Here is a 45,699-nt window from a genome sequence, read left to right as displayed (position 1 = left end):
AAAATAATTCTAAGAAAAAATAGAAAATAATATGATTATTATAGCTAATTAAGCTATAACTTTATATACTTTAAACAATAATATTTTAATTAGAAAAAAATTAAGGAGATAGATATTTATGGCAGAATTACCATTAGCACCAATTGGAAGAATAATCAAAGACGCAGGAGCAGCAAGAGTAAGTGAAGATGCTAAAGAAGCACTCGCAAAAATCCTAGAAGACATAGGAACAGACATTGCAGCAGATGCAGTTCAATATGCAAAACATGCTGGTCGTAAAACCGTAAAAGCTGAAGATATTGAATTAGCAGAAGAATAAATCCAGTGTTTTTAAAATTAAAAAACACTTTCTTTTTTTATTTAAACATTTATTAAATTAAACTTTAAAATATTCAAGTAAACTTATACTATTTTTACACAACCTTTAAATACTATGAAGTATAATCTATTATTAGGTGACATGAATATGTGGCTACTAAAAATTAACAATGTTAATTAACAACCCATATATAAAAAAACACCTATAAAAAGCACAAAAAGAAAAGAAACAAAATAAAAGTGCAAAAATCAAACTAACAAAAAAAGTAAAAGAAAATAGACAAAAAAAAGAAGCAATATAAAAAAAACTATTTTCAGCTAACCACCAGAAAACACGAAAAAATCTCATCCTAAAAGCAAAAAACGAGAAAATCACCCAAAAAAAACATTGAAAAATGTTAACTATACAAAAAAATCCTATAAAAAAAAACTAACAAGAACTTAATTTATCACCAAAAAAAATTAAGATCCTATAAAAAAACTGACAAAAAAACTCACCACCAAATCCTATAAAAAAACAAAAAACTCCAAAAAAAACACGATATCATAAAAATAACCACCCACACCTATAAAGGAGAACACAACAATTCTCCAAACAAACCACCTATTTTAATAAAAAAAAATAACATTAATTAAATAATTATCAACACCCTATTAAAACTATATATTTAACGAGTTCGTTAATAAAGAAATGAAAAATATAAAATGTATTGATAAAAAAAATACTATAAAAATAGTTTATTTTAGAAAAAATAAGTTTTTTAGTTTCTTATGAAAGATTACTATCCAATAAGGGTTTTAATAATAGTCATGAATAAATATAAAAAAGAAAGAGAAAAATGAGTATTTCCCCCTATTTTTAAACTATTGTTAGTCTTGTAGTTGTATTTTGTCCAGCTTTGTATGATTTAGTTTCACCAGTAACAATAGTTATATTATTAAATGATTTTATATTTGTATTTATGTTTGTGAGATTGATTATTCCATTTGTTACTGTGAAATATAATGTATTGTTATTGTTATCCTTGAGTGTTTTTCCATTTACTTTTACACAAACTTTGTTGTTTCCTATAAGTAGATTTCCATGGTAGTCTGTGATATTTCCTGTGATTGATGTTATTACTTTTGTAGAGTTATTTATTAGTACATTGTTTATATTTACGGTTATATCTGATTTTTCCACATTGAATATTGTAGTATTTCTGGAGTCCGGATAGAATATATCATTTTGGTAGACTGCCTCTACAATATAATTTCTAAGATTTCCTGAGCTATCAGTACTAGTCATTCCAGCAGGTACGTGGTATGTGTATTGTGCTGTGTTATTTTCTACTTTTACTCTGATTACTTTACCATTATTATCTTTTAGTGAAACACCATTGAGTTTAAATAGGACATATCCATTCTCATTTATAGCTGTAGTATTTTGTTTATTTCTTGTAGTATCTGTTACTACTGCTGTGAATGTTATATTTGTGTCTTGTTTTGTGGTGTTTACTGTTGTTACTGTGATATTTGCATTTCTTTTTGCAATTTGTGCTATTGTTGTATCTGATACATTTTCTGCATACATATTAGTTCCACTGTATGATGCTGATAAGTTTTTAGCATTACGTAGGTATAAATCAGCATTTAGTGTATATGTTACAAGTCCATTTACTACACTGAATTTTAGTGGTGCTTGTGTACTGTTAAATGATCCGTCAATTCTTAGTGTTTTACCATTTAATTTAAATACAAGATTACCACCAGTTAACGGGTTATCATTAATATCTGTTACATGTGCTGTTAATGTGATATTTTCTCCAATAACTCCAAATACTGGGTCTACTAGGACACGAGTATTATTTTTATATACATTTACTAGTATTGTTGTTGTGGTATTTTGGTAGTTTTTGTTTAGTGTTGTGTATACTATAGTTATATTTCGTGTATTTTGTAAATTTAGTGTTATATTTGCTGTTCCATTCACTACATTACCCACACCAATACTTTTTTCATCAGAATATGCTGTTATTGTTCCATTTCGTATTGTATCATTATACACATCTCTTAAAGCGATATTTACAGTTATATTTCTATTATTGCCAGATAATGTGTATGTTTGATTAGTTATCAGGGAATCTTCTAGTAAATTATCGATGTATGTGTTATTATTAATAACTAATGTCTTTGTTTTATTAGTATCTGAATTATTTAATAACATATCTCTTGTGTTATCAGTATTGTTTATAAATAAATTATTAGTAATAGATATGTTACCATTATTATATAGTACGAAACCTGTTTTCACCTGATTGCTATTTAGTGTATTATTATTAACTATAATAGTTCCATTATTATATATTACTCCATTATTACTTGCAGTATTCTTTGTGAAAATGTTATTATCAATTCTATTAGTTCCACCATTATTGTAGATTGCTCCACCATCTTGTGTTGCATAGTTATTCTTAAAAATATTGTCATTAACTATAATTTGTCCATAGTAGTTATATATTACTCCACCATTACTTGCCGTGTTGTTAGTGATTGTATTATTACTTATAGTATTGTTTCTACAACTAGTATATATTACTCCACCATTACCTGCTGTATTATTAGTGATGGTATTGTTACTTATAGTATTACTACCACTACTAGCACATATTACTCCACCATTTGATCCTACAGTGTTATTAGTAATTGTATTGTTACTTATAATATTAGTTCCACCATTAGTATAGATTGCTCCTCCACTTTTACTTGCCGTGTTGTTAATAATTATATTATTACTTATAGTATTAGTTCCACCATTAGTATAGATTGCTCCACCATTAATAGCATTGTTGTTAGTAATTGTATTGTTAATTACATTATTAATCCTACCATCATTGTAGATTACACCACCATATTGTGTTGCATAGTTATCTTTAAAAGTATTATTACTAACCGTAATCCTATTACTATTGTGTATAACACCACCATCACCATTTACATGGTTATCAGTGAAAATATTATTATAAACTGTAATATTCTCATCATTGTAGATTACACCACCATTTCGAGTTGCATTATTACTAATAAAAATATTATCACGGACTGTACTATTTCCACGATTATATATTACACCTGCAAGTTCTGTGGCAGAGTTATCTTTGAAAATATTGTTACATATATCAATAGACCAATAATTGCTAAATATTACACCACCACTCTTTGCAGTATTACCCGTGAACGTATTATTACTAACAATACTTGTTCCATAACCATTGTAGATTACACCACCATATAATGTTGCATAGTTATCTTTGAAACTATTATTACCAACCACCATATTTCCATGATTATAAAGTACACCACCCTCATTATTTGCAATACTATTAATGAAGGTATTGTTATTAATTGTAATATTCTCATTATTATAAATTACTCCACCATTACCTGCAGTACTATCCGTGAACATATTATTACTAACTATGCTTGTTCCATAACCATTGTAGATTACACCACCACTCTTTGCAGTACTACCTGTGAACGTATTATTACCAATTATACTAGTTCCATAATCATTATAAAGTATACCACCCTCATTATTTGCAGCACAATTAGTGAAGGTATTGTTATTAATTATAATATTACCTTTATTGTAGATTACACCACCATTACTTGCAGTACTATTTATAAACGTGTTATTACTAATCATACTAGTTCCATAATCCTTATTGTAGACTACACTACCCCTGTTTGCAGTACTACCCGTGAACATATTATTACTAACTATACTAGTTCCATAACCATTATAAAGTATACCACCCTCATTATTTGCAGTACAATTAGTGAAGGTATTGTTATTAATTGTAATATTTCCTCTATTATATATAACACCATAACTATTTACAGTATTACTAGTGAACGTATTATTACTAATTATACTAGTTCCATTCTCATTATAAATTACACCACCATCAAGTGCTGTATTGTTAGTGAAAGTATTGTTACTCATTATACTAATTCCACCAAAATGATTGTAGATTACACTACCTGTAATTTCTGCAGTATTATTAGTGAAAATATTGTTACTCATAAAAGTAGTACCATGAGCAGTTTCTATTACACCACCATCAAGTGCTGTGTTGCCTGTAAAAGAACAATTAATCACATCAAGACGTCCATCATTACTTATTGCACCACCAACACTGTTGTATATGTTAGATGGTGCATAATTACTTATAAAACTACTGTTACTAAGTATACTGGTTCTACTATTGTATAGTGCACCACCAATTAATGCATGATTCTCTTTGAATATACTATTATCCACTGTAAGATATCCATGGTTATTTATTGCACCACCATATGTTGCATTATTTCTATTAAATACACTATTATTTATAGTAAGATATCCACTGTTGTATATTGCTCCATCAACAAATCCCATATTATTAGTGTGTGTTGTGTTAATTAGTGTAAGATTCCCATCGGATGTTACGGTTATTCTTGTCTGATTTAATGTTAGATTTCCTATTGTAACTGTTGAAGTTATTATTATAGTTCCATTTCCGGTAAGTATTGAATTTTGTCCATTTATTGTTAAATTCCTATTTATAATAATTCTATTGCTTCCATTGTATGTGCCTTGTGCTAATTCTATTGTATCACTTGTTCCATTATTTATCTGAGTTACTAGTTCATCATACGAGTTTACAGTTACTGTATCTGTTTTCAAAGTTTTATTTACCTTTTCTTCTTTAAATGTACTGTTCTGTATTATTTTACCAGCATTATCTGAATTTATGATTTTTTGTGGACTTTCATCTAATGTATCAGTGCTTAAGATACTAGTATTATTTGTATCTTCTGCAGATACACTATTTAATCCATATATCAATACAAGTAAAATAAATAAGAACACAGAATATGTTTTTTTATTCATGAAATTCTCTCATATATTAATTACTTTAAAAATAATACTATCATCAAGAATAAATAGAAAAAAAATAAGCAAAATATTAACATATTCTCTTCAATTTATCTTAATCATTGTATAAGAATTGAAATAGAAATCAATCCTTAAATAATATATAAATTACAGGTACAATAACTAGTTATTTCAAAAATTAATCACATGAAATTTACAAATTATATGCAGATTATATGAAAATTCTATATGCAAAAAAAAATACTTTGTTGAAATACTTATTTTCAAATTAATTATATTAATCCATGATTATTATTAAATCATTTTTCTTTGAATTTCCAAATTTTATTTTGAATGTAAACTTAGATGAAATAACAAAGATATGATTATTTAATTAAGAGTTTATTCTACTCTTTAAATTCAAAAAAAATATAGTTTTAATCAATAGAAAAAAAAATAAGTTTTTTTTAGTTTCTTATGAAAGATTACTATCTAAATAATTGGATTTTGATGATTTTCATAAGTAATATAAAAAAGGAAGAGAAAAATGAGTATTTCCCCCTATTTTTACACTATTGTTATTTTTGTAGTTGTGTTTTGTCCAGCTTTGTATGATTTAGTTTCACCAGTAACAATAGTTATATTATTAAATGATTTAATGTTTGTAGTTATGCCTCTAATGTTTATGATTCCATTTGTTACTGTGAAATATAGTGTATTGTTATTGTTATCCTTGAGTGTTTTTCCATTTACTTTTACACAAATTCTGTTGTTTCCGATAAGTAGATTTCCATGATAGTCTGTGATATTTCCTGTGATTGATGTTATTCTTTTTGTAGAGTTATTTATTAGTACATTGTTTATATTTACTGTTATGTCTGATTTTTCTACATTGAATATTGTGGTATTTCTAGTATCTGGGTAGAATATATCATTTTGGTAGACTGCTTCTACAATATAATCTTTAAGTTTTCCTGATTCATCAGTACTAGTCATTCCAGCAGGTACGTGGTATGTGTATTGTGCTGTGTTATTTTCTACTTTTACTCTGATTATTTTACCCTTATTATCTTTTAGTGAAACACCATTGAGTTTAAATAGAACATATCCATTCTCATTTATAGCTGTAGTATTTTGTCTATTTCTTGTAGTATCCGTTAGTATTGCTGTGAATGTTATGTTTGTGTCTTGTTTTGTGGTGTTTACTGTTGTTACTGTGATATTTGCATTTCTTTTTGCAATTTGTGCTATTGTTATATCTGATACGTTTTCTGAATACTTGCTAGTTCCACTGTATGATGCTGATAAGTTTTTAGCATTACGTAGGTATAAATCAGCATTTAGTGTATATGTTACAGATCCATTTACTACACTGAATTTTAGTGGTGCTTGTGTACTGTTAAATGATCCATCAATTCTTAGTGTTTTACCATTTAATTTAAATACAAGATTACCACCAGTTAACGGATTACCTTTAATATCTGTTACATGTGCTGTTAATATGATTTTTTCTCCAATAACTCCAGTTACTGGATTTACTACTATTATTGTACTTACTTTATTTACAAGTATATTTTCTGTTGTTTTTGTTGCATTGTATATATTATTACCATTGTATGTTATGGTTATATTGTTATTTCCAAGTGGAATTGGTAGTCTTGTAATTACTGTACCATTTTCATTTGTTGTTCTATTAATTGATGTTCCATTTGGTAATGTTATTATTATTTGGGCATATGGTATTGTTTGGCCTGTTGTTGTGTCAGTTAATGTTATGTTTACTGTGGTATTTCCTATTATATTATTTTGTATATTGAAGTCTATGGTTACATCTCTTCCTGTTACTGTTATACTTGTATTTGTGTTACTTGAATTATGGTTTGTATTTCCTTCAAATATTACATCTATTGGGTATTCGCCAATTGTTGTTATGTCTTTTAGGTATACATTGCTACTTTCATTTAGATTATTGTTGTATAGGATATTTCCATTTGCATCTCTTATTACTATGTTACCTTCTGTTATGGTGTTTTGTGTTGTTGTATCTACTACATTTATATTTAGGGTGACATTTCCTGCTGTGTTATTGGTTACTGTTGTACTTATTGTGCTTTCACGTCCTGTTACATTTATGTTAATTAGTGTAGTGCTACTATAATAATCTAAATTATCTTCATAGGTTACATTGATGAGGTACTCACCAATTTCAGTAATAGTAGTTATAATTGGAGTATTGTTATCAAATATAGATTCCTTACCAATAGTAGTACCATTTTCATCATATATAATTACAGTTCCTCTGTTAATAGGAGTACCTGTTTCAGTGTCAGTTACTAAGACTGTTACTGTTACATTACCAGCAGTATTGTTAATTACATTGGTTGTAATTGTACTATTTATTTTTATTACAGTTACTGGTATTATTATTGTGGTATTTTGATAGTTTTTGTTTAATGTTGTGTATACTAGAGTTACATTTCCAGTATTTTGTAAGTTTAGTGTTATATTTGCTGTTCCATTCACTACATTACCCATACCTATACGGTTTCCATTAGAATATGCTGTTATTGTTCCATTTCGTATTGTATCATTATACACATCTCTTAAAGCCATATTTACAGTTATATTTCTATTGTTACTGTATATTGTGTATGTTTGATTAGTTATCAATGTAGACTCCAGTAAATTATCAATATAGGTGTTATTATTAATAAATACTGTATTATTAGTAGTTGGATTATTTAATAACATATCCCTCGTATTATCAGTGTTATTTATAAATAAATTATTAGTAATAGATATATTACCATTATTATTTATTACAAAACCATTTGACATATTACTCATATAATTGCTATTTAGTATATTATTATTAACTATAATAGTTCCATCATTCTGTATTACTCCACCATTATTATATGCTGTGTTATTAATGAAAGTATTATTAATTACACTAGTATTATCAGCCCTATAATCATTATTTATTGCACCACCATTAGATCCATTATTATTAATGAAGGTATTATTAATTATACTAGTATCCCTAGCACCATACTCATTATTTATTGCACCACCATAACCTCCATTATTATTAATGAAGGTATTATTAATTATACTAGTATCCCTAGCACCATACTCATTATTTATTGCACCACCATTAGATCCATTATTATTAATGAAGGTATTACCACTTATAATACTAACCAACCCATCATTGTCTATTGCACCACCACGACGAGATACTGTGTTATTAATAAATATATTATTAATTATAAAATTACTAGTCCTACTATAACTGCATATTCCTCCACCACTACTTGCACTATTATTAGCAATAATATTATTAAATACACTAACATTAGCATTTTCATAGTTATAAATTGCACCACCACCAGATATTCCAGTACAATTAGTAATTATATTATTACTTATACTAGCATTTCCCAGATTATATATTGCACCACCATAAGTTGCTACACTATTAGAAATAGTATTATTATTTATACTAATATATCCCAAGTAGTTGTCTATTGCACCACCACCACCATAAACTGCCGTGTTATTAGTAAACATACTATTCTCTATAATAGCCATAGCACCCCTATTATTTATTGCACCACCCCTTGATGCATTATTTTCATTAAATACACTATTATTTACAGCAAGATACCCCAGATTATATACTGCACCAGCATATCCCACATTATTACTGTGTGTCGTGTTAACTAATGTAAGATTCCCAGTAGATTCTACAATTATTCCAGTCTGATTAAATGTTAAATTTCCCATAATAACTGTTGAAGCTATTGTTATAGTCCCATTTCCAGTAAGTACTGCATCCTGCCCATTTATTGTTAAATTCCTATCAATATTAATATTATTACTTCCATTGTATATGCCCTGTACCAATTCTATTGTATCACTTGATCCATTATTTATTTCATTTACTAATTCATCATACGAATTAACAACTACATTATCAGTTTTCAAAGTCCTATTTACCTGTTTTTCCTTAAATGAAGTATTCTGCATTATTTTACCCATATCCGAATTTACGATTTTATGTGAACCCTCATCTAATGTATCAACACTTATAATACCAGTAGTATTTGCATCTTCTGCAGATACACTATTCAATCCACAAATCAATACAAGTAAAATAAATAAGAACACAGAATATATTTTATTATTCATAAAATTCTCTCATATATTAATTACTTTAACTAAATAATACCATAATTAGAAATAAAAAAATAAGCAATACAGTTACATACCCTTTTCTAATTATCCTAATTATTGTATAAGAATTGAAATAAAAATCAATCCTCAAATAATATATAAAATACAAGTACAATAATTACTTATTTCAAAAATTAATCACAAGAAAATTACAAATTACACACACATCATACAAAAATACCATACAAAAAAAATACATTATTAAAACCACCGAATTCAAAAACAGGAAAATAACTTTGAAATTATATAATTATGTTAACATACATGATAAATAACTATAAATAACATTTTTACTTCATAACCAGAACAAACATGAACCATCAATACGGTTTCCAGAGTTTGAAGGAGAATGGGAAACTATTTTAATTAAAGATAAATTTGATTTCTATTCCACGAACTCTTTTTCAAGATCTAAATTAGACAAAAATAACGGAAAAGTACAAAATATACATTATGGTGATATACATACCAAATTTCCATGTATAGTAAATGTTCAAAAAGAAAAAATACCTTATATCAACAAGAGTGTTCCTGAAAATAAAATAAATAAATTTGAATACTGTAAAGATGGTGATTTAATAATAGCTGATGCATCTGAAGATTATGATGATATAGGCAAAGCCATTGAATTAACTAATATCCAATCTAATAAAATCATAAGTGGATTACATACTTTATTATTAAGAGATAAAACAAACAATGTTTCACCATTCTTTAATGGATATTTATTTCAAAATGAATCCGTAAAAAAAGAAATAAAAATAAAAGCTAATGGAATTTCTGTATTAGGAATCAGCAAAAAACAATTACAACAAATACGTATAACAATTCCTTTAAAAGAAGAACAAGAAAAAATAGCAAAATTCCTATCACAAATAGACAAAAAAATCAGTTTAATGGAAAAGAAAAATGAATGTTTAATTAATTTTAAAAAACATTATATTCAAAATTTAAATATAAGTCCTCGAAATTTTAAAGTTAAATATGGATGGAAATTAATTAAATTGAATAAAGTTTTAAAAGAACATAAATTAAAAAGTACGGGTCAAGAAGAAGTTTATTCAGTTTCTGTTACGGAGGGTTTAATTAATCAGGTGCAACACTTAGGTAGAAGTTTTTCTGCAAATAATACTGATAATTATAATGTAGTTAAAATCGGTGATATTGTTTATACTAAAAGTCCTACAGGGGATTTTCCGTTAGGTATTATTAAACAAAGCCATATTGATAATAATGTTATTGTATCTCCATTATATGGTGTTTTTAAACCTATTACTGTGGAATTAGGTTATATTCTGGAAAATTATTTTGAATCTCCAGTTAATTGTTACAATTATCTTCATCCTATTGTTCAAATTGGTGCAAAACATACCATGAATATAACTAATAGTATATTTTTATCTAAAGAATTATATTTACCAATAGATTATGAAGAACAGAAATCAATTGCAAATGATTTGTATTTAATTAATAAAAAAATAAATCTAATGAAAGAAAAAATTAATTCAATTAGAAGTTTTAAGAAGTATCTTCTTCAAAATATGTTTTGTTAAACTGAGTAGATTGTATTATTTATTATGCATAGTTATTAGTATGTATAATAATAAACTTTTTATTCAATTTTGTAGAGAACGTAATATTAAACAAGGTACTGCTAAGTGTTATTGTTCATCAATAGAAAATTATACTTCTTTTCATGACATGACTATTGATAAATTGGTTGATGAAGCAATCATTGATGAAGAAAATAATATCTTACTAAAGAATAGGCGAATAAAGAAACATTTACTTGATTATCGTAATTATATGTTAGATAGTAGTCTTTCACCAAACACTATTAAAACTTATTTTTCTAAATTAAAAACTTTTTATTTACATTTTGACATAGAACTACCCTCTCTACATGATGTTAAATTTGATAAATATATGAAACAAATTATTTTAGATCTTCCTAATCATGAACATATCTCAAGAGCTCTTGAAATGGTTCCTTTATCATTTAAAGCATTAATTCTTTTTATCTCAAGCAGTGGAACTGCAAAAGCAGAAACATTATCATTAACTGTGGATGATTTTATTAAAGCAAAACAAGAATATCATACAAAAACAACATTAAATGAAACACTTGATGAATTAGAAGAAAGAAATGATATAATACCTACAATATAGTTAAAGAGAATTAAAATTGATAAATACTATTACACATTTTGCTCAAATGAAGCAAGCACATGTATAGTAAAATATCTAAAAACAAGAAAAAATCTAAATAGAAGACAAATTATTTCATTTTAGTAACTCCTTAGTAATAGTAACCTTCCAAAAAATCAATGACAATAAATAACTGGGGATTCAAAGGAAAATACAGGTTTTTCAGATCACATACACTCAGAAAATATCATGTAAGTGCTTTAGGATTAGCAGCAGAATACATAGATACACTACAAGGACTAAGTAAAAACATAGTACATGAAACATACATCAAAACAATAAAATGTGATAATATATCCAAAAAAAGAAGAAAAAGAAATTAAAGAAGATATACCCATCACAATTAACATATTTCTCTCAGATACATTATATAACATATATTAACTACAGTATACTTACCTATAACGAAGTAAAAAAAATTATCTCTCCAAAAAGTACAAAATTCCAGAAAATAGTAAAATTCTTTTTTCCATAAACATCTATATCTATATTATAATTTAAAAATATTATCTCAACAGGGAAACTCTTTTTAATTACTCTAAATTTTTATTATAAAAAAATTGTAGAATATTACATATTACATGTATATGTAATTGTTTATTTTCCAGTAAAAAAAGGAAATATTGGTGGTTAAATATAATCTAAATAAAATAGTTCATTGTTTCAATACATGTACTGCTATTTTTTGACCCATTTCATAGGCAGCTTCTAAATCCTTAGGATATTCTTCAGCATGTTGTTTTGCCTTAGCTTCAGGATCAAATAGATAGTTTTCATACTTAGAATAATCATCAAATTGGTATGTATCATAAACAGTAGTTCTATAAACATCACCAATAATATTTTTTAAATAATTTTCTAATAATTTAAAACTATTTTCATATAGTTCATCAGACATTTCTTTTTGAACATTCATAGTAATAATTAATCCTGTAGGTATATTCTTTTTAAGTAGATTTTCTCCACCATACACCATTTTTGGGAAAAGTAGTCTTTCAATAAAACTTTGCGTTTCACCAGTAATATGTCCAAAATATATAGGACTTCCAATTACTAGACCATCAGCATTCCATATATCTTCAAGTAATTCTTTAAGATCATCATTTATAGGACATGTTCCATAAAATGGTCCATCAATCAATTTACAACTAAAACAAGACATACAACCTTTAAAATTAATCTTATATAAATCTACTTCTTCAATTTCAATAGAACTAGTATCTACACCATTTTTTACGAGTTCATCTTTTAGTCCATCTATTGTTTTACTTATAAGTTCACTAGTATTTTTCCCACGTGGACTTCCATTTACTGCATAAAATTTCATATAATAAAAACTCCTTATTATTTAAGATAATTATATGTAAAACATGATATAATAATATTTCTTTTTCAAAAATAAGTCTATATAATAAAAGGGAGGTGATTTTCATGGTTTTATATGATTTTGATTCATATTAAACCATTTTGGGTAATTTTATTCTTTTGTTACTGTTAATGTTGTAGTAGTATCTACTCTTTCATAACTTTTATCTGCAAATACTGCAGTTAAGGTGTATTCTTTTGCTGAGTAGTTTTCTGGGATAGTGTATTGTGCTGTTGCTATTCCATTTTCTACTGTTGCATAGATTGTTTTTCCTTCTGCATCTTTAAGTGTTTTACCATTGAGTTTAAATACTACTTTTCCTGAGTTTACTGTGTTATTGGTTGTATCATCTGTTATTTTCACTGTTAATGTTGCTGTTTCTCCAGCTTTAACTGTCACTGGTTCTAGTTCTAGTTTTGCTGTACGTTTTGTAACAGTAAGTGTTGTAGTACTTTCTACTTTTTCATATGCACTATCTGCAAATACTGCAGTTAAGGTGTATTCTTTTGCTGAGTAGTTTTCTGGGATAGTGTATTGTACTGTTGCTATTCCATTTTCTACTGTTGCATAGATTGTTTTTCCTTCTGCATCTTTAAGTGTTTTACCATTGAGTTTAAATACTACTTTTCCTGAGTTTACTGTGTTATTAGTTGTATCATCTGTTATTTTCACTGTTAATGTTGCTGTTTCTCCAGCTTTAACTGTCACTGGTTCTAGTTCTAGTTTTGCGGTACGTTTTGTAACAGTTACTGTTACAGGTTCAGCTACACTGCTTTCATAGTTATCATTTCCACCATATGTTGCAGTAAGTGTTGCTCCTTCTTTAGACCATGCACTTGTAAGTGTAATGTTTTCAAGTGTTGCTACACCATTTACTACATTTACATAGATTGGATTATCATTTTCATCACGTAATGTTTTACCATTAAGTTTGAATACAAATTTACCACTATCTACAAGACTATCATCTTGACCTTTAACAGTTGCTTCAAGGTTAACAATATCTCCAATAAGACCAGTTACAGGAGTTATTGTGATTGTAGTGTTAACTTTAGGAAGTCCTGAGTTATTAATTACTACATCATTACTTCCACTGTCGCTTACAGAGTTATCACCAAATAATTCTTTTGCAACTAATGTATTGAATGTAACATTATTTTCAGATCCACCGCGTATTTCTGCTGCATATGTGTTATTTAATGATTTTACTGTGTTATATGATGCAATTGTATTTTTATTTTCTTGAATGATTATTCCTGCATTGTTTTTACTGGTTATTGTGTTTTCTGTTATTGAATTATCATTTCCACGGTATGTGTATATACCTGTGGTTTGTCCTTTAATGTAATCTGCTGTTGAGTAAGTATTATTATCTTTACCATTTACTGTGATTGTGTTTCCAGTAATGTTTGTTTTAACTCCAATAACTCCAATACCTGTTGGTGTGGTTGCATTTAAGAGTATTGTATTGTTTGCAATTGTAGTGTAATCTCCACCAAATTGTTCAATACCATATATACTGTAACCAGTACCATATATTGTATTGTTTATTACTGAGTTGTTTATAACATTTCCTGTACCTTCAGTGTATGTTCCACCCATGTATGCACGATCTGTGAATACTATTCCATATCCAACATTTTCATTAGTGGTACCTTCACCATAACCTGCAGTTCCAACACTTAAATTAAGAACATTGTTACTTATAATGTTATTTGAGTAATCTGTGGAGTCAAAGTAAATAGCATTAGTGTAATTTGTACCTTTAATTGTTAAATTATTGTTACTTACAATATTATTAGATGAATTTAAATACACTCCATATAACCATCCACTACCAGCTACATTGTTAATGATAATATTGTTACCTGTAATTGTGTTATTATCTGATTTAACACTTATACCATAACAGGATGGATATAAATCTCCTTCTTTTGTATCTTCGATAGTTATATTAATAGTTGAATTAATAATACTACTGTTTCTAAAGTTTATGTTTATAGGTACCATATCAGGTGTACTTTTTCCATTACTCCAGTCAATATTACTAGTAGTCATATTAACAATAATTGTAGAGTTAATAATTGTACCTGCAGGATAATTTGAATAAACGTTGTTACCTGTTCTATCAAATAAAATTAATGAAGCTATTGCTCTACCAGCAGTTCCATAATTATTTTCAAATATAATAGTACAATTTTCTATAGTACTGTTTTCTGTTACAAGTAAACATCGAGAGTAAACATGACTATATTCACTATAGTATATTGTTGTATTAACTAAGTGAGATTGTGCTTGTAATTTCATTCCCATATTACTAATAGGATCTTCACTTATTATAGTACAATTACTAAGGTAAGAAGTGAGTGATGCTCCTCTTAAATACTCTCTATACTCCTCAGTTAAATGGCCAATTTTTATAATTTTATTTCTATACATCTGGTTTAGATAATAATATCCCTCATCATCAGAATAGAAAAGGTCCATGAATGTTGAAGTTGAAATAACTATAACTTCCACATCACTTTTCAATGATTTAGAATTATCTGTACTACTACTACTACTCCATGAATTATTAATATCTGTGACTGTAGAAGTTTCAGGGACAAATATACCAGAACCTATATTATTAGTTACAGTTACGTTATTTTTATTATTTGTCACTGTAATTATTCCAGTAATATTGTTTCTATTAATTAATACATTTGATGAACTTACTGTTACTGCACCGTTTACTATGTTTTCTTCGAGAATTGTGTTGTTGTTTAAGGTTACTGATCCTGCTGTGTTGTGGGATGCGGTTGCATTTTTTTGTAATGTTAATTTTCCACTTATGGTGTTGTTTTCTACTGTACTGTTTTGTGATACTGTTACAGATCCACTTGCAATGTTGTTATTGTAGGTGTTTCCATAGTATCTGTCACTGTAATCTCCAACATCAGTATTAGTAGTACTCATCCATTGTGTTGTCATTGATTGACTTGAACCACTTATAGTGTTGTTTTCAATTAAGTTATCATGACCAGTTATGGTTATTCCATTGGATATACTAGATCCTGATGGTCCTGTTATTACATTGTTTGTAATATTGTTGTGTGAGTTTGCATGGATATCATTAGTAGATATGTTGTGTATATTGTATGTTGTTAAATATACTAAATTTCCAACAGTACCTGTTCCAGTTATTGTGTTATTGTTTATATTAGTGTAGTTTGCTCCAGCAAGTACTAATGTACTACTTCCACCATTGTTTGTTGTGGTGAATACACAATTTTCAACTGTTACAAATGTTGAACCTTCACGGATAGATAATATACCTATACCTTGACCTACTCTTTGATTAGATACAGTGATTTCAGAATCACTTATAGTAACATGGTTTGTATTATTTAATATAATTTGTGAATTATAGAAAGTAATATCAGTTATATTAGTATTTGATCCTGTATCAACAATTATAAATGCTGCTCCAGTTTCATTACCATAGTAACTACCTGAAGTAGTATTTAGGTTAATTGTATGACCATTACCGTTTATGGTTACTGCTTTATCAATAGTCCATGTTGTTCCATTTGCTGGTGTGATATCACTTGTTATGTCTATAACATCTCCATCATCGATTCCACCAATAAATCCACTTCTATTGAAGTATGTTGCATAATTACTACTATCAATTGAGTAACTATTACTTGTCTTTAAGGATTTAGTATTAGTATTATCTACATTTGTACTTACAGTATTATCTACTGTGTTACTTGTAGTTTGAATACTTGTATCTGCTGATACTGTATTATCATCAGTTGTTTCAGCTGCACTGAGTGCTGATAATCCTACAAGTAGGAATACGAGTGTAGTTAATAAGAATACTTTTTTAATATTCTTGTTCATATCGTTTCCTTCTAATTTTTTTTATAAAATTAACATATACTCTTTTTCACTTATTTTAAATTATTTTATATATTATTTAATAACTTAATCTTTTTTTATATTTATTAAAGTACATATTAATATATTATATTATATAATTACAGTATATTAATGTTTGTTATTATTAAGTTTATTTTTAAAAATTTAGTTTAAGAGTATATTTTTCTAATAAAAAGTATATTTCAGTGGTATTTAATGGATTTTTATAAAAAATAATAGATTAAGAGGGGGGGGAGTTGTAATTTGTTTTATTTTATTGTCCATGTATTTGTCTTAGCTTGTATATCTACCATACGTGTAAATAGTCCATTTTTGGCGTATAATTCTCTGGGATTTCCTTCTTCTATGATTTGTCCTTTATCTATTACTACTAGTTTATCTGCATTTTGTATTGTTCTCATACGGTGTGCTATGATGATTACTGTCTTGTTTTTTAGGAGTTTGTTTAATGCTTCTTGTATTTTTGTTTCATTTTCAACGTCAAGTGAACTTGTTGCTTCATCTAGTATGACTATTGGTGCATCTTTAAGTAGTGCTCTGGCTATTGCTATTCTTTGTCTTTCACCTCCTGAGAGTAGTACACCGTTTTCTCCAATATTTGTTTCATAGCCTTCGGGTAGTTTTTCTATGAATTCTATGCAGTTAGCATCATGTGCTGCCTGGTATATTTCTTCATCACTTGCATCTTTTCGACCAATACGTATGTTTTCTTTTATTGTGTTGTTAAATAGTATTACGTCCTGGAATACTATGCTGTAGTTTTCCAGTATTTTCTCGGTGTTTATAGTGTTTATATCTGTTTTTCCAAGGGTTATAACTCCACTTGTTGGACTTAGGAGCTTTGCTGCTAGTTTACTTATTGTTGATTTTCCACTTCCTGATGGTCCAATGAGTGCTGTTATCTGGTTTTGTTTTGCTGTGAATGTTATGTTTTTGAGTACTTGTTTGTTATCATATGCGAAGTTTACGTTGTGGAATTTTATTTCATAGTTATCTAGGTGGTATGTTTCTTTTTTTATGGGTTCTATTTGTTCTTCTATTTCTTTCATTCTACTTATTTTGGTGTCTGCTAGGAATATTTCTGCTACGAAGGTAAGTGCTATTTCTAGTGGTGAAAATATGTTTGTTGCAGCAATTACAAATATTATTAGTGTGTATATGTTTACTTCATTTCTGGTGTATAGGCTTATTGCAGTTATTAGTAGTGTTATTACACCTAGTTTTAGTATCATCTGGCTTAGTGTTACAAAGCTTCCACTTACTAGTTCTGTTTTTATGTGGGTGTTTTTTAGTTCTTGTGTTTCTTTTCTTATTTTCTGGTAGTATGTTTGTGTGTAGTTATATGATTGTATTTCTCTTATAGAGTCTAGTCCATCTTGTATTGTATTGGATACTTTTCTTGAGGCTTTAACTACTTTTGTCCCATTTTTTTCTTGTATTTTCTTAGACAAGTATAGTCCTGCAAATGATACTGGTACTACCCATAGTAGTGATATTGTTAGTATTGGGTTGTATATGAGCATTCCTATGGTTATTAGTATTATTAATATTATTGATCCACTTAGTTGTGGTATTGCATGTGAGAATACGTGTTCTAGGTCTGTGCAGTCATTCATTATTGTTGCACTAAGATCTGATAGGTCTTTTTTTTCAAAGAATGATAGTGGTAGTAGTCGTATGTTTTCGGCTAATGTTATTCTTCGTTCTATACTTGAGTCATATGTTGTGTTGTATACATAGTAGTATTGTTTGTAGTATGTGTATGTGATAAGTATTGATACTACTATTATGGGTATGATGTATATGTGTAGTGTTGGTGTTATATGTTGTTGTATTAGTAGGTATAGTAGTGTCATGTATAGTATCATTGGTATTATTAGTGTCATGTCATGTAGCAGACTCCATAGTATTCCTTTTATCAGGTTTTTAGTTGATGTTTTTGTTAGTAGGAATTTCTCTGATAGGTAGTTGGTTAGCATGTTATATCACCTTTGTTGTTTATTTTCCATTCTACTGATTTATTGTATTCTTGCCACATTGTATTGTATAGTCCTTCTTTTTCTAGTAGTTCTTCGTGTGTTCCCTCTTCTTTTATATGTCCTTCATCTATTACTATTATACGATCAACATTTCTTATTGTGGATAGTCTGTGTGCTATTATTAGTACTGTTTTGTTTTGTGTTATTTCTTCTAGTGCTTCTTGTATTTCTACTTCGTTTTCTGGGTCTGTGAATGCTGTTGCTTCATCTAGTATGATTATTGGTGCATCTTTAAGTAGTGCTCGTGCTAGTATTATTCGTTGTTTTTCGCCTCCTGATAGATATAATCCGTCTTTTTCTATTATTGTATCTAGGCCATTGGGTAGTTTTTCTATTATTTCTGTGCATTTGGCTTTTTCTATTATTTCTATTATTTTGTCTTTGCTTGTTTTTTTGTTCATTGTTATGTTGTTGTATATTGTGTCTTGTAGTAGTTGGTGGTTTTGGAATACAAATGCTATCTTATTGTTTAGGTCTTCTTGGGATAAGTCTTTTATGTTTATATTGCCTATTTTGATTGAACCGTTACTTGTATCATAAAATCGGGGTATTAGTTGTGCTAGTGTTGTTTTTCCTCCACCTGATGGTCCTACTAATGCTATTGTTTCTTTTTCTTTTATTTCTAGGTTAATATTTTCTAGTGTGTTTTCATGATTTCCTTTATACTTGAATGTTACATTATCTAGTGTTATGTTATGTTTATCTGTTGTTTTTGGATTTATTGGTTGTGGTAGTGTTTTTTGTGTTGTTATTTCATCTATTTTAGTTAGTGCTTGTTTTGCTAGCATATATGCCTCGGATATTGTCATTATTCTCATTATCATCACACCTGTTATTGGTGTGAGCATTATATAAAATATGAGATTGGCTATTAGTGTCATATCTACGGGGTTTGTCATAAATATTATTGCTACGGGTATTAGTAGTATGAAAAATCCATTTGTTGCAAGAGTGTATTCTGTCATTGGTATTTGCATGCTGAATGTGTATTTTTTTACGAATGTTCCATACATTGTTATTGAGTTATAGAAGTTTTTAAATGAGTATATTGATTGTTGAAATGTTTTGGTTACTGGTATTCCTCTAAGGTATTCTATTGATTCACTGTTCATGTTTTCTAGGCATTCATGGTATTTTGTCATGAATTCTGCAGAGTTGTTTGTAAACATACGTGCTAGTGCTATTAGACTTATTATTATTGGTATTATGCATATGATTCCAAGTTTCCAGTTAAAGTAGAATATGAATACTATGAATGTTATTGTTGTAATTATTGCACCTATAGCGTCTGGTAGTAGGTGTGCTAGTAGTGCTTCTGTTTGTGATGAGCTTAGTTCTATGTTTTTTCGTAGATATCCACTTGTATGGGTGTCAAAGTAGCCTAGTGGTAGGTTTAGCACGTGTTTTACTAGAGCGTCTTTCATGTTTTTCTCATTTTCAAATGCTGAGTAGTGTGTGCACATTAATCCTATGAAGTATATAATCATTCCAGTTATCATGAGTATTAGTGCTGTTATTGCATTAGAGTATAGTTCTTGTGTTGGTGGATTAGTTTGTGTTAATAGTATTGTTATAATTGTTGATATGTATATGATTGGTGTTAGTGTGAGTATTGCTGATATTCCTGATAATGTGCAGCCTAGTATTGTTAGGTATTTCTTTTTTCCTGAATATTTTAGTAGTTGACTTAATGTGTTTGTCATTTTCTTGTGTTCTCCAAAGTTATCTCTCCTTATAAGTTTAGTTATACCTAAATTTTTCATAACTTGAAAAAACATCCACATCCTACACATAAAAAACATTTTAAAAAAAACTTTCTAAAAAAAAATAACAACTTTATCTAGGTTAAAAAATCTAAACTTAAATAATAATATGGAATAACTAATATATAAAGATTTAAGAAAAAACATATTTTTTTAAGTATCGAACGCTAAACATTTAAAGAATACAAAAATGAAACAAATTCATATACATCAACTACATGAAAAACAATAATTTAACATGTTTATAAATATAGTTCTAATAAACGATAATTGTATGTTTTATAAAAAAATTATATGATTATGAAATATATATTCATGGTTAAAATCTATTTTAACAGACAGTATATTTTTTAACAGATAATTATGTATATTACAGATAAATAAATATTATTATTATTAAATTATATTGGGGTGAATTGTATGATTGTAATAGCTACAACTAAAATATATTCTAATGGACAAACAGCTATTCCAAAAAAAAATTCGAAAAGAATTTAATATAACTGAAGATAGTTATATTGAATGGGGTAAAAATGAATCTGGTGAACTTCAAGTTAAAATTAAGGATAAAAAACCCACATTTGAAAATTTAATCGGATTAGGAAAATCTATGAATAAAACTAATGCTGTAAAGCTTAAAAAGGAGTTATATAAATGAATAAAATTTTTTTAGATTCTTCATTTATCATTGCTTTAGTTAATGAAAATGATGATTTACATGAAAAAGCTAAAGAATTAGTTAAAACTAAAATTCTTCAAGAAAATGAAATTTATATTTCTAATTTAATTATAAATGAAGTTATTACTGTAGTGGGTAATATAATTAATACAAATGTAGCAATTGATACTTATAATTTATTAGTTGAATTATGTATAATTTTAAATGAATATAAAGAAAATAATTTCAATAATAATGTAATAAATTATTATAGTTTTTATAAAAATAAATTAAGTTTTGTAGATTGTTCTAGATTAGAACTTATGAAGATATATGATATTCCTTATTTAGTTTCATATGATAAAGAATTTAAAAGAGTTAATGAAATTGAGTTAATTAATTAATTAGTTTTATTTTTACACATAGATGTAATAAAAATACATAAATAAATTCATATAATAAACTATAATATTAATTTTTCAATTATTCATATTCTCTTTTTCTAGTTAATTATAATGGGTATTGTCCCTCAACTTCCTTCTTATTTCTAAGCCAAGTTTTTAACATAATATCATTTATAGTATACTTTTTATCAAAACCATAATCAAGTATACCCTTATTATTCAATGAATCAATATACTTAGTTAATGTAGCCTTAGAATAACCTGATGCATCTAGTAATTCATTCCATGTTAATTTGTCTTCATCTACAAGAATTTTAACTATATGCTTTTCTGACTTATTAAGAGTACCCCACACATATAACCACATAACCACAATTTGATCCATTTGAAGCAAGAAGCTTTCCTTAATCATATCACTATCATATTCTTCTCCAGGATTTAATATATTACAAAATGTATTAATATATGCAGGTATTCCACGGGTACACTTATAGAAGCGTTCAAATCCATCACTAGTAAATCTAATATTATCTGATTTATCATTTATGTAATTCAAGGTTTCTTCTTTTGTAAATGGATCTATATGTATTTGAATCATTCGTCCACCAAATGCACCAGTTTGCCCATTTAACATTTCTATTACTTCAGCAGTTTTAGATACAGAACCTGTGAAAATATAGCTTACATTTGATTGTTCTTGAACAAAACTCCTAATTAACCAGAAGAATGCCTCAGGATTGGATAAATTTTTTAGTAATTGGAATTCATCCATAACTATAATAAAACCTTTTATATCTTCTGTTGAATCAACAATACTTTGAGGTAGTTCCATTACAAATTTACTTAATTCTTGGTAGTTGTCTCTGATTTCGGGTAGTGGTATGTTTAGTATTGTTGTTGCATCTTTAAAGTCATAATTTTTTAGTTTTAGAGTATTTAGCTTGTTTTTAATTGTTTGTTCTATTTTTTGGGGTTGTGTTTTATCTTCATTTATCTTTGCTTCTATACTACTTAGTAGTTCTTTTAGTACTTCTTCTTCACTTATTTTTCCTTGATTTTCTCCGTATATTCTTGATAGGTCTATGTATATTGTTAGTATGTCGTCTGGCTGGTCTTTTAGTATTTTTTTAAGTAGAAATGTTTTTCCAACTCCTCTTGTTCCTGTGATAAGTATTTGGTTGGATAAATCTTCGTAGATACTGTTTATTTGGAGTGATATTCGTTTTATATCCTTTTTTCTATTGTAGAAGTATTTGTCTATGTTTTTGGGTACACTTGTGGGCATCATTTTCTCAAAAATTCCTTTTATTTATTATGTAGTATTTTTATTATTTTAGTGATATATAGTTATACTAGTTTAATTATAGTAAACTGGTTCAATGTATTTTATATCTAATTGAGGTTCATTTATATAAACTAGTTTATTTTATGTAAACTAGTTCAACCTATTTATCTAATAGTATGTCATCAAGTGTTAGATTAAGTCCTTCTTTTTCATTTATCTTTACAAGATTTTCCTCAATAATTCTTTCATGTTCCCTTTTTTCAAGGGCAATATAGTCAAAGAGGATTTTATCATGTTTTTCAAGGTCTTCTGTTTCGAGTAGTTGTGGATATATTTCATCTATAAAACGTTTATTATCATTAAATGGTAATTCATAGTCCATTTCAACAACAGTACTACTATTTATTACTTCATCTAATGATAAATTAGGTATATCTAGTTTAAGTGTATCATCAGTACTTAGACTCTCTTTTAGAAGATCTTCTAGTATACTTTCAAGACTCTGGTCTTTGATAATAGAATTATCTTGTGTTAATTGTGCAGTGTATTGTAGAAATGGTGCATATTTTTCTTGTGGTGCTCCAATCCATAGGTCCGTGTATGCCTTGTTTAGCATGTGTTCTTTTATAGTATTCCACTTATTTTCATGGAATTGATCTATAGCCTCTTCAATTTCATGTAATATTTTTTTATCATATGTAGTATTTGTAGGATGTTCTAGATATGTGTCTATTAGTTGTATGTCTGTTTTATCGATTGATAGAGTGTATACTTTTACTATTTTTTCTGAGTATTCATCTTTTTGAGCTGATATTGTGTAGGTGACTTCTTCCATGAAAATCATTTCCCTTGTTATCTGTATAGTGTTTTTAGTTGTAGACTTGCCTTAGAACAGTAGTCTATCATGGCTCTTATAATATTATCTATATCTGATTCATATATTGTGTTTTCTTGTAATTCTCTGGCCATGATATTTAAATCATCGTCTGTTAGTGATTGTAGGAATTTTCTTGTTTCATTGTATCTTGTGAAGTCCTCATTTATCAGCATATCTGTATACATTGTGAATTTATTCACATATTCCTTTTGGTAGTCTCCATCAAATACAAGATTTGATGCTACTATTCCTGCATATGTACCTGAGCCTATTGCTGCATCTATCTTCATATTGGTTAATGGATTTATAAATCCTGCAGCATCTCCTGTTAGTATAATATTGTCTTGTACACGTTCTCTACTTACACCATTTCCTGGTATTTCTTTTATTAGTTTATTGTTTATTTCATAATCATCTATTTTTAATTGATTTTTTATGAAGTCTTCCATGTGTTGTTGTGTCTTGTTAGTTTTATTGTTTTGTGTGGCCATTGTAATGTATTGTGTATTTTCATCTTTTGGCATGACACATACATAACCACCAGGGGAGTAACTTCCATAGTACATATCTATCATATCAGATGATTTTACATCACTACTTGTTATCTCGTATTGTATGAGTGTTTTGGTTTTATCTGGTGTATTGTCATATTCAAGTTCTACTTGTTTTGATAGGTTGTTTTCGGTTCCCTCTGCTATGATGAGTATGTCTGTTGTTATTGTACTTGTGGTACCGTTTTCTTCTATTGTTACTTGTACTTGATTTTTTTGTCTGGATATTTTTGTTGCAGTGGTGTCTAGTTTTATTGTTATATTATTTTCTACACTTTTTTGAAGATCTCTTGTTAGTTTATCTAGATTTACGATGTATGCTGGTTCTGGTAGTGCTACATTTTCTTCATCTAGTACTATTTTTGTTTTATCTGGTACATTTAGTGTAAATCCCTTGGTTTCTTTGATTATCCAGTCAGGGTTTGCTTTTATGTTTAGTTGTCTTAGTGATTTTTTGGTTATGTATTCTGTTTGTGGGGTGGTGAGTTTTTCTTTTTTATCAATGAGCATTACTTTTGCTTGATAGGTGGTTGCTTCTTTTGCTGCACATAGTCCTGCTATTCCTCCACCTATTATTAGTATTTCTGTTTCTATATTCATTTTATCACTTTGTTATTTTATTTGTCTTTTACTTTTTATATCTTTTTTTACAAGCCCATTTTTTCTATAAAAATTAGTCATCTAGTATAGGTGTCATCATATTAAAAATAGATTTTTAACTGGTTTGTATGTTGTGATTAAAATATTTTTATGTTATGAAATTCATATAATATATTAAAGAGTGATTAATAATGACTTATCAAGATAAGAGTGTAACTGAAATATTAAATGATGAAAATTATCCCCTTAGAGAAGAACTTATCCAGGAAATGGATAGAATTAAAAAATTTACTCTTAGTATGGTTGAAAATATTACTGATGAATATATATCATACCAGATAAGAGATATGGATTTTGTGAAAATTTATCCAGAAGATGATCATATTCGTGTTGCTATTGACATGCCTTATGAACGTGTTGTTGACTTTGCAAGTAAATGTGATGTTGATGCATTTAATGGTCGTGGTGGTGTAGATATTGTTTCATATAATATTACAAGTAAGGTAGATATACAGTATGGTGTAAGTATTGCTCATCAATCCTATTTGTATGTTAAACGTTTAAAAATCTAAAATATTACTTTCATGTTTATGGAGTTTATCTTTATGAATAAGGTTAATGAATTACTTAATAAAATCAAGGATTCTGAACTTGAAAAAGAGAAAAAAGAACGTGCTCGAAAAGATGAGGAAGAGGAAGATTAAATTTTTTCTATTATTTTTTTTTATAACTATTTTATTACTAGTGGATTGTATCCTTTGAAGTATTCAAATATTTTTACTATGTATTTAAGTACAGTTCCTACTAGTAGTGCTGATATTACTGTTCCTACACCAACACTTCCAGGGGACTTTATCATGACTAAACATGTTATGAGAGATAGTGCTACTACTGTTGTATCAAATCCTACCTTTATTTTTGGAAATGGTTGTTTTGTTACTAGTGCTATTGTTTGTGTTACTCCTTCTACTGGTAGTGGTATTAGATTAGGTGGTAGGTATGTAAATAATCCTAGTGCTATTAATACAATGCTTATTATCATATATATTAATGAGATTGTTATTGTGGTAGATTCTGGTATAAATGATATATGTATACTGAAAAACTTGTGAAATATCCAAAAAGTATTCCGACAATTATTTGTCCTAAGTTTCGTAGTTGGAATTTTCTTCTAAGTAGTATTATTTGTATTAAAACTAGTGTTGATTGGAATAATATTGTTGCTTGTCCTATTTCTACACTCCATACTACTGTTAGTGTGTAGGGTATTGTACTAACGGGTGATGATCCTAGGTTTGATTTTAATGAAAATGCTATACCAACTGTTATGATAAATAGTCCTAGTATATAGCGAAGTAGTCTTTCATATATATTCATTAAGTCATCTCTAAAAGTAAATAGTTTATTTTCATATAATTTAATTTTTTTTTGAAGATAGTATTATCTTATTGTTAAATTATTAGTTTTTAGTAAAGTTTTTTTAAAAAAATAAAAGAATTTATTGTTAGCGCCGTCGACAGGACTTGAACCTGTGACCAATCGGTTAACAGCCGAACGCTCTACCTACTGAGCCACGACGGCATAATATAATTCTATTTCATACTTTGTTTTTTATACTATATAAAGGTTTCTTTAATTCTATTACATTTTTTATTAATGAGTTGTATTATTTTGTATGTCTTTATATACTTCTTTTTACATACATAATACTATACTTTTATAAGATAACTATTAAATAATATCATTATTACACTAAGGAGATGAAAAATGGAAAAAAACAAAACAAACAAAATAATAGCAATACTAGTACTAGGAACCTTCGGAATACTAAGTACAGAAATGGGAATGGTAGGAATACTACCAGAAGCAGCACAATACTTCAACATAAACATAGCACAAGCAGGACTATTTGTAAGCATGTTTGCACTAATAATAGCAATATCAGCGTTATTTATGCCATTACTATTTAGTAAATTTGAACGTAAAAAAACATTCACATTCGTACTAACAATATTTGTAATATTCACAATACTAAGTGCTCTAACCAAAAACTTCACACTAGCACTGATATTTAGAATAATACCCGCATTTGTACATCCAGTATACTGTGGACTAGCACTAACAGTAGCTGCAGAAATAGTACCAGAAGAAGAAAAACAAGATGCAGTATCCAAAGTAATAATGGGTGTAAGTGCAGGAATGATTATAGGAGTACCTATAACAACACTATTTGCAAATTACATGGGATATCAAGCAGCAATGCTCTGGTTTACAACAGTAAACTTAATAGCACTAATAGGAACAATAACTCTCTTTCCACAACTACCTGGACAAAAACAATCATATGGCTCACAAGTATCAGTAGCAAAAACAGGAATATTCATAGCATCATCAATAGGAGTAATACTACTAAACGGAGCACTATACGCATCATATGGATACATATCAGAATTCTTATCATCAATGACACATATTATAGGAATACAACTAACAATAACACTATTTATCTACGGAGTAGCATCAATCATAGGAAACTGGCTAGGATCTAAACTACTTACAAAAAACACAAACAAAACAGTACTAACATTTCCATTTATCATGATGATACTACTAGCAATACTCTTTATTGTATGTAAACAAACAATACCGACCATAATAATCATGGCACTATGGGGACTACTTGCAGGAATAGAAAATGACATAGCACAATACTGGATAGTCTCAGCAGCACCACAAGCACCTGAATTTGCAAATGGGGTATTTCTCAGTATGGGAAATATAGGAGTAACAATTGGAACAACCCTTGCTGGACTAATAGTAATAAGTAGTGGAGTACAATATATAATAATACTATCAATAGTAATGTTTATACTAACATTCATAGCACTAACAATAAGAGTACAGAAGTATGCTACAAATTAGAATAATCTAGTTATATAATTAAACTAGAAATTTTAATTATACTAATCACCATATAATCTTCTATATTTCTCTTTTTTATATTTTAAACAATTATTGAAGAATTATTTTAATAATAATTTATGAAAGTATTATGTATTTAAAAAGAAGTAAAAAATGATTATTTTCAATAAAAAAAATAATTTTAGAAAGAATTTTTATTTAAATAGTATAGAAATACTATTAAATTTATCAATGAATTAAAGATAATACTTTTTTCTGTATAATAGTCTTTTATTCAATATTTTTTTTATAATTTGTATTTTAATATCATTTTTCTTAGAAATGTTTTTTTAATAGTCATGCTTTAACACCACACATCTTAATTTTTAAGAATTTAATTCTTAATATTTTTATAATTATAATATATGTGTTATACTATTTATAGTTTTATTAGAATATTGATTATATAATGTTTAAATATTTGGGGAAATTAGTATAACTTTTATTAATTATATAATTATATTTCAGGTATTTCTAAGATTGTTTAAAATAAGAGAATTTATAGATAAAAAAATAAAAATGGGGGAAAATAAATAATGTATTTATACTAATTTTGGATGACTAATATAACTTCTTGCTCTACTTCTTATGTTTTCAAAGCTATCATCAACTAAAAGTTCTCCATTTCTGAAAACTGTCTGTAAACAATCAATACCTTCAGAATCTATTGGAACCGTTTTATATATGTTATTTTCTCTAATTAATTTAAATCTTCCAGATTTGGATTTCTTACTACTATCTAATGGTTTTTTAAATATATCATACCATACGCCACTTCTTTGTTGAGCTGATGATTTAAATGCATTACGTTGAGTATCACGATTAACACTAGTATGTAATCCACCACCCATACCAAATATTATGTTTTCAGCAGCCCATCCTTGGGATTTCATACTAAATAAGATATCTCGTATAACCTTGTAATCAAGACCATCACTCCATAATAGACCTACATTAGCATCAAATACTTTATAACCATTACTGGTTTGTGTTGTACCAAATCCTTCTCCAATAATTTCTAGACAATCAATAGTAGTGGATATAGGTTCACCACTATCTGGACGAAATACTACTTTATTTGTATCACATCTTTCAAGAAATGCTCTAATATAACTATTAAGTTCATATTCACTATTACATGCATTTACTAGGAAATTCTTATAATTATAACTATCAATAACCATTGAAAGAATACCATCATGTGCATGTTTTATAACATTTATTGCTTGATCCATTTCATGTTTAATACCTTGAGCTGTCATAACACTATGTTCTGTAGCTTGAACTGAATAACCATATAATTCTTTTGAATTATAATAGTTTTCTGGTATACTTAGTGCTGGTATTGTATCTGTTCCAGAAAAACTTAGAAGATGTGCAGAACCTGCAAGACTTGCTGATTCAGTGGAACTTGCACCTCTATAACCAAAGTCATGTAACATGAATTCAAGGTTATCTCTACTAGATGAGGTAACATTAAGATAGAAATCAAACATCTTACGTACTTCTGCAGATAATGTTGCTACTGTGGATGGATACCATACCTGTAACAGTAGTGGTTCTAAGTAGTTTGGTAGCCAATAACATCGTTTATCAGTATTTACCACAGTCATTAATACATTACTAATATCTACAGGTGTTCCCTCACTAACTGCTTTTATTTCAATTGGTAGTTTTCCTTCAAGTTTATCTGCAATGTATAACCAGTCATCTAGATTAAATATATCTTTACCAATATGTTGGTCTATAATATTTTTTGCTTCATATACTTTTTCTTCTGTTACAACTTGACCTTCAAGATATTTCTTTATAATATATTGTAAGCCATAAAATATTGTTTTATTAAATTCAGACCCAGTTCTGCTTTCCATATATGAATATATTTTCTCAGTATTTTCTGGATAAAAATAATGGTGGGTTACCTTGTAACTATCAGTTAATAAACAAATATTATTTTCTATCATGTCTTCACTCCCTCTTATTTCTAGTTTTATTATATTTCAGGTGTTTAAATTTAATTTTTTTTTAATAGTATTTTATCTTAAGATATATTTATATATATTGAAAAATAATCTTATATATATGGATTTTAAAATTAAAATCTATAGATATAAAATATGGAGTTAAATAAAATATGACAAAAACAGCAATAATATACTTCTCAGCAAGTACAAATAAAGTAACAAAAAACATAGCACAAAAACTAGCACAAATAAACAATGATGACATCTATGAAATAAAACCAGTAGATGAATATACAAATGCAGATCTAAACTGGAATGACTCAAACAGCAGAACAACACAAGAAAAAGAAAACAACAACATAAGACCAGAAATAGCATCCAACATAGACATAACAAACTATGACAACATAATTCTAGGATTTCCAGTATGGTGGTATACAGCACCAGCAATCATCAAAACATTCCTAGAAAATAATAATTTTACTAATAAAACAATTAAAATATTTGTAACATCTGGTGGAACAGGAATAAACGAAGTAGAAACAAAAATAACCCAAGAATACCCTGAAATTAACTGGAAAAACGGAGAAAGATTAACAGGAAGAGAAGACATAGGTAAACTTAAAGAATTTATCGAACAATAAATTCATACAATCTTCTTCCTCATTAATTTTTAAAATAAACCATATAATACTCTTATAAAACTATTCATTTATTTATTAAACATTTATTTATACTTTAATTTCATAAAATAATTCTTACAATAGCCCTATAGACAAATATTAAAATAATCATTATACTCATCATAATTTAAAAGACAATACAATTAAATAAAAAAAATAACTCCAAATAAATGTCATTTACCACCTCTAAGTTACCATTAACTATTTTTAAATAAACTAATTATCAAATAACATGAATTAAATTCCTTTAAAAATTATAATAACCTTTATTAATAAGAAGATACACAAAAGAAATTGTTAAATAATTATTTTTTTAATTATTTACATTAATAAGGAGGCGAGCTTATTACAAAAACTCACTCAAAAAGTATCTTATTTGTAATGCTAATATTCATAATGGTATTAGGATTTTCAACAATATCAGCAACAGATATTTCTAGTAATTCAACTAGTGATATAAGTAGCGATTCAGTGAGTTCTATAGATAGTGAAGTAATTAATGTTGAAACAACAGTTTCAACTAGCAATAAAATATAAAATAAGGAAATTGACTATTCAGCAAATACTAAAAGTATAAAAAAAGATGATGATACAGCTACAGAAGATAAAAAAACATATTATGTAGCAGTAGATGGTAAATCAACTAATGATGGTTTAACACCAGAAACAGCATATGATTTTGATTCAGTATTTACAAAATTCCCATATAATCAAAATCAATTTAACAATACAAACATTATTGTTCAAGAAGGTAAATATTCTACTGGATTAATATACACATCATATGAAGGATGTGCTAATTTCAAATTAAACGTAATTGGTAATGGAACAGTTATCTTTGAAGGTAAAGGTACCACTGCTATATGGTATAATATAGGAACTAGTTCATCATTATGTAACATAACCATAAACAATATCATATTTACCAACGGTAAAGGATATCAAAACACAAGATGGGGTATGTTAATGTATGCTTATGGTGGTGCAATCTACAACAGAAATACATATCTAACACTAAATAACTGTACATTTGAGAACAATTCAGTAAGTGGAAATTCATTATTCGGTAACCTTGGAGGAGCAATTACTAACAATGATGGATTTGTTGATATAATTAACTGTACATTTATTAACAACACAGTCAGTGGACCATCATCATATGGTGGAGCAGTTGCAACATACAGTAGTTCAGCTATAACCAGAATTTTCAACAGTTCTTTCTCTGGTAACAAAGCTAATGCTACCGGTAAAACAGATGATCCTTACAGTAATGTTCAGTTAGAATCCGCTTTTGGTGGTGCTGTCGGTACATATTCTGGTGGTTTATCTATTGTGGATAACTCCTATTTTGCTAATAACACTGCTGGAAGTGGAGGTGCTGTTGGTAATGTAGATTCCAGAACTGTTGTTACTAATAACACTTTCATTAACAACAATGCTACCAATGGTGGAGCAGTTGGTGGAACCAGAGTTTATGGAACAGCAGTTACCAATGTAACTAATAATACCATGATTAACAACACTGCATATAATGGTGCTGGTGTTGCAATTATGGCTGGTTCTGGTAACATCATAAACAACACCATGACTTGTAATAATGCTACTAATGGTGGTGCTATTGCTAATGAAAATGGTATAACCGTAATTGAGGGTAATCAACTAGTAAACAACACTGGTATTTATGGTGGAGCTATTGCTAGTCAATTCGGAAGTACCAACATAACTAGTAACAATATAACATGTAATAATGCAACACGTGGTGGAGCAGTTGCAAATGATAACAGTACTGTTATAATAACCAACAATATCTTAGCAGGTAACACTGCAGATGCTGGTGCTACAATATACACCTTAACTGGTAACACTACAATTAATGCAAACAACATAACATCATCTAATGGAATTACATCAGTAATATACAACAATGGATCAACAATACTCGATAAAAACTACGTATTTAACAATACAGTAAGTGATGAAAACAGTTACGTAGTATACAGTGAAACAAGTACAAATATAAATGTAACTGGAAACAGCTTCTATAATAACACCGACTTTAAACGAGACATGTTATTTAATGACTTCTCATCACAAAACACTACAAATAACATCTACATAAGCAACTATCTTGAAACAAGCAGTCCTGATGATGTGACAATCACATTAAATGATAACATATACACATTAAACTACACAATAAACATAAGAAACGTATACAATGACACAGTAAGAACCGGGTATGTGAAAGTAAACATAAATGGTGAATACTACACAGAACAATTCCCAGTAAACAATGGAAACGTAACAGTAACAATACCAAAAAGTAGCTTAACATTCGAGAACAACATAATACTCGAATACATCTCAGAAGATAAAAGCTACCAGCCAATAAACAAAACAGCATACATAGAAATAGTAAAAGACACAACAATAACTGTGATAACAAACAACACCGTGAAAATAGGTTCAAACGTTGAAATACAAGGAGAATTACGTGACGAAGATAATGACATCGTACCAAATGCTGAAATAACCATTTCAGTAAACGATGATGAAACAATAAAAGTAATAACAGATGCAAATGGAAAATACAGTGTAAACTACACTACAAAAGTTCTAGGAACAAATAATGTAACTGTAAATTACAATGGAAACAAATCATACAATCCAAGCACAAATAAAACCACATTCAACGTAGAAAAAAGAGCTACAATTATCATAATAAATCCAGTTAAAAGTGTTATTGGTGAACAATTCACCCTAACTGCATATGTAACAGATATTTATGGTGATAAAGTAAATGGTGGTAACCTAGTATTTAAATTAAATGGTAAAACACTAAGAAATGATGGATCATTTAATAGTACAGAAGCACCACTTAAATTCAAAGTAGTAGATGGAGTAGTAACCTACACATTAACAGCAGACTTATACTTAAGAAATGCTAAAAACTTATCTGCATCATACAGTGGATCCTACAATTATGAAGCAAACACATCTGATATTACAACCGCAGAAATAGCAAAAAGAACCGCACAAATCACAGTAACAACAATAAACACAACAAAACAAGATGTAGACATAGAATTCACCGCACACCTCAAAGATATAACACCACATGGAACAAACATGACAGCAATAAATGAAGACGGATATGTGATCTTCAAACTAAATGGAGTAACACTTAAAGATGCAAGTGGAAAAGTAGTTAAAGTAAAAGTAGAAAATAACACAGCAAAATACACCTACCATGTACCAATAGGTATGGCAAGTGACGATGGAAAAAACAATACCAGAAACTACACAGTAGAAGCAGTCTACCAAAATGATATCTTCTACCCAGATACAAGAAACACCACAGTATTCCACGTAGAAAAATCACCAATAAACATACAATTTACAAAAGTAATCATAGACAACACAACAAAAACCATGAACATAACAGGAAACATAACAGATTACAAAGGAAACCTACTAGTAGGAGTAAATAAAGTTTGTGTAAAAGTAAATAATGCAACAATAAGAGATGCAGAAAATAACACAATCTTCTACACAGTAAGAAATGGAATCATAGACATCAAAGATGTAAATGTAACAAAAGCAAAAACATTTAATGATGTAATGGTAGTATCAGGAGATAGACAAGCATACCTAGAAGGTAGAAATACCACAACAGAACTAACAATAAAAAACTAGGAAAAGTAAATAAGTGGAAGTAAAAATTGTTTAATACAATAACTTCCATTACTTTTCTTTTATAATGTTAACTAGAATTCTAATATCTTATTTTTAAAATATTTTGATTAATTTAATTTTTATAGATACTTTTTTTTTATTTTATTATTATATCTAAAAGAATTTAAGAAGGTTTAATTTCTTCATGTGATTTTATGTGGGTAATGGCCTTTTCGTTTATATTCTTTTTTAAGCCATAATTTTAGAATGGGGTCATTAATTTTGTATTTATTATCCGAAAATTCTATTAATATCTTATTTTGTAAGTTATTCAAAGATTTACTTAAAGATCCACTAGTAACACCTAATTCATTTGCTATTTCAATTCTTTTTCTAGACTTGTCAATGAGGGATATAATTATTCTTTGTTCCTGGAGAGTTAATTGAAGCCATGCATTAATAAAATGAACTGCAAGTAAATCTAATGCACTTTCAAATTCAGTGATAAGTATTTCTTTATCTAATGTTTTATCAGGAGGTAGTACTTTAGCAAAAGTGTTTATATAAAATGGAATACCTTGGGTGCATGTGTAAAATTGATTAAAACCTTCTTTGGTGAAGTTAAGATAAGGTGCATTTTCTTTTAAATAGGATATAGTAGTATTTTTTGTAAAAGGTTCAATAAGAACTGTTAATAGTCTACCTCCAAATGCACCATTTTTTCCAGCAATTTCTTCAATAAGATTATCTTTTAGACTCATACTACCTGAGATTATGTATGCTACATTTTTTTCAGATTGTATTTTACTTCTAAAAAACCATAAAAAACTATCTATAGGTTCATCTAACTCTTTAATTAATTGAAATTCATCAATAAATAGGAAAACACCTTTTATTTTTTCATGATATTCTTCATATATTTTTTGTGGTAAATCCATTACAAAATTGGCTAATTTACTATAATCTTGCTCTGTTTCGGGTATTGGTAAGGGTATTCCTTTATAATCTATTATTTCTTTTACTTTGAAATTTTGGGTTTTGAAAAATTTTTCAATTTTTTTATCAATTGTTTGTAATCCTGCTTCTTTACATGATTTTATTATTTCATGGTAAATTAATTCCATTATACTTTTTCGTGTTAGTTTTCCTGTTTGATATGCATATGATGTTCCAAAATCTATGTATGTTACAAGGTAATCTTTATCAAATTCTTTTTTTAATTTTTTAATTAGTGCTGTTTTTCCTACACCTCTAATTCCTGTAAGTAGAATAGTAGGTGTAGATCCATATTGGCTACTGTTTAATATATTGGATAGTAATTCTATGTCATTTTTTCTATTATAGAATTCTGTATCATTTAATTCTGTATCTGTTCCCCAAGCTATTGTCATTTTAATTCAATTTCCTTTTTTTATATAAACGTGTATATTTTTTTATTTTATGTATTATGTTTTATATTACTTTTTTTATGTATTGTATTTTATAATATATTTTAAAAACTAGTAAAGAAAAGTGATGTATTATTTATATAGTAAGAGATAATATGTTTATAATATATTATATAATGTTCTAGATTTCTTTTTAAATGGTTTTTATCACCATTTAATGACATTAAATTTAAATAATAAGAAAAATTTATATATATTTAATATATTTTAATTTTTATGAAATATATGGTTAATATGGATTAAAATATTACATATTAATGAGTATGTAAAAAAAATATATGTTTAAACATTTAAAAGAGGTATATACGTAATGAATAGAAAATATAAATATATTTGTCTATTCTTGATGTTTATTTTAATAATTGTAAGTCTGGGAACTTTCTCAGCTGCAGATACAGAAAATAGTAACATAACCACTACTAGTACAGTATCAGTAGATGATACAAGTTCAGATAATACCGTTATAATAGATACAGTCACTAAAAATCTAGAAACTGGGGATAGTGACGTATCACAAACAACATCAAGTAATAATGATGACACATCAACACAGATAACAAAATCCATAAATTCCTCTTCAAAAATAAGTAACAATAAATCACTCAAACTCGCGGGAAACACAATATATGTGCAACCAAATGGGTGGAGTGATGGACATAATAGAAATAATCCTACTAACTTAGCCAGAGCTTTAAGAATGGTACGAGATGATGATACAATAGTATTAATTGGAAGTACTCAGCAAGGTTATGCTTATTATTATAATCTAGAATCCTTAGGTATGGGAACTATAAAAACATCCTCAATTACCCAAGCTACTAGATTTAGTATAGTAGGTCTAGAGGGAACAAATTCTGTTATCAGTGGAGAAAATAGTACTAGCATACTAGAAATTAGTAAAAATTACAATATAACCATATCTAATGTAATATTCTATTATGGTAATAGTACTACAGGTGGTGTAATTACAAATGAAGGTTCTCTTACATTAATAAATTCATATATTCAATTTAATAATGCACATTCAGGAGTTATTTATTCAACTAATGGTAATTTAACTCTAATTAACACAACTTTTGCTTATAATAATGCTACAACCACAGGATCCAATACAGGGGACGGTGGAGCATTATATCTTAATAACACTAATAGTATAATTGAAGGTAGTGTGTTTGCTTTAGGCAATGCTACAGGCAATGGTGGAGCAATATACTCTAATAACTCAAATGTAAATATTAGTGATTCCTATTTCTACAATAATATTGCACAAAATGGTGGAGCAATATATGTAAATAGTGGAAATATAAGTATAAAAGATAGTGAATTCGAGCTTCATAAAGCAGAAGAAAATGGGGGAACCATTTACAATAGTGGAAACCTAACTATAACAAACACTACCTTATCAAACAGTAGTGCAACTAAAAATGGATTATTATTCAACCAAGGAAATCTTACCTTTAATAATAACACAGTAAACAATAGTTATGTAACAGATAGTTCTAGCTATGTAATTGGAAATGAGGGTAATGCAGTAATAACAAACAACTTGTTTGAAAACAACACAGATGACTCTAATGACATATTATTAGATGATACTGAAGACCCTGCAACGCTCATAATCCATGATAATGAATACATAAACAACTTACTCGAAGTTAAATTTAAAGAACAAGATTACCTTATTAAGAAGAATGGTGAAGTAACTGTGTCTATCTCATTACGTGAAGTATATAATGATACTGTAAGAAATGGAACCATTACTGCATACCGTGACGGTTCAATAATAGGAACAGGTTCTGTTATAAATGGAGAAGCAACACTCACATTAAATTTAGATGACACTAGTGATATTGAATTTGTATACACATCAGAAGAGAAACACTACCAATCAGACGTATTTAATAGTAAAGTTACAGTAATTCTTGAAACTCATATAACAATTAATAAAATTGAAACTACCACAGTAGATCAACCAATCACAATTAGTGGAGTATTATATGATGAACATGACAGAATCCTAGCTGGAGAAGATGTTGAAATATATGTAAATAATGTATATGTTGATACAGTAACAACTGGAAAAGATGGTTCATATAGTATAATCGACATTGCAGATAATCTTGGAACAAACACAATACAAGTAATCTACAAAGGTAATACAATATATAATCCAAGTAAAAATGATTCAACCTTTAAAGTTGTACCATTAAATACCAAAATTACTTTAAATTCTATTGAAAACACATATGTTGGAGAAACAACAGTAATAACTGGACAACTCACAGATGAATTTGGAAACATAATCTCATCAAATGTACCAGTAACCATAACAATAAATGATGAAAAATACGATGTAACAACTGATAATAAAGGTAACTTCCAATTAACCATAGAAGAAACCAAATCAGGAATAGTAAAAGTAGAAGCTACATATAATGGTAACGACAAATACAATCCAAGCTCTAAAAAAGCAGAATACAATGTAGAAAAACTTGCTACAACAATAACAATTGAACCTATAAACACAGTAAAAATAGGAGAAACAGTTAAAATTAAAGGTATTCTCACAGATGAACTAGGCAGAGCAATTCCAAATGCAAACATAAAAATATCAGTAAATGATGAAGAATTAATCACAGTAGTTACTGATAAAGATGGATACTACTACACTGAATACAAAACAACAACCGTTGGAGAAAACAAAGTAGATGTAGCATTTGAAGAAAACAACAAATACTACTCAACTAAAGAATCAACAACATTTAAAGTAATAAAAATAAACACAGTACTCAGTATAGATCCTATTAAAGACACCACAGTTGGAAAAACAACAGTAATAACTGGAACACTCACTGATGAATATAAAAATATTATTTCTAATTCTAAAGTAACAGTAAAAGTAAATGGTGTTGAATATGAAGTAATTACTGATAATACAGGTAAATTTAAAGTACCTGTTGAAGAAAAAGCAGAATGTAGTGTAACTGTTGAAGCAGATTATGATGGTGACTATAAATATGAACCAAGTTCTGATAACACAGAATATAATGTACATAAACTAGACACAAAAGTAACACTAAATCAAATTAATACAGTTAATGTTGGTAAAACAGTAGAAATTACAGGTGTACTCACTGATGAAAATAATAACCTCATCTCAGATGCAGAAATCATAATCTCTATAAACGGTAAAGAATTAACAACAGTAAAAACAGATGAAAATGGATTCTATCAAACAAAATACATAACTAGTCTAGTTGGAAAAAACACCGTAACTATAGAATACACAGGTAATGGAACTTACAACCCAAGTAAAACAACTACTTCATTTGAAGTAACAAAAATAGATACAATACTCAATTTAGATTCAATTGACAATACAGTAGTTGGAGCAACCACTAAAATTACAGGTACACTTAAAGATGAAGAAGGAAATGTACTTTCTAATTCTAAAGTAACAATAAAAGTAAATGGAGTAAAATACACTACAACTACTAATAGTGAAGGTAAGTTCGAAGTATCTGTTGAAGAAAAATTAGCTACAGATGTAACTGTTGAAGCTACATATACTGGTGATGATACATATAATCCAAGTAGTGATAAAACTGAATATACAGTAAGTAAAATTGATACAACTGTAACAGTTAACACAATTAACTCTGTAGATGTAGGTAAAACAGTAGAAATTACAGGTGTACTCACTGATGAAAATGATGAAACCATAAATAATGCTAAAATTATTATTTTAGTAAATGGTGAAGTATTAACAACAGTGAAAACTAATGAAAATGGAGTATATAGTGTTGAATACACAACTAGTCTTGTTGGTACAAATACTGTAGATATAACTTACGAAGGTAACGGTACATATAATCCAAGTAAAACAGCTACAACATTTAAAGTAACTAAAATAGATACAGTAATTAAATTAGACTCTATTGGTGATACAACAGTAGGAGCAACCACTACAATTACTGGAACACTTGTAGATGAGGAAGGAAATATAATTTCCGATGCTACAATAAAAGTAACAGTAAATGGAGTAGAATATACTGTAACTACTAATAATGAAGGTAAATTTGAAGTATCTGTTGAAGAAAAACTAGCTACAAAGGTATCCGTTGAAGCTACATATACTGGTGATGATACATATAATCCAAGTAGTGATAAAACAGAATATAATGTACGTAAACTTGATACAACCGTAACAGTTAACACAATTAACTCTGTAGATGTAGGTAAAACAGTAGAAATTACAGGTGTACTCACTGATGAAAATGATGAAGCAATAGCATATGCTGAAGTAATTATTTCAGTAAATGGTAAAGAAGTAGCTAAAGTAACTACAAACAGTGAAGGAGTATACACAACAGAATATACAACGGATCTTGTAGGAGAAAATACAGTGGATGTAAGTTATGAAGGTAATGGTACATACAATCCAAGTAAAACTACCACTTCATTTAAAGTAACAAAAATAGATACAGTACTCAGTATTGACTCTATTGATGATACAACAGTAGGTGCAACCACTACAATTACAGGTACACTTAAAGATGAAGAAGGAAATGTACTTTCTAATTCCAAAGTAACAGTAACAGTAAATGGAGTAGAATATACTGCAACTACTAATAGTGAAGGTAAATTCGAAGTATCTGTTGAAGAAAAACTAGCTACAGATGTAACTGTTGAAGTTACATATACTGGTGATGATACATATAATCCAAGTAGTGATAAAACAGAATACAATGTACGTAAACTAGACACAAAAGTAACAGTAGATCAAATTAACTCTGTAGATGTAGGTAAAGTTGTTAAAATAACAGGTGTACTCGCTGATGAAAATGATGAAGCAATAGCAGATGCTGAAGTAATTATTTCAGTAAATGGTAAAGAAGTAGCTAAAGTAACTACAAACAGTGAAGGAGTATACACAACAGAATATACCACAATTCTTGTAGGAGAAAACACTGTAGATGTAAATTACGCAGGTAATGGAACATACAATCCAAGTAAAACAGCTACAACATTTAAAGTAACTAAAATAGATACAGTAATTAAATTAGATTCTATTAACGATACTGTAGTTGGAGCAACTACTACAATTACTGGAACACTTGTAGATGAGGAAGGAAATATAATTTCCGATGCTACAATAAAAGTAACAGTAAATGGAGTAGAATACACTGTAACTACTAATAATGAAGGTAAATTTGAAGTATCTGTTGAAGAAAAACTAGCTACAAAGGTATCCGTTGAAGCTACATACAATGGTAACGATACATATAATCCAAGCAATGATAAAACTGAATACACAGTAAGTAAAATTGATACAACTGTAACAGTAGATCAAATTGAATCAGTTGATGTCGGTAAAACTGTAGAAATTACAGGTGTACTCACTGATAAAAATGGTGAAACAATAGAAGATGCTGAAATTATTATTTCAGTAAATGGTAATGAAGTAGCTAAAGTAAGTACGAACAGTGACGGAGTATACACAACTGAATATACCACAATTCTTGTAGGAGAAAATACTGTAGATGTAACTTACGAAGGTAATGGAACATATAACCCAAGTAAGACTACAACCTCATTTGAAGTAACTAAAATAGACACGGTAATTAAACTTGACTCTATTGATGATACAACAGTAGGAGCAACCACTAAAATTATAGGTACACTTAAAGATGAAGAAGGAAATGTACTTTCTAATTCCAAAGTAACCATAAAAGTAAATGGAGTAGAATATACTGCAACTACTAATAGTGAAGGTAAATTTGAAGTATCTGTTGAAGAAAAAATAGCTACAGATGTAACTGTTGAAGCTACATATACTGGTGATGATACATACAACCCAAGCAATGATAAAACAGAATACAATGTACGTAAACTAGACACAAAAGTAACAGTAGATCAAATTGAATCAGTTGATGTCGGTAAAACTGTAGAAATTACAGGTGTACTTGCTGATGAAAATGATGAAGCAATAGCAGATGCTGAAGTAATTATTTCAGTAAATGGTAATGAAGTAGCTAAAGTAACTACAAACAGTGAAGGAGTATACACAACAGAATATACCACAATTCTTGTAGGAGAAAACACTGTATACATAAATTATGAAGGTAATGGTACTTACAATCCAAGTAAAACTACTACTTCCTTTGAAGTAACTAAAATAGATACAGTAATTAAACTTGACTCTATCAAAGATACTGTAGTTGGAGCAACTACTACAATTACAGGTACACTTAAAGATGAAGAAGGAAATGTACTTTCTAATTCCAAAGTAACCATAAAAGTAAATGGAGTAGAATATACTGCAACTACTAATAGTGAAGGTAAATTCGAAGTATCTGTTGAAGAAAAAATAGCTACAGGTGTAACTGTTGAAGCTACATACGATGGTAACGACACATATAATCCAAGTAGTGATAAAACAGAATATAATGTACGTAAACTTGATACAACCGTAACAGTTAACACAATTAACTCTGTAGATGTAGGTAAAACTGTAAAAATTACAGGTGTACTTACTGATGAAAATGATGAAACCATAAATAATGCTAAAATTATTATTTTAGTAAATGGTGAAGTATTAACAACAATGAAAACTAATGAAAATGGAGTATATAGTGTTGAATACACAACTAGTCTTGTTGGTACAAATACTGTAGATATAACTTATGAAGGTAACGGTACATATAATCCAAGTAAAACTACTACTTCCTTTGAAGTAACTAAAATAGATACAGTAATTAAACTTGACTCTATCAAAGATACTGTAGTTGGAGCAACTACTACAATTACTGGAACACTTGTAGATGAGGAAGGAAATATAATTTCTGATGCTACAATAAAAGTAACAGTAAATGGAGTAGAATATACTGTAACTACTAATGATGAAGGTAAATTTGAAGTATCCATTGAAGAAAAATTAGCTACAGATGTAACTGTTGAAGCTACATACGATGGTAACGACATATATAATCCAAGTAGTGATAAAATAGAATACAATGTATGTAAACTAGACACAAAAGTAACAGTAAATCAAATTAACTCTGTAGATGTAGGTAAAGTTGTTAAAATAACAGGTGTACTCGCTGATGAAAATGATGAAGCAATAGCAGATGCTGAAATTATTATTTCAGTAAATGGAGTAGAAGTAGCTAAAGTAACTACAAATAGTGAAGGAGTATACACAACTGAATATACAACGGATCTTGTAGGAGAAAATACAGTGGATGTAAGTTATGAAGGTAATGGTACATACAATCCAAGTAAAACTACCACTTCATTTAAAGTAACAAAAATAGATACAGTACTCAGTATTGACTCTATTGATGATACAACAGTAGGAGCAACCACTAAAATTATAGGTACACTTAAAGATGAAGAAGAAAATGTACTTTCTAATTCTAAAGTAACTATAATAGTAAATGGAGTAGAATATACTGTAACTACTAATGATGAAGGTAAATTCGAAGTATCTGTTGAAGAAAAAATAGCTACAGATGTAACTGTTGAAGCTACATATACTGGTGATGATACATACAACCCAAGCAATGATAAAACAGAATACAATGTACGTAAACTTGATACAACCATAACAGTTAACACAATTAACTCTGTAGATATAGGTAAAGTTGTTAAAATAACAGGTGTACTTACTGATGAAAATGGTGAAACAATAACTGATGCTGAAGTAATTATCTCAGTAAATGGAGTAGAAGTAGCTAAAGTAATCACAAATACACAAGGTATCTATACAACTAAATATACTACAAATACTGTTGGAATAAATAATGTATACATAAATTATGAAGGTAATGGCACTTACAACCCAAGTAAAACAGCTACGACCTTTGAAGTAACTAAAATAGATACAGTAATTAAATTAGACTCTATTAAAAATACTACAGTTGGAAAAACAACAGTAATTATTGGAACACTTGTAGATGAAGAAGAAAATATTCTCTCTAATTCTAAAATAACTGTAACAGTAAATGGTGTGGAATACATTCTAACTACAAATAGTGAAGGTAAGTTTGAATTATCCTTAGATGAAAACAGATCTGGTGATGTGGAAGTAACAGCATCCTATGCTGGTAATGATACATATAATCCAAGTACTAATGCAACTAAGTATAATGTACGTAAACTTGACACTACGGTAGATGTCGGTACAATTAACTCTGTTGATGTTGGTAAAATAGTAGAAATCACTGGTGTACTTACCGATGAAAACGGTGAAACAATAACTGATGCTAAAGTAATTATCTCAGTAAATGGCATAGAAGTAGCTAAAGTAACTACAAATAGTGAAGGAGTATACACAACAGAATATACCACAATTCTTGTAGGAGAAAACACTGTAGATATAACTTACGAAGGTAATGGAACATATAACCCAAGTAAAACAACTACGACCTTTGAAGTAACTAAAATAGATACAGTAATTAAACTTGACTCTATTGAAAATACTAGAGTAGGTGCAACTACCACAATTACTGGAACTCTCGTAGATGAAGAAAATAACATAATTTCCGATGCTACAATAAAAGTAACAGTAAATGGAGTAGAATATACTGTAACTACTAATAATGAAGGTAAATTCGAAGTATCCGTTGAAGAAAAAATAGCTACAGATGTAACTGTTGAAGCTACATACAATGGTGATGATACATACAACCCAAGTAGTGATAAAACAGAGTACAAAGTACGTAAAGTTAACTCAAGTGTAACTGTTGATCAAATCAAATCTGTAGATGTAGGTAAAACAGTAGAAATTACAGGTGTACTTACCGATGAAAACGGTGAAACAATAACTGATACTGAAGTAATTATCTCAGTAAATGGAGTAGAAGTAGCTAAAGTAACTACAAATAGTGAAGGAGTATACATAACTGAATATACCACAATTCTTGTAGGAGAAAATACAGTGGATGTAAATTACGCAGGTAATGGAACTTACAACCCAAGTAAAATAGCTACAACATTTAATGTAACAAAAATAGACACAGTAATTACTGTAGATTCTATTGAAAATAATACTGTTGGAAGTACAACTACTGTAACTGGTAAAGTTGTTGATGAAGAGGGTAACCCTATTTCTGATGTGGACGTAACAGTAACAGTAGAGGGTAAAAAATACTCTACTACAACTAATGAAAATGGTGAATATAAAGTAACTATTTCTGAGGTTCTAGAAGGAGATAAAACAGTAGAAGTTACATATAATGGAAATGGAACCTACAACCCAAGTAGTAATAAAACAGAGTACAAAGTACGTAAAGTTAACTCAAGCATAACAGTTAATCCTATTGAATCTGTAGATGTAGGTAAAACAGTAGAAATCACTGGTGTACTTACTGATGAAAACGGTGAAACAATAACTGATGCTGAAGTAATTATTTCAGTAAATGGAGTAGAAGTAGCTAAAGTAACTACAGAAGATGGAGTCTATAAAACTAATTACACAACTAGTGTTGTTGGAATAAATAATGTAACTGTTAACTATGAGGGTAATGATACTTATAATCCATGCAGTAATGTTACAACATTCAATGTAACAAAAATAGATTCAATTATTACAATTGAGCCTATTGAAAATACAACGGTTGGAAATAGAACTACTGTAACTGGTAAAGTTGTTGATGAAGAAGGAAATTCTATTTCAGGTGCAACTGTAATTATAACAAGTCCTAATGGTAATGTTATAACTACTACTGATGAAATGGGTACATATAATGTAACAATAAAACTTCCAGTAGGAAATCATACAATAAATGTAAGCTATTCTGGAAATGATACATATTATGAATCTAGTGCAA

The 45,699-nt window shown here is 28.4% G+C and carries 26 protein-coding genes, 1 tRNA gene and 1 pseudogene (1 of these 28 cut by a window edge); 13 read left to right on the top strand and 15 right to left on the bottom strand.

The window, feature by feature from the left end; genetic code table 11:
• The first annotated feature begins 118 nt into the window (after positions 1–118).
• On the top strand, positions 119–319 hold the full coding sequence (locus NL43_RS03380; RefSeq protein ID WP_069592641.1) for a histone family protein: 201 nt from the start codon (positions 119–121) through the stop codon (positions 317–319).
• Between the two features lie 858 nt (positions 320–1,177).
• On the opposite strand, the gene NL43_RS03375 is transcribed toward NL43_RS03380, so the two are convergent.
• A complete protein-coding gene (locus tag NL43_RS03375) occupies positions 1,178–5,233 on the bottom strand; it encodes a right-handed parallel beta-helix repeat-containing protein (protein ID WP_069592640.1) in 4,056 nt (1,351 codons plus the stop codon).
• Between the two features lie 552 nt (positions 5,234–5,785).
• Entirely contained in the window at positions 5,786–9,412 is a 3,627-nt protein-coding gene (locus NL43_RS03370) for a hypothetical protein (RefSeq protein ID WP_069592639.1), read from the bottom strand.
• Between the two features lie 326 nt (positions 9,413–9,738).
• On the opposite strand from NL43_RS03370, the pseudogene NL43_RS08520 reads away from it, so the two are divergent.
• The 4 genes and pseudogenes from NL43_RS08520 to NL43_RS08415 all read left to right on the top strand — a co-directional run.
• Positions 9,739–10,359, top strand: a pseudogene (locus tag NL43_RS08520) (restriction endonuclease subunit S); the annotation flags it as partial.
• Between the two features lie 102 nt (positions 10,360–10,461).
• Positions 10,462–11,010 (top strand): restriction endonuclease subunit S, encoded by a 549-nt coding sequence (locus NL43_RS08425; RefSeq protein ID WP_241776211.1) that lies wholly within the window; start codon positions 10,462–10,464, stop codon positions 11,008–11,010.
• A 40-nt stretch (positions 11,011–11,050) separates the two neighbouring features.
• Positions 11,051–11,626, top strand: coding sequence for a phage integrase N-terminal SAM-like domain-containing protein (locus NL43_RS08420; protein ID WP_241776210.1), 576 nt, complete (start codon positions 11,051–11,053; stop codon positions 11,624–11,626).
• Between the two features lie 158 nt (positions 11,627–11,784).
• Positions 11,785–11,988, top strand: coding sequence for a hypothetical protein (locus NL43_RS08415; RefSeq protein WP_241776209.1), 204 nt, complete (start codon positions 11,785–11,787; stop codon positions 11,986–11,988).
• Between the two features lie 332 nt (positions 11,989–12,320).
• Here NL43_RS08415 and NL43_RS03355 read toward each other — a convergent pair whose 3' ends face one another.
• From NL43_RS03355 to NL43_RS03340, 4 genes are all read right to left on the bottom strand, one after another.
• Positions 12,321–12,992 carry a flavodoxin family protein gene (locus tag NL43_RS03355; RefSeq protein WP_069592637.1) on the bottom strand — a complete coding sequence of 224 codons (672 nt, stop codon included), beginning with the start codon at positions 12,990–12,992 and terminating at the stop codon, positions 12,321–12,323.
• Between the two features lie 150 nt (positions 12,993–13,142).
• Entirely contained in the window at positions 13,143–16,919 is a 3,777-nt protein-coding gene (locus NL43_RS03350; RefSeq protein ID WP_069592636.1) for a hypothetical protein, read from the bottom strand.
• 287 nt (positions 16,920–17,206) lie between these two features.
• Entirely contained in the window at positions 17,207–18,937 is a 1,731-nt protein-coding gene (locus NL43_RS03345) for an ABC transporter ATP-binding protein (RefSeq protein WP_069592635.1), read from the bottom strand.
• On the bottom strand, positions 18,931–20,700 hold the full coding sequence (locus NL43_RS03340; protein WP_069592634.1) for an ABC transporter ATP-binding protein: 1,770 nt from the start codon (positions 20,698–20,700) through the stop codon (positions 18,931–18,933). Before NL43_RS03340 ends, NL43_RS03345 begins: the two co-directional genes overlap by 7 nt.
• 514 nt (positions 20,701–21,214) lie before the next feature.
• Between NL43_RS03340 and NL43_RS03335 the strand changes: the two genes are divergently transcribed.
• Complete coding sequence (locus NL43_RS03335) at positions 21,215–21,418, top strand: hypothetical protein (protein ID WP_084790382.1); 204 nt, start codon at positions 21,215–21,217, stop codon at positions 21,416–21,418.
• Positions 21,415–21,822, top strand: a complete 408-nt coding sequence (locus NL43_RS03330) for a type II toxin-antitoxin system VapC family toxin (protein ID WP_069592633.1) — start codon at positions 21,415–21,417, stop codon at positions 21,820–21,822. The genes NL43_RS03335 and NL43_RS03330 overlap by 4 nt, the downstream gene beginning before the upstream one ends.
• A 106-nt stretch (positions 21,823–21,928) precedes the next feature.
• On the opposite strand, the gene NL43_RS03325 is transcribed toward NL43_RS03330, so the two are convergent.
• The 3 genes from NL43_RS03325 to NL43_RS03315 form a co-directional block, all read right to left on the bottom strand.
• Complete coding sequence (locus tag NL43_RS03325; RefSeq protein WP_069592632.1) at positions 21,929–23,110, bottom strand: ATP-binding protein; 1,182 nt, start codon at positions 23,108–23,110, stop codon at positions 21,929–21,931.
• Positions 23,111–23,267: 157 nt separating this feature from the next.
• Entirely contained in the window at positions 23,268–23,942 is a 675-nt protein-coding gene (locus tag NL43_RS03320) for a hypothetical protein (RefSeq protein ID WP_069592631.1), read from the bottom strand.
• Between the two features lie 17 nt (positions 23,943–23,959).
• On the bottom strand, positions 23,960–25,135 hold the full coding sequence (locus NL43_RS03315; RefSeq protein WP_069592630.1) for an NAD(P)/FAD-dependent oxidoreductase: 1,176 nt from the start codon (positions 25,133–25,135) through the stop codon (positions 23,960–23,962).
• A 191-nt stretch (positions 25,136–25,326) separates the two neighbouring features.
• Between NL43_RS03315 and NL43_RS03310 the strand changes: the two genes are divergently transcribed.
• The gene (locus tag NL43_RS03310; RefSeq protein ID WP_069592629.1) at positions 25,327–25,707 is read left to right on the top strand and encodes a hypothetical protein; all 381 of its coding nucleotides are present in this window, start codon (positions 25,327–25,329) and stop codon (positions 25,705–25,707) included.
• 158 nt (positions 25,708–25,865) lie between these two features.
• Here NL43_RS03310 and NL43_RS08485 read toward each other — a convergent pair whose 3' ends face one another.
• From NL43_RS08485 to NL43_RS03300, 3 genes are all read right to left on the bottom strand, one after another.
• Positions 25,866–26,192: a hypothetical protein gene (locus NL43_RS08485; RefSeq protein ID WP_256365389.1), complete on the bottom strand. Its 327-nt coding sequence runs from the start codon at positions 26,190–26,192 to the stop codon at positions 25,866–25,868.
• A gap of 2 nt (positions 26,193–26,194) precedes the next feature.
• A complete protein-coding gene (locus NL43_RS08480) occupies positions 26,195–26,512 on the bottom strand; it encodes a DUF6198 family protein (protein WP_256365387.1) in 318 nt (105 codons plus the stop codon).
• Between the two features lie 131 nt (positions 26,513–26,643).
• A tRNA-Asn gene (locus NL43_RS03300) sits at positions 26,644–26,716 on the bottom strand.
• Between the two features lie 186 nt (positions 26,717–26,902).
• Between NL43_RS03300 and NL43_RS03295 the strand changes: the two genes are divergently transcribed.
• Positions 26,903–28,057, top strand: a complete 1,155-nt coding sequence (locus tag NL43_RS03295; protein ID WP_069592628.1) for an MFS transporter — start codon at positions 26,903–26,905, stop codon at positions 28,055–28,057.
• A 581-nt stretch (positions 28,058–28,638) separates the two neighbouring features.
• Here NL43_RS03295 and NL43_RS03290 read toward each other — a convergent pair.
• A complete protein-coding gene (locus NL43_RS03290; RefSeq protein WP_069592627.1) occupies positions 28,639–30,060 on the bottom strand; it encodes a nicotinate phosphoribosyltransferase in 1,422 nt (473 codons plus the stop codon).
• Between the two features lie 170 nt (positions 30,061–30,230).
• On the opposite strand from NL43_RS03290, the gene NL43_RS03285 reads away from it, so the two are divergent.
• Positions 30,231–30,704 (top strand): flavodoxin, encoded by a 474-nt coding sequence (locus tag NL43_RS03285; protein WP_069592626.1) that lies wholly within the window; start codon positions 30,231–30,233, stop codon positions 30,702–30,704.
• A gap of 435 nt (positions 30,705–31,139) precedes the next feature.
• Positions 31,140–31,280 (top strand): hypothetical protein, encoded by a 141-nt coding sequence (locus tag NL43_RS08285; RefSeq protein ID WP_158005549.1) that lies wholly within the window; start codon positions 31,140–31,142, stop codon positions 31,278–31,280.
• 206 nt (positions 31,281–31,486) lie between these two features.
• Here NL43_RS08285 and NL43_RS08280 read toward each other — a convergent pair whose 3' ends face one another.
• The gene (locus NL43_RS08280; RefSeq protein WP_158005548.1) at positions 31,487–31,663 is read right to left on the bottom strand and encodes a hypothetical protein; all 177 of its coding nucleotides are present in this window, start codon (positions 31,661–31,663) and stop codon (positions 31,487–31,489) included.
• Positions 31,664–31,709: 46 nt separating this feature from the next.
• Here NL43_RS08280 and NL43_RS03280 point away from each other — a divergent pair, with 46 nt between their 5' ends.
• Positions 31,710–34,439, top strand: coding sequence for an Ig-like domain repeat protein (locus tag NL43_RS03280; protein WP_069592625.1), 2,730 nt, complete (start codon positions 31,710–31,712; stop codon positions 34,437–34,439).
• A 182-nt stretch (positions 34,440–34,621) separates the two neighbouring features.
• Here NL43_RS03280 and NL43_RS03275 read toward each other — a convergent pair whose 3' ends face one another.
• Positions 34,622–35,809: an ATP-binding protein gene (locus NL43_RS03275; protein WP_069592624.1), complete on the bottom strand. Its 1,188-nt coding sequence runs from the start codon at positions 35,807–35,809 to the stop codon at positions 34,622–34,624.
• A 367-nt stretch (positions 35,810–36,176) separates the two neighbouring features.
• Between NL43_RS03275 and NL43_RS03270 the strand changes: the two genes are divergently transcribed.
• Positions 36,177–45,699, top strand: partial view of a carboxypeptidase regulatory-like domain-containing protein gene (locus NL43_RS03270; RefSeq protein WP_069592623.1) — the 5' portion only. It continues 1,019 nt past the right edge of the window; only the first 9,523 of its 10,542 coding nucleotides appear in the window; the start codon lies at positions 36,177–36,179; its stop codon lies beyond the right edge, outside the window.

It is taken from the genome of Methanosphaera sp. WGK6 (assembly GCF_001729965.1).
Classification (GTDB): domain Archaea; phylum Methanobacteriota; class Methanobacteria; order Methanobacteriales; family Methanobacteriaceae; genus Methanosphaera.
The sequence above is the reverse complement of the archived record's forward strand: the minus strand, read 5'-3'. Positions and strand labels throughout refer to the sequence as shown.

What these genes read in the sequence shown, in the direction of transcription:
- NL43_RS03330 (WP_069592633.1), top strand. Translation starts at nt 21,415, where the DNA reads ATGAATAAAATTTTTTTAGATTCTTCATTTATCATTGCTTTAGTTAAT.
- NL43_RS08480 (WP_256365387.1), bottom strand. Translation starts at nt 26,512, where the DNA reads ATGAATATATATGAAAGACTACTTCGCTATATACTAGGACTATTTATC.
- NL43_RS03340 (WP_069592634.1), bottom strand. Translation starts at nt 20,700, where the DNA reads ATGACAAACACATTAAGTCAACTACTAAAATATTCAGGAAAAAAGAAA.
- NL43_RS03275 (WP_069592624.1), bottom strand. Translation starts at nt 35,809, where the DNA reads ATGACAATAGCTTGGGGAACAGATACAGAATTAAATGATACAGAATTC.
- NL43_RS03310 (WP_069592629.1), top strand. Translation starts at nt 25,327, where the DNA reads ATGACTTATCAAGATAAGAGTGTAACTGAAATATTAAATGATGAAAAT.
- NL43_RS03375 (WP_069592640.1), bottom strand. Translation starts at nt 5,233, where the DNA reads ATGAATAAAAAAACATATTCTGTGTTCTTATTTATTTTACTTGTATTG.
- NL43_RS08285 (WP_158005549.1), top strand. Translation starts at nt 31,140, where the DNA reads ATGGTATTAGGATTTTCAACAATATCAGCAACAGATATTTCTAGTAAT.
- NL43_RS03320 (WP_069592631.1), bottom strand. Translation starts at nt 23,942, where the DNA reads ATGGAAGAAGTCACCTACACAATATCAGCTCAAAAAGATGAATACTCA.
- NL43_RS03370 (WP_069592639.1), bottom strand. Translation starts at nt 9,412, where the DNA reads ATGAATAATAAAATATATTCTGTGTTCTTATTTATTTTACTTGTATTG.
- NL43_RS03345 (WP_069592635.1), bottom strand. Translation starts at nt 18,937, where the DNA reads ATGCTAACCAACTACCTATCAGAGAAATTCCTACTAACAAAAACATCA.
- NL43_RS08280 (WP_158005548.1), bottom strand. Translation starts at nt 31,663, where the DNA reads ATGATATTGTTTATGGTTATGTTACATAATGATGAACTAGTTCCTATA.
- NL43_RS03290 (WP_069592627.1), bottom strand. Translation starts at nt 30,060, where the DNA reads ATGATAGAAAATAATATTTGTTTATTAACTGATAGTTACAAGGTAACC.
- NL43_RS03325 (WP_069592632.1), bottom strand. Translation starts at nt 23,110, where the DNA reads ATGATGCCCACAAGTGTACCCAAAAACATAGACAAATACTTCTACAAT.
- NL43_RS08415 (WP_241776209.1), top strand. Translation starts at nt 11,785, where the DNA reads ATGACAATAAATAACTGGGGATTCAAAGGAAAATACAGGTTTTTCAGA.
- NL43_RS08420 (WP_241776210.1), top strand. Translation starts at nt 11,051, where the DNA reads ATGTATAATAATAAACTTTTTATTCAATTTTGTAGAGAACGTAATATT.
- NL43_RS03350 (WP_069592636.1), bottom strand. Translation starts at nt 16,919, where the DNA reads ATGAACAAGAATATTAAAAAAGTATTCTTATTAACTACACTCGTATTC.
- NL43_RS03280 (WP_069592625.1), top strand. Translation starts at nt 31,710, where the DNA reads ATGTATGCTTATGGTGGTGCAATCTACAACAGAAATACATATCTAACA.
- NL43_RS03285 (WP_069592626.1), top strand. Translation starts at nt 30,231, where the DNA reads ATGACAAAAACAGCAATAATATACTTCTCAGCAAGTACAAATAAAGTA.
- NL43_RS03335 (WP_084790382.1), top strand. Translation starts at nt 21,215, where the DNA reads ATGGACAAACAGCTATTCCAAAAAAAAATTCGAAAAGAATTTAATATA.
- NL43_RS03295 (WP_069592628.1), top strand. Translation starts at nt 26,903, where the DNA reads ATGGAAAAAAACAAAACAAACAAAATAATAGCAATACTAGTACTAGGA.
- NL43_RS03380 (WP_069592641.1), top strand. Translation starts at nt 119, where the DNA reads ATGGCAGAATTACCATTAGCACCAATTGGAAGAATAATCAAAGACGCA.
- NL43_RS03315 (WP_069592630.1), bottom strand. Translation starts at nt 25,135, where the DNA reads ATGAATATAGAAACAGAAATACTAATAATAGGTGGAGGAATAGCAGGA.
- NL43_RS03355 (WP_069592637.1), bottom strand. Translation starts at nt 12,992, where the DNA reads ATGAAATTTTATGCAGTAAATGGAAGTCCACGTGGGAAAAATACTAGT.